At 43.0% G+C, this 57671-nt stretch carries 54 protein-coding genes and 1 riboswitch (1 of these 55 running past the window's edge); of the genes, 25 read left to right on the top strand and 29 right to left on the bottom strand.

All coding sequences use genetic code 11. From position 1 onward, the window contains the following. Window positions 1–228: 228 nt before the first annotated feature. Both IEY48_RS10190 and pbpG read right to left on the bottom strand, forming a co-directional pair. Entirely contained in the window at window positions 229–873 is a 645-nt protein-coding gene (locus IEY48_RS10190; protein WP_188920050.1) for a cupin domain-containing protein, read from the bottom strand. A gap of 218 nt (window positions 874–1091) precedes the next feature. Next, the gene (gene pbpG, locus IEY48_RS10195) at window positions 1092–2000 is read right to left on the bottom strand and encodes a D-alanyl-D-alanine endopeptidase (RefSeq protein WP_188919891.1); all 909 of its coding nucleotides are present in this window, start codon (window positions 1998–2000) and stop codon (window positions 1092–1094) included. A 287-nt stretch (window positions 2001–2287) separates the two neighbouring features. On the opposite strand from pbpG, the gene IEY48_RS10200 reads away from it, so the two are divergent. From IEY48_RS10200 to IEY48_RS10225, 6 genes are all read left to right on the top strand, one after another. Continuing rightward, window positions 2288–3610, top strand: a complete 1323-nt coding sequence (locus tag IEY48_RS10200; protein WP_188919893.1) for a P-loop NTPase family protein — start codon at window positions 2288–2290, stop codon at window positions 3608–3610. Window positions 3611–3621: 11 nt separating this feature from the next. Next, complete coding sequence (locus IEY48_RS10205; protein ID WP_188919895.1) at window positions 3622–4434, top strand: mechanosensitive ion channel family protein; 813 nt, start codon at window positions 3622–3624, stop codon at window positions 4432–4434. Between the two features lie 65 nt (window positions 4435–4499). Continuing rightward, on the top strand, window positions 4500–5159 hold the full coding sequence (gene rpiA / locus IEY48_RS10210) for a ribose-5-phosphate isomerase RpiA (protein ID WP_188919898.1): 660 nt from the start codon (window positions 4500–4502) through the stop codon (window positions 5157–5159). 249 nt (window positions 5160–5408) lie between these two features. Beyond that, window positions 5409–5963 carry an RNA polymerase sigma factor gene (locus IEY48_RS10215; RefSeq protein ID WP_188920053.1) on the top strand — a complete coding sequence of 185 codons (555 nt, stop codon included), beginning with the start codon at window positions 5409–5411 and terminating at the stop codon, window positions 5961–5963. After that, window positions 5960–6574, top strand: coding sequence for a hypothetical protein (locus tag IEY48_RS10220; RefSeq protein WP_188919900.1), 615 nt, complete (start codon window positions 5960–5962; stop codon window positions 6572–6574). The genes IEY48_RS10215 and IEY48_RS10220 overlap by 4 nt, the downstream gene beginning before the upstream one ends. Beyond that, window positions 6571–7506: a DUF4097 family beta strand repeat-containing protein gene (locus tag IEY48_RS10225; RefSeq protein ID WP_188919902.1), complete on the top strand. Its 936-nt coding sequence runs from the start codon at window positions 6571–6573 to the stop codon at window positions 7504–7506. Before IEY48_RS10220 ends, IEY48_RS10225 begins: the two co-directional genes overlap by 4 nt. A 136-nt stretch (window positions 7507–7642) precedes the next feature. On the opposite strand, the gene rsuA is transcribed toward IEY48_RS10225, so the two are convergent. Beyond that, a complete protein-coding gene (gene rsuA, locus IEY48_RS10230) occupies window positions 7643–8335 on the bottom strand; it encodes a 16S rRNA pseudouridine(516) synthase RsuA (protein ID WP_188919904.1) in 693 nt (230 codons plus the stop codon). 299 nt (window positions 8336–8634) lie between these two features. Between rsuA and IEY48_RS10235 the strand changes: the two genes are divergently transcribed. The 4 genes from IEY48_RS10235 to IEY48_RS10250 all read left to right on the top strand — a co-directional run bounded on the left by IEY48_RS10235 (window position 8635) and on the right by IEY48_RS10250 (window position 12778). Continuing rightward, complete coding sequence (locus IEY48_RS10235) at window positions 8635–10722, top strand: M13 family metallopeptidase (RefSeq protein ID WP_188919907.1); 2088 nt, start codon at window positions 8635–8637, stop codon at window positions 10720–10722. A gap of 219 nt (window positions 10723–10941) precedes the next feature. Beyond that, entirely contained in the window at window positions 10942–11721 is a 780-nt protein-coding gene (locus IEY48_RS10240; RefSeq protein ID WP_188919909.1) for a RelA/SpoT domain-containing protein, read from the top strand. A gap of 123 nt (window positions 11722–11844) precedes the next feature. Beyond that, window positions 11845–12246: an SMI1/KNR4 family protein gene (locus IEY48_RS10245; RefSeq protein ID WP_188919911.1), complete on the top strand. Its 402-nt coding sequence runs from the start codon at window positions 11845–11847 to the stop codon at window positions 12244–12246. Between the two features lie 31 nt (window positions 12247–12277). Continuing rightward, window positions 12278–12778: a DUF4447 family protein gene (locus IEY48_RS10250; RefSeq protein ID WP_188919913.1), complete on the top strand. Its 501-nt coding sequence runs from the start codon at window positions 12278–12280 to the stop codon at window positions 12776–12778. A gap of 76 nt (window positions 12779–12854) precedes the next feature. Here the strand turns inward: IEY48_RS10250 and IEY48_RS10255 are convergent, their stop codons facing one another. Both IEY48_RS10255 and IEY48_RS10260 read right to left on the bottom strand, forming a co-directional pair. Next, window positions 12855–13484, bottom strand: coding sequence for a glutathione S-transferase family protein (locus IEY48_RS10255; RefSeq protein WP_188919915.1), 630 nt, complete (start codon window positions 13482–13484; stop codon window positions 12855–12857). 104 nt (window positions 13485–13588) lie between these two features. Beyond that, window positions 13589–16153, bottom strand: coding sequence for a TonB-dependent receptor (locus IEY48_RS10260; protein ID WP_188919917.1), 2565 nt, complete (start codon window positions 16151–16153; stop codon window positions 13589–13591). A gap of 233 nt (window positions 16154–16386) precedes the next feature. Here IEY48_RS10260 and IEY48_RS10265 point away from each other — a divergent pair, with 233 nt between their 5' ends. From IEY48_RS10265 to IEY48_RS10285, 5 genes are all read left to right on the top strand, one after another. Next, window positions 16387–16926, top strand: a complete 540-nt coding sequence (locus IEY48_RS10265) for a PH domain-containing protein (RefSeq protein WP_188919919.1) — start codon at window positions 16387–16389, stop codon at window positions 16924–16926. 16 nt (window positions 16927–16942) lie between these two features. Beyond that, the gene (locus tag IEY48_RS10270) at window positions 16943–18202 is read left to right on the top strand and encodes an Nramp family divalent metal transporter (RefSeq protein WP_188919922.1); all 1260 of its coding nucleotides are present in this window, start codon (window positions 16943–16945) and stop codon (window positions 18200–18202) included. Further along, entirely contained in the window at window positions 18199–19248 is a 1050-nt protein-coding gene (locus IEY48_RS10275) for a serine hydrolase domain-containing protein (protein ID WP_188919924.1), read from the top strand. The genes IEY48_RS10270 and IEY48_RS10275 overlap by 4 nt, the downstream gene beginning before the upstream one ends. 84 nt (window positions 19249–19332) lie before the next feature. Beyond that, the gene (locus tag IEY48_RS10280) at window positions 19333–19797 is read left to right on the top strand and encodes a YehS family protein (protein ID WP_188919927.1); all 465 of its coding nucleotides are present in this window, start codon (window positions 19333–19335) and stop codon (window positions 19795–19797) included. Between the two features lie 231 nt (window positions 19798–20028). Next, window positions 20029–21717 carry an NAD-dependent malic enzyme gene (locus IEY48_RS10285; protein WP_188919929.1) on the top strand — a complete coding sequence of 563 codons (1689 nt, stop codon included), beginning with the start codon at window positions 20029–20031 and terminating at the stop codon, window positions 21715–21717. 82 nt (window positions 21718–21799) lie between these two features. Here IEY48_RS10285 and IEY48_RS10290 read toward each other — a convergent pair whose 3' ends face one another. Next, window positions 21800–22234 (bottom strand): DUF3069 domain-containing protein, encoded by a 435-nt coding sequence (locus IEY48_RS10290; protein ID WP_188919931.1) that lies wholly within the window; start codon window positions 22232–22234, stop codon window positions 21800–21802. 462 nt (window positions 22235–22696) lie between these two features. On the opposite strand from IEY48_RS10290, the gene IEY48_RS10295 reads away from it, so the two are divergent. Together IEY48_RS10295 and queG are read left to right on the top strand one after the other, a co-directional pair. Beyond that, window positions 22697–24526, top strand: coding sequence for a tetratricopeptide repeat-containing diguanylate cyclase (locus tag IEY48_RS10295; RefSeq protein ID WP_188919933.1), 1830 nt, complete (start codon window positions 22697–22699; stop codon window positions 24524–24526). A gap of 40 nt (window positions 24527–24566) precedes the next feature. Then, on the top strand, window positions 24567–25793 hold the full coding sequence (gene queG, locus IEY48_RS10300) for a tRNA epoxyqueuosine(34) reductase QueG (RefSeq protein WP_188919936.1): 1227 nt from the start codon (window positions 24567–24569) through the stop codon (window positions 25791–25793). Between the two features lie 41 nt (window positions 25794–25834). On the opposite strand, the gene IEY48_RS10305 is transcribed toward queG, so the two are convergent. Then, window positions 25835–26041 carry a dodecin gene (locus IEY48_RS10305; protein ID WP_188919939.1) on the bottom strand — a complete coding sequence of 69 codons (207 nt, stop codon included), beginning with the start codon at window positions 26039–26041 and terminating at the stop codon, window positions 25835–25837. A 370-nt stretch (window positions 26042–26411) separates the two neighbouring features. Between IEY48_RS10305 and IEY48_RS10310 the strand changes: the two genes are divergently transcribed. Next, window positions 26412–27317 (top strand): LysR family transcriptional regulator, encoded by a 906-nt coding sequence (locus IEY48_RS10310; RefSeq protein ID WP_188919942.1) that lies wholly within the window; start codon window positions 26412–26414, stop codon window positions 27315–27317. On the opposite strand, the gene IEY48_RS10315 is transcribed toward IEY48_RS10310, so the two are convergent. From IEY48_RS10315 to IEY48_RS10345, 7 genes are all read right to left on the bottom strand, one after another. Beyond that, on the bottom strand, window positions 27297–28037 hold the full coding sequence (locus IEY48_RS10315) for an HDOD domain-containing protein (RefSeq protein ID WP_188919946.1): 741 nt from the start codon (window positions 28035–28037) through the stop codon (window positions 27297–27299). The two genes, IEY48_RS10310 and IEY48_RS10315, sit on opposite strands and share 21 nt — an antisense overlap. Window positions 28038–28152: 115 nt before the next feature. Next, window positions 28153–30144 (bottom strand): TonB-dependent receptor, encoded by a 1992-nt coding sequence (locus IEY48_RS10320; protein WP_188919949.1) that lies wholly within the window; start codon window positions 30142–30144, stop codon window positions 28153–28155. A gap of 129 nt (window positions 30145–30273) precedes the next feature. Then, a riboswitch (cobalamin riboswitch) is annotated at window positions 30274–30467 on the bottom strand. Window positions 30468–30613: 146 nt separating this feature from the next. After that, window positions 30614–31141, bottom strand: coding sequence for a hypothetical protein (locus IEY48_RS10325; RefSeq protein ID WP_229786395.1), 528 nt, complete (start codon window positions 31139–31141; stop codon window positions 30614–30616). Window positions 31142–31395: 254 nt separating this feature from the next. Beyond that, window positions 31396–31707 (bottom strand): DUF3622 domain-containing protein, encoded by a 312-nt coding sequence (locus IEY48_RS10330; protein WP_188919954.1) that lies wholly within the window; start codon window positions 31705–31707, stop codon window positions 31396–31398. A gap of 127 nt (window positions 31708–31834) precedes the next feature. Next, a complete protein-coding gene (locus IEY48_RS10335; RefSeq protein WP_188920055.1) occupies window positions 31835–33751 on the bottom strand; it encodes a peptidase U32 family protein in 1917 nt (638 codons plus the stop codon). A 154-nt stretch (window positions 33752–33905) separates the two neighbouring features. Next, window positions 33906–34472 (bottom strand): phosphoribosyltransferase, encoded by a 567-nt coding sequence (locus IEY48_RS10340; protein WP_188919956.1) that lies wholly within the window; start codon window positions 34470–34472, stop codon window positions 33906–33908. A gap of 103 nt (window positions 34473–34575) precedes the next feature. Beyond that, the gene (locus IEY48_RS10345; RefSeq protein WP_188919957.1) at window positions 34576–34752 is read right to left on the bottom strand and encodes a hypothetical protein; all 177 of its coding nucleotides are present in this window, start codon (window positions 34750–34752) and stop codon (window positions 34576–34578) included. Window positions 34753–34784: 32 nt separating this feature from the next. Here IEY48_RS10345 and IEY48_RS10350 point away from each other — a divergent pair, with 32 nt between their 5' ends. Further along, window positions 34785–35459 (top strand): DNA-J related domain-containing protein, encoded by a 675-nt coding sequence (locus IEY48_RS10350; RefSeq protein WP_188919959.1) that lies wholly within the window; start codon window positions 34785–34787, stop codon window positions 35457–35459. A gap of 123 nt (window positions 35460–35582) precedes the next feature. Further along, on the top strand, window positions 35583–36239 hold the full coding sequence (locus tag IEY48_RS10355) for a thiol:disulfide interchange protein DsbA/DsbL (RefSeq protein ID WP_188919962.1): 657 nt from the start codon (window positions 35583–35585) through the stop codon (window positions 36237–36239). A 105-nt stretch (window positions 36240–36344) separates the two neighbouring features. Here IEY48_RS10355 and IEY48_RS10360 read toward each other — a convergent pair whose 3' ends face one another. Together IEY48_RS10360 and IEY48_RS10365 are read right to left on the bottom strand one after the other, a co-directional pair. After that, window positions 36345–38183, bottom strand: a complete 1839-nt coding sequence (locus IEY48_RS10360) for an alpha-amylase family glycosyl hydrolase (RefSeq protein WP_188919965.1) — start codon at window positions 38181–38183, stop codon at window positions 36345–36347. Between the two features lie 96 nt (window positions 38184–38279). Beyond that, entirely contained in the window at window positions 38280–39251 is a 972-nt protein-coding gene (locus IEY48_RS10365; RefSeq protein WP_188919967.1) for an aldo/keto reductase, read from the bottom strand. A gap of 144 nt (window positions 39252–39395) precedes the next feature. Here IEY48_RS10365 and IEY48_RS10370 point away from each other — a divergent pair, with 144 nt between their 5' ends. Beyond that, window positions 39396–40283 carry a LysR family transcriptional regulator gene (locus tag IEY48_RS10370; protein WP_188919969.1) on the top strand — a complete coding sequence of 296 codons (888 nt, stop codon included), beginning with the start codon at window positions 39396–39398 and terminating at the stop codon, window positions 40281–40283. Between the two features lie 26 nt (window positions 40284–40309). Here the strand turns inward: IEY48_RS10370 and IEY48_RS10375 are convergent, their stop codons facing one another. The 5 genes from IEY48_RS10375 to IEY48_RS10395 form a co-directional block, all read right to left on the bottom strand. Further along, the gene (locus tag IEY48_RS10375; protein WP_188919971.1) at window positions 40310–40825 is read right to left on the bottom strand and encodes a cytochrome b/b6 domain-containing protein; all 516 of its coding nucleotides are present in this window, start codon (window positions 40823–40825) and stop codon (window positions 40310–40312) included. After that, entirely contained in the window at window positions 40825–41349 is a 525-nt protein-coding gene (gene hemG / locus IEY48_RS10380; protein WP_188919973.1) for a menaquinone-dependent protoporphyrinogen IX dehydrogenase, read from the bottom strand. Before hemG ends, IEY48_RS10375 begins: the two co-directional genes overlap by 1 nt. Window positions 41350–41538: 189 nt before the next feature. Then, window positions 41539–43164, bottom strand: a complete 1626-nt coding sequence (locus IEY48_RS10385) for a di-heme oxidoredictase family protein (RefSeq protein ID WP_188919975.1) — start codon at window positions 43162–43164, stop codon at window positions 41539–41541. A 141-nt stretch (window positions 43165–43305) separates the two neighbouring features. Then, complete coding sequence (locus IEY48_RS10390; protein WP_188919977.1) at window positions 43306–44469, bottom strand: imelysin family protein; 1164 nt, start codon at window positions 44467–44469, stop codon at window positions 43306–43308. Between the two features lie 38 nt (window positions 44470–44507). After that, window positions 44508–45905, bottom strand: coding sequence for a porin family protein (locus IEY48_RS10395; RefSeq protein WP_188919979.1), 1398 nt, complete (start codon window positions 45903–45905; stop codon window positions 44508–44510). A 441-nt stretch (window positions 45906–46346) separates the two neighbouring features. Between IEY48_RS10395 and IEY48_RS10400 the strand changes: the two genes are divergently transcribed. Next, complete coding sequence (locus IEY48_RS10400; protein WP_188919981.1) at window positions 46347–47180, top strand: TIGR03899 family protein; 834 nt, start codon at window positions 46347–46349, stop codon at window positions 47178–47180. Here IEY48_RS10400 and IEY48_RS10405 read toward each other — a convergent pair. The 3 genes from IEY48_RS10405 to IEY48_RS10415 all read right to left on the bottom strand — a co-directional run bounded on the left by IEY48_RS10405 (window position 47170) and on the right by IEY48_RS10415 (window position 49346). Then, complete coding sequence (locus tag IEY48_RS10405; protein WP_188919983.1) at window positions 47170–47775, bottom strand: hypothetical protein; 606 nt, start codon at window positions 47773–47775, stop codon at window positions 47170–47172. The genes IEY48_RS10400 and IEY48_RS10405 overlap by 11 nt on opposite strands. A 184-nt stretch (window positions 47776–47959) precedes the next feature. Then, entirely contained in the window at window positions 47960–48574 is a 615-nt protein-coding gene (locus IEY48_RS10410) for a glutathione S-transferase family protein (protein WP_188919985.1), read from the bottom strand. A gap of 94 nt (window positions 48575–48668) precedes the next feature. Then, window positions 48669–49346 carry a type 1 glutamine amidotransferase domain-containing protein gene (locus tag IEY48_RS10415; protein WP_188919987.1) on the bottom strand — a complete coding sequence of 226 codons (678 nt, stop codon included), beginning with the start codon at window positions 49344–49346 and terminating at the stop codon, window positions 48669–48671. Window positions 49347–49644: 298 nt separating this feature from the next. Between IEY48_RS10415 and IEY48_RS10420 the strand changes: the two genes are divergently transcribed. After that, the gene (locus IEY48_RS10420; protein WP_188919989.1) at window positions 49645–50091 is read left to right on the top strand and encodes a MarR family winged helix-turn-helix transcriptional regulator; all 447 of its coding nucleotides are present in this window, start codon (window positions 49645–49647) and stop codon (window positions 50089–50091) included. A gap of 110 nt (window positions 50092–50201) precedes the next feature. Here the strand turns inward: IEY48_RS10420 and IEY48_RS10425 are convergent, their stop codons facing one another. Next, window positions 50202–51191, bottom strand: a complete 990-nt coding sequence (locus IEY48_RS10425; protein ID WP_188919991.1) for a sensor domain-containing diguanylate cyclase — start codon at window positions 51189–51191, stop codon at window positions 50202–50204. 269 nt (window positions 51192–51460) lie between these two features. Continuing rightward, window positions 51461–52765, bottom strand: coding sequence for a metal-dependent hydrolase family protein (locus tag IEY48_RS10430; RefSeq protein ID WP_188919994.1), 1305 nt, complete (start codon window positions 52763–52765; stop codon window positions 51461–51463). A 108-nt stretch (window positions 52766–52873) separates the two neighbouring features. Between IEY48_RS10430 and IEY48_RS10435 the strand changes: the two genes are divergently transcribed. Beyond that, a complete protein-coding gene (locus IEY48_RS10435; RefSeq protein ID WP_188919996.1) occupies window positions 52874–53620 on the top strand; it encodes a 2-dehydropantoate 2-reductase N-terminal domain-containing protein in 747 nt (248 codons plus the stop codon). Here the strand turns inward: IEY48_RS10435 and ltrA are convergent. Next, window positions 53570–54919 (bottom strand): group II intron reverse transcriptase/maturase, encoded by a 1350-nt coding sequence (gene ltrA, locus IEY48_RS10440; RefSeq protein WP_188919999.1) that lies wholly within the window; start codon window positions 54917–54919, stop codon window positions 53570–53572. The two genes, IEY48_RS10435 and ltrA, sit on opposite strands and share 51 nt — an antisense overlap. Before the next feature lie 475 nt (window positions 54920–55394). Here ltrA and IEY48_RS10445 point away from each other — a divergent pair, with 475 nt between their 5' ends. Then, window positions 55395–55802 (top strand): ketopantoate reductase C-terminal domain-containing protein, encoded by a 408-nt coding sequence (locus IEY48_RS10445; protein ID WP_229786396.1) that lies wholly within the window; start codon window positions 55395–55397, stop codon window positions 55800–55802. A 98-nt stretch (window positions 55803–55900) separates the two neighbouring features. Here the strand turns inward: IEY48_RS10445 and IEY48_RS10450 are convergent, their stop codons facing one another. Both IEY48_RS10450 and IEY48_RS10455 read right to left on the bottom strand, forming a co-directional pair. Continuing rightward, window positions 55901–56791, bottom strand: coding sequence for a bile acid:sodium symporter family protein (locus IEY48_RS10450; protein WP_188920003.1), 891 nt, complete (start codon window positions 56789–56791; stop codon window positions 55901–55903). Window positions 56792–57049: 258 nt separating this feature from the next. Continuing rightward, window positions 57050–57671, bottom strand: partial view of a class II aldolase/adducin family protein gene (locus tag IEY48_RS10455; RefSeq protein WP_188920005.1) — the 3' portion only. 188 nt of this gene lie beyond the right edge of the window; the window shows 622 of its 810 coding nt (coding positions 189–810); the start codon falls outside the window, past its right edge — the gene reads right to left on this strand; the stop codon is at window positions 57050–57052.

Below are 57671 nucleotides of genomic sequence, written 5' to 3' on the forward strand. Positions count from 1 at the left end.
TGAAGGCTTCAAGGTACATATTTTACTCTCCTAAAAGAGAGTATAAGATCACAGCTAAGCCAAGGCGTCAAACAGATTGTGTGTCAATATCAGCAGCTCAAAAAACGTTCACGATCTCACCCTGCTACTAATATAGCTGGCCTCACAGAACACTTTTTGATCTAAAAAATCTTGCATTAATAAATTATTTAAAGTTTACATGCCATATTTTCAAGGCAATCAACTCAATCACAAATGGCCCACTTTAACTAAAATCACCGTGTCCTGCTCAACATACGGATTATGCTGACTTAAATGCGGACTGCGGATCCAAGTACCTGCAGGATAACGGCCTAATTCATCTATAAATTCACCGCTTATCACGTAAATCTCTTCGCCGCCAAAATGACGATGCGGTTGAAAGTGCGTACCAGCAGGCCACATCACTAATGCAGTCGATTCGGTACCATGCTGATGTAAAGGCATTACCCGTAATTGGCCTTGACCTGGTAGCCATGGCGTAGTGTTAGTGTCTATTGCAACTTGCTGGTTATCAGTAGATTGAAACTGATGTAACTTCACTAACAATGTACAACCTTCAACGCTAAACGGTGCATGTTCAAAGCCTTCAGGATTACGCAAATACGTGCCCGCCGGATAGTCTCCAGTTTCGTCTGAAAACACCCCGTCGAGCACTAAAATCTCTTCACCTAGTGGATGAGGATGTGAGTTAAACTTAGCGCCGGCCTCATATTTAACAATACTGGTCGCATGGCCGCGTTCAGCTTCTTCACTTGCCAGACGTTTACGTAAAACCCCTGCAGCCGGACTATTTTGCCATTCGACCTCATGAGTGTTTATCACCACTCGCTGGCTAAAATCCATATTCAACATATTGATGTCTCCAAACTCATTAATGGCAACAGTGTAAAGTGTTAATACGTGATAAAAAAGTAGGTACTTTTTGGTACCTATGCCCAATTGATTGTGAATATGAAATTGAGGTACCGTTGCTGGCCACATTTAAGCATTGGCCTTATTAAGGTATAAATGTACATAACAAAAAGCCCAGTCAACAACGTTGGCCGGGCTTTAATGAAGTGCTAGGGTGATTAAATGCTATTACTTTGCGCTGCTTGACGCTGTTTTTTGTAAGCTTTAGCTGATGCAGGAATAGGCGTAGTTAACCCTGTTTCTAACCATTTTTTTAAACGATTTGCATCTGCCATGTGAGTATATTTACCAAACGAATCGAGCACCACAAAGGCCACCTTGCGTTTATCCATTTCGGTTAACATCACTAGGCAATGCCCAGCTTTATTGGTAAAACCCGTCTTAGTTAATGCAATATTCCAATTGTTTTTAAACACTAACTTATTGGTGTTTTGAAAATCTAATGCATAACGCGGTGAAGAAAAGTAAACATGCTTTTTAGTGGTCGAACTCAGCTCACCTAACAACGGATAAGACTGACTCGCCTTAAGTAACAAAATCAGGTCATTGGCACTCGATACATTGTCTGGCGACAAGCCGGTAGGCTCGACATAGTGGGTATTTTTCATCCCTAATGCAGCCGCTTTTTCGTTCATGGCCTTCACAAACATATTAAAGCCACCAGGATAATGGTGCGCTAACGAGGTTGCGGCACGATTTTCCGATGACATTAACGTCAGTAGCAACATGGTTTTACGCGTCACTTTACTGCCGATACGCACACGCGAATGGACATTTTGCATAACGGGTGAGTCGGTAATTTTTATCGAGATTTTTTCGTCTAGCGGCAATTTAGCATCCAGTGTCACCATCGCAGCCATTAATTTAGTCACCGAAGCTATAGGCACTGATTGATGTTGGTTAGTGGCATATAAGACTTCGTTAGTGGCTAAATCAACTAACATGGCACTGTTTGATGCTAGCTCTTGTTGAGGAAGGTCTTGAGAAACGGGGGCCGCAAAAGAAACCGCACTAGTCAGTGTGGTTGAACAAAATAAGGCACAGGCAAAAAGAAAACGAAACTTCATCACGCTCACTTGAAAATAGGGCTAATAACGATTGAGTATACGACAAAGGTTTAGTTCAACAACAGATAAAATACTACTTTTGGGTAGGTATTTCGCAATTAATTAACGTAGATCAAACGCATAGATTTAGCCACGCCTAATATTCGTACAATTTAGGTCGCTTGCGGTATTCACTATAAATACGATGCCAAAGTAATAAGCAGCAATAAAGAGTCAAATACCGCTTTTGTTGTCTTCATGTTAAGATGAAAATAATCGTTTAAAAAGAATGATAAAAGAGAGTGTAAATGGACATTAACTTGCGTTTCTTTAGTCGATTGGGTCAATGGGCAACCAATGTATTAGCCCCTAAAAGCCCACTAAAATCTGAGTCAGATGACGCACAGCAGGGGCTAATTTCACTCAAAACCATCGCCAATCAATACCCATTGCAAATTGGCCAAGGACAGCTCAACGAAGCCGTACCCACCAGACCATTTTACTCAAGCGATCGTTTTGTAGGTAGAGAGCCGCAGCTTAAGCAAATGGCCGATGTAATCAATTTATGGCGTAATCATCATGGTGAGATCAGTGCCATTGTAGCCCCTGCTGGGGCGGGTTTGTCGGCTTTTTTAGGTTATATGCCAACACTATTGCAACAGATCCAAACTGACATTGAACATGTGATCCCAACAAATGCCAAAGCCCTGCCAGACACCTGGCTGATAATGAGTTTTTACCAAGCCCCGTTAAGTGCGTTTGCCGCCATCACCAACCTGTGCCATTGCTTTAACATTGCTCCTCCACCCAACATTTCAGACAGCAGTATTACCGACACCATCTACGCGATTAACCAACAACCGCCGCAGCTCATCATTATTGATGACCTACACAAGTTGATGTTAAGAATGATGGGAAACAATCAAGCCTTAGTTACTTTTGCCACCATTATTATGGAAACCCGCAAACACCACTGCTGGATTTTAGGTTGTGAAAAATACGCCTGGCAGCGACTCAGTGCCCAATATCAAATCACTCATTTTATTAAACATATCATCAATATTGATTATTTTAATGCCCAAGAGCTTGCTAGCATTCAAACACAACAATTGGTCGAATTAGGTTTAATCAGTACCGACTACCTTGAACAAAAGCCAGTAGAAAAGCCTAATAACAGCACAGAAACTCAAGATGACACTAGCGCAACGGATGTAAATCCTTACGATGAACAATTAAAGCAACTGCATTCCATTAGCCAGGGGCATCCCAAATTAGCGGCGTTATTGTTACAGTACTCGCTCACTCACCAAGCCGATATCACATCAGATAACAAGCATAAAACCGACATTTGTAAAATTAACTCGTCCGCCATACAAGAGTGCCAAGATAATGATTTATTCTCATTGGCTGAAATTTACGTCCATGGCGGCCTAAGAGTAGAGCAACACGCCCATATTTTTGCCCAATCCATTGAACAAAGCAGCCTACAACTGGCTTATTTAGCTCGTCACGGCTTAATCATTGCCCAATACTCACAGCAAGATTTTGCTCAACATTTTTATTTTATTACCCCTACGTTAACAAAAATTATCGCCAGCCATTTGGTCAACAATAACAAGCTGTTTAATTAAACGAGGCGAACATGGACAACTCACGTGAGGCATTACAAGCTTTTTTAGACATCATTTCATTTGATCGCATTTTAAGTATTTTATTGCTGTGCTTAACTGCATGGCTTTTTTTGGTTCTGGTGCAATTTTGTTTAAACCAACTCAACAACAAACTGCCTAAATACCGCCTAATTTGGAATCGGTCTTACCCTTTTGTGCGCCTATTTGTGTGGCTGTGTGTGATCATTTATTCCATTGTTGGCATTATTGATCCTCATGAAAATTTAATCTTAGCTGTGGTTGGTTCGATCAGTATTGTGGTGGGTTTAGCCACGCAAGAGCCGGCTAAAAACATGATTGCAGGATTTATTATTATGCTTAATCCGCCTTATCGGGTGGGTGACATGGTGACACTGGCAGGCCATTACGGCGAAGTGATAAAACTTGAATGGAGCGTAACCTGGCTGCGCACCTTTGACGATAATACCGTTATGGTTCCCAATGCTGAGGCACTTAAAACAGCGGTATCGAATGCCAATAGTGGTGCATTAGATGAAATGGTAGTGGTTAAATTTACCATCCCTATGGCTGTCGACCTTCAAAAAGCCATTGCCCTAGCGCGCGAGGCCACACAGTGTTCGCCTTACACTTTTTTAAATAAGCCCATTATTGTCAATTTAGGTAATGACTACTCATTTGGGCAGTATCAACAAACCATTACCGTTAAAGCTTATGTTATGGATGTAAGGCTCGAAAAAAAGTTTGTCAGTGACATTAATATCAGGGTATTAAGTGCATTTAAAAATGCCCATTTTTATGATGAACAACAAACGCCAGCAGCATAATTTGCGCTATAATCGCGCCAATTAAGTTTCACATTTTTAAAAATTACCTATTGGGGAAACAGATAATGACGCAAGATGAAATGAAAAAAGCCGCAGGCTGGGCTGCACTGCAATATGTCAAAAAAGATACCATTGTCGGCGTTGGTACTGGCTCAACGGTAAACCACTTCATTGATGCATTAGCCACAATGAAAGACGACATTGAAGGCGCGGTATCAAGCTCTGAAGCATCAACAAAAAAACTCAAAGAATTAGGCATTGAAGTATTCGACCTCAACAGTGTTGACTTAATTGATGTCTATGTTGACGGCGCAGATGAAATTAATGATCGCATGGACATGATTAAGGGCGGCGGCGCGGCATTGACTCGTGAGAAAATCGTCGCAGCCGTGGCTAAACAATTTATTTGTATTGTCGACAACACTAAGCAAGTGTCGATTTTAGGTGATTTTCCATTGCCTGTTGAAGTTATCCCAATGGCACGCTCGTATGTGGCTCGCGAGTTAGTTAAGTTAGGCGGCGACCCAGTTTATCGTCAAGGTGTTGTGACCGACAACGGTAACGTAATTTTAGATGTTTACAACATGCAAATTTTGGATCCTAAAGTAATGGAAACCAAAATTAACGCCATCGTGGGTGTAGTAACAAACGGCTTATTTGCAAACCGCGGTGCAGATGTATTACTAGTGGGTACGCCAGATGGCGTGAATACCGTCACCTTGTAATTATCCCTGCTGACTTTCACATAGCCTCAGCTATTACTGAAAAATGGCCTCGCAAATTTGCGAGGCCATTTTTTTAACTGCTATAAAAGAGTTAACATCACCCTCTCTTCTAGGTCGCTCACGGTACCCAAAAATTTATGACATTCACTGAATAAAAAATTTTAACGCCATATAAACCTTTTACCGACTTGAGCCTGTCAAATATATAAACAATCATAATGGACAGTTTGGAATATTAAGGATGCCGGTATCAATCAGCCTAATTCACAGCCAATAAATCACCTTGCGCAGCTAGACGACAATCAACTTGTCGCCATTGCAACTACCGGGTGTCAGCAGGCCTTTGAACAACTGTATCGCCGCCATCACCAGCGAGTGTACGCCATTTGTTTTCGGCTTAGTGGCCAGCCAAGTTTGGCTGACGATATGACCCAGGCGTGTTTTATTCGCTTATGGAATAAATTGGCGCAATTTAACGGCGATAGCCAATTTACCACCTGGCTGCATCGATTATGTGTTCGCCAGGCGATTAATGATCTCAAGGCACAGCAATCGTTATGGCGACGCTTTTTACCAGCAGAAGATATCGCCCATCAAGACGTGCCCAGCGTTGAGTTAACCGATTACCATTTGCTCGACAAATGTATCGCCAAATTACCGCAACGAACTCGCATTGTGTTTGTGCTATGTGCAATTGAAGGCTACCAGCACAACGAAATAGCAGCACTGCTGAACATTGCCGTCGGCACCAGTAAAGCGCAATATCACAATGCCAAACATTTACTACAGGAGATGCTTGCATGAGTACTAAAAAGCATGACCTAGACTATTTAATTGGCACGTTACCGCCTGAGATTGCGCCAACCACCGACTTATGGAACGGCATTAAGCCGCATTTAACGTCTCAAAAAACGCATCAAAACAATGTTGTACGCCCCTTATGGGCCATAGCCGCAACGTTCTTAGTGTGTTCACTCTTATGGTTAACGCAGTGGCGCGACGAACCTGTGCGACCCCAAGAGCAAACATTAACTCAGGTGCAAACGGCAAATGTTACCCCTGCAACAATAGACACATCGGCATCGGTTGAAGTGGATAATCACTTAATAGAATTGATAAACCAAATTGCCCAAACTCATCAAAGTCAGTTAGATGGATTTATTCGCAATCAATATACCGTGAGCTGGCAGTTATCAGCAAACAACAATGAGCACATTCAAACTGACATTGCCAAGGCGCTCGCAGAGCTAGAAAGTGCCTCAGTTCAAGTGCAAGCAGCATTAACACAACAGCCGACTAATCAACAACTTTGGCAGTTATGGCGCTGGATAATGCAGCGTCAAATCACCCTATTACAACAAGGGCAAAAATTGCCTTTTACCCATACACGCCCATCAAAAGGAAATACCCTATGAGCAGCATTAAATACGCACTGTTAGCGCCACTCATGGCCATAAGCGCTTTAACAATTGCAGCAGAGCCGGTCGACCAACAGCAAGATGTTGCAGCTAATTCCAACGTGAGTATCAAAGTACAACGTGGCAATGTTGAATTTATTAGCTGGGACAACAACAGCATCCAAGTTAAAGGCGAACTAGACGAGCTAAGTAAAGGTTTTATATTCGATGTAAAAGGCAATACGGTAGTGATTGAGGACAAACTGCCGCGCAGTTATCAAGGCGGTAACAAGCAGGGTTCACAGCTGACGATTTATTTACCCACACAGCTGAGTTTGGACGCTGAAGGCGTATCAGCCGACTATGCCCTCTCTAAGCTCAGCGGCCAAATCGCTATCGCATTAGTCAGCGGCAATATTAAAGCCAAACAACTGAGTGGCAGCAGCAAGTTGACCACGGTTTCGGGCAACATTAATAGCGAACAATTAAGCGGAAAAATCAAACTTGAAACGGTATCAGGTGACATTGACGACAAGGACAGTCAGGGTGAGGCAGAGTTTAGGTTAGTCAGTGGAGAACTTGATACTCACAGTGACTTTACTCAAGTAAGTATTGATCAGGTCTCTGGTGATATTGAGGCGACCTTAAACCAAATAAACCAAATTAATATGGTTACCATCAGCGGCGATGCTGACCTAAACCTCGGCACGCAGCTCAGTAAAGGCCACCTTGAAACCATTAGTGGCGATTTAACCATGGCATTTAGTGCAGCACCTAACCTAAGCTTTATGATAGACGGCGGCCCGGGTGGCAGAATTAATAATCAATTAACTGACGATAAACCCGTTAAGAAAAAGTACTCATCAAGTCAAAGTCTACAATTTAACAGCTTGTCAGGTGACGGCCAGGTCAATATCAACACTATTAGCGGCCGCATTAGCGTGAAGTAATACTATTGATGCCAGACAGTAAAATGCCCAGTGATATCGCTATCGCTGGGCATCGTTACTTGAGACTAATATCACTGAACAAAGCTGTTACAGATTAAGATTAACCGTAACGATAGCTTGGCTGTTCAGGCTGGCACTACTTAACCGAACTCACTTCCTCATCGGTTAAATAACGCCATTCACCTGGCGCTAAATCAGCATCTAATTCAATACTGCCGACCGCTTCACGGTGAAGGTTAACCACTTTATTACCTACTGCAGCAAACATGCGCTTTACTTGATGATATTTGCCTTCGCTAATGGTTAAGCGCACCTGAGTTGGTGCAATAATCTCAAGTACTGCAGGTTTTGTTAATCCATCTTCATTGCGCAGTTCAATACCATCAGCAAACACAGAGATTAAGCTGTCGTCGATAGGATCGGCTAACTCAACTAAATAGCGCTTACCGCAATCTTTTTTCGGCGAGGTGATTTTGTGCGACCATTGGCCGTCGCTAGTAATCAGCACTAAACCTGTAGTATCAGCATCTAGACGCCCAGCAATGTGTAAGGTGTCAACTTTTTCAATTTCCATCAAACTTAATACCGATGGATATTGCTCATCAATCGTTGAGCAAATGGTATCAACCGGCTTGTTCATCATTACATAGCGATCGCCGACTATGCTGATAGACTGGCCTTCTAAGCGCACATCCATTTGCGGCGATACCTTAAAACCAGAATTCTTAACCACCTCGCCATCACAGGTGACATCACCACGATGCAGGGCTCTTTTGGCCAACGAACGGGTTAATTCGGTACTTTCACAGATAAATTTGTCTAAACGCACAATACACACTCAATCTAAAAATAATGGCGCTATTATGCGGCTTACACGGTTAAATAGAAATCAAACAGTGATATTTTTACGGTATACGTAATTTTTGGTTACATATCCTCAGCCATTCTGGGGGAAAAAGGGGTAAAAGCGCCTTGTTTTCTAGTCTAGTAAGGCCTTAACATAGTATTCACAAAAAAAGTGTTGGTTTTTTCCTTACTGAGTAGCATTTAAGGACCAACAATATAATAAAAATATAAAAATGCTCATACGCCTAAAATAGGCGCCTTAAACAAAGCAAAGGAAACACAATGAAAAAGTTGGTTATTGGAGGTCTTTGTGCCTCACTTATTGCAGGCCTAAGTGCATGTAGCGACGATAAAGCCGTAGTAGCTCCCGCTGCAGACGTAGCAAAAACAGCTGCTGCAGTTGCCGTTGAAAAAGCACTAACATCTGGCATTACGTTCGACAACATCGATAAAGCCGTTCGTCCACAAGACGATTTTTACATGTACGTAAACGGCGCATGGATGAAAACAGCAGAGATCCCAGGCGATCGCACTAACATTGGCGCATTTTACGACTTACGCGAACATGCTCGTGATGACGTTAAAGCGATCATTGAAGACTTAAGTGCCACACCTAACTTAGCTGATGGCACAGACGAGCAAAAAGTAGCTGACTTATATCGTTCATTTATGGACGTTGAAACCCTAAACAAATTGGGTATTGCGCCAATTCAAGCTGACCTAGATAAAATTACAGCGCTAAAAGACAAACAAGAGCTGACCGCGTTTTTTGGTGAAAACCAAGCAAACGGTGGTGGCACACCATTAGCATTTTATATCTCTGTTGACGCTAAAGACTCAACCCGTTATGCCACTCACATTTGGCAATACGGCTTAAGCCTGCCTGAAAAAGATTACTACTTTAATGAAGAAGAGCGCTTCGTTAATATCCGTAAAGCCTATGTTGAGCACATTGAAAAAATGTACAACCTAGCTGGCTTACCAGATGCTAAAGCCAACGCTGAAGCCATTCTTGCTCTCGAAACCCAAATTGCTGAGCAACACTGGGATGTGGTAGAAACACGCGACAGCACTAAAACTTACAACTTATACCAAGTTAAAGACCTTGCAACCCTAGCACCAGACATTAACTGGGAAGGTTATTTAGCGGCGTTAGGTGGTGACAAGCAAACTGACATCATCATCAACCAACCTAGCTTTGTTCAAGGGTTAAATGAAGTCATCAAGACCAATGATCTTGCTGCATGGAAAAACTACCTAACCTGGATGACCCTAACGCATAACGCCAGTAACTTGTCTGAAGCATTAGACAACGAAAACTTTGCCTTTTTCTCTAAAACCTTAAACGGTCAAGAAGAACAAGAGCCGCGTTGGAAGCGTGGTGTGAGCACAGTAAGTGGTACCTTAGGTGAAGTGGTGGGTAAAGTGTACGTTAAACGTCATTTTGCTCCAGAAGCTAAATCACGTATGGAACAACTCGTTGAAAACCTACGTGGTGCTTATGGTTCAAGCATTGAGTCATTAGACTGGATGAGTGCTGACACTAAAGTGGCAGCAAAAGACAAATTAGCTAAGTTTAATCCTAAAATTGGTTACCCTAACAAATGGGAAGACTACAGCAAGTTAACCATCAAAGCTGACGATTTAGTGGGTAACGCTAAGCGTGCTGCTGTTGTACAACACAACAAAGAAGTGGCTAAATTGGGTCAACCAATTGATAAAGACGAGTGGCACATGACGCCACAAACCGTTAACGCTTACTACAATCCAACCATGAACGAAATCGTGTTCCCTGCAGCGATTTTACAGCCTCCATTCTTCAACCTAGAAGCAGATGATGCTGTTAACTACGGTGGTATTGGTGCGGTAATCGGTCACGAAATGGGCCATGGTTTTGACGACCAAGGTGCTAAGTTTGACGGCGAAGGTAACATGCGTGACTGGTGGACTGAGTCTGACTTAAAAGCGTTTGAAGCCAAAGGTAAAGCGTTAATTTCTCAGTACGATGGTTATCAAGTATTTGACGATTTACACGTTAACGGTAGCCTAACACTGGGTGAAAACATCGGTGACTTATCGGGCGTGACTATCGCTTATAAAGCTTACAAAATGTCACTCAATGGCGAAGAAGCACCGGTCATTGACGGCCTAACTGGCGACCAACGCTTCTTTATGGGCTTTACCCAAATTTGGCGTGTGAAGATGAAAGAAGAAGCAATGCGTAACCGCGTAGCAACTGATCCACATTCACCTGGTCACTTCCGTGCACTTGGCGCATTGTCAAACATGCCTGAGTTCTATACCACTTATGACGTGAAAGAAGGCGACAAGATGTATATCGCCCCAGAAAACCGCGTTAAAATCTGGTAATCAATAATGTAAAAGCTGACCTAGGTCACACTTACATACAATAAGGGCATCGTTTGATGCCCTTTTTTTATGTCAAAACCAGCTAAACAACTGATATATAACTGTATATATACTTATCACCTAGTCACATCATCGTTATGATTAAACCTTGTTCATTAAGCCCCTATTCAGCTAAAAAACGGTAAAGTGATTTCACAGACATTACGCTGGAGCTATTCAATGAATAAGTTGTTTCGTACCTTTTTTATCTTTTTAATTTTACTGTCTACCCGCGGCGCGATTGCTCAACCTAACGAAGTTAAATATAACAAGTTAGCCGAGCCATCTGATTTCAGTCAAAAGTCATATAATGACATTGAGCAATTAGTCAGTTTAAGCGAGCAGCATACCGCGCTTGCACAACAAGACTCTCAAGACTTGGATGCCTTAATGGCACGAGCTCCAGAAGCTCAACAAGAGCTTATTGAGCTACTCAATCATATTAACCAGGCTAGCCATACCTCTGCGATTATTCCTGCGACAAAAAGCTACGCTCGTGCAGCACAAAAAGTGCAATTAAAGTTTAATGGTGACGCCAGCCAACTCACCGATATTGCCCGTGCCAGTGTGGTCGCCAATGACGTCAACAGCTTGCTGACCAGTTACCAACAGCTTCGTCAATCGACCGATGTAGTGCAATTAAAAAACCGTTTTGCTGAGCCAAAAACCTCAGGGTATCGCGACTTAAACGTGTTAGTTAAATTGCCACAAAGCCAAATGGTGGTTGAGGTGCAGTTTCATTTAAATGATATCGCCGAGATTAAAAGTGGCCCAGAACACCAGGTGTATGAGCAAATTCAAGCCATTGAGCTGCAAGCCAAAACCCAGCGCAGGCCGTTAAACGACTTTGAGCGCGCTAGCATTGCTAAATTACGCCAAGATTCGCATAAGCAATACCATAAAGCCTGGTTGTACTATAAACGCCAAAGCTTGTATCCATCGACCATTCAAGCGGCTTAACCTGCCGCGTTGTGTCACTCTTTCCACCCTTTAGCGCTCATTGAGCGCTTTTTTTTTATCGAAGAAACTCAGTGTCATTCACATCTGCTATACTCGCGCCAGAGACTAGTAGCGGACATTGTCATGAACGAAATTATTGACCAATTGCAAGAACTAAGCGAAACCGTACCGGTGCCGCTGGAGTTGCCAACATTTGAACAAATTGTTGAAGTTGAAGAACAAATCCTCATTGGATTGCCTAATGATTTAAAAGAATACCTACTGCATGCCAGTGACGTTATTTACGGCTCGGTTGAGCCGGTCACTGTTGCCGACCCGTACTCGCACACTTACCTGCCTGAAGTCACCAGTTATGCCTGGTCTATCGGCATGCCACGTGAGCAAATTGCCATTTGCCAGGTCGGTGACAGTTTTTACTGTATCGACGAAGAAGGCCAAGTGCAGTTATGGGAAGACGGTGATTTTGACGAGCAGGTTTGGGAATCGTTTTGGGATTGGGTTGAAGACGTGTGGCTTGAGCTATAACCCACGTTAATATTGATTAAAGAGAACAAACATGGCTAAAACTACCGGCTTAAACGCCATTGAAATGCAATATTTACGCTTGTCTTTAGGCTTAACTACCGAGCAAGTTGCGACTATCACTACCACCAGCAATGAAGATGTACTAGCGTGGGAAGCCGGCGAAAAAGACGCGCCCGTACCTGTGCAAAAAAAGCTACTCGACATTGATGACATCATCGAAATGCAGGTGCTTAACACCACAGATGGCATTGAAGATCTCTTTAAAAAAGAACCCAAACGCCGTTTAGCGTTTGTGGTTTATCCAACTCAAGCGCTTTATACCCAATATAATCCAGAGTTTTTAAGCTCTTTGCCTTTAACAGAGCTGTACAACACCTCTGCATGGCGCATCAAAAAAGAGTGCAAACTGGTGCTTGAAGTCGATGTGACTTTAGTGGCATTAGATGCCGAAGCTTATAAAGCTTATCGCGCTGAAAATGGCTTGAGCGAAAACCGTGAAAGCCGTGCCAAATGGGCAGCGACTCAGCTTTAAACCGTTGCGATAACACGCTCAGGGGTTAATACCAATCCGCTATCATCAAAGAAGCCTATCTTGGCTTCTTTTTTTATTAAGCAGAGTTTGCCGCAGATTCTGATTTGTCGATAGCCGCCAGCAATGCAGGGCGTTGTTTAACTCTGTCTCGGTATGCAGAGAGTTTTGGCGGCAATTGTTGCTCAAAACCTAAGGCCCATCCTAGGGTTTGGGTTAATAAAATATCCGCAATTGTCGGTTGTTCACCGCACACAAAACCATTTTGAGGGATCCATTGTTCAGCAATGGCTGCTGCTTTATCAAACTCCCATTTCGCCACCGCATGCATGCTCTGTAAACGCAACTCTTTTGGCAATGCAAAGCGGTGTTTACCCATGCTCCACAGCGGTTGCTCTAGTTCTGTAATCACAAAACTGACCCAGCGTTCATGCAGCCCCGAAGCATAAGTCCCGGCCTTGGGTAACCATAAGCCCTCGCCATACTTTTCAGCAAGATAGCGCATAATGGCGGCAGATTCGGTTAACACAAAGTCACCATCGGTGAGCACAGGTAACTTACCGCTTGGGTTTAACGCCAAAAATGCCTCTGTTTTATTATCACCTTTGGCAAAATCAATAAAATGAAACTGCCATTCAATTCCTAATTCTTCTAATAGCCACGACACGCGTAACGCACGGCTTTTGGGTGTTCCGTATAAGGTAATCATGTGGATTGCTTCTCCCTTGGGGTCATCCAATCAATTTGTACACTAAAAAAAGCCACATTCACTTATCGTGTAATGTGGCTGTTATTTATCTTATAACCATGCGCTTAGAACTTCATTGTGACTTTAGTATAAATGAAACGTCCTAGTGGGTTATGTACTCCCATTGCGTAACCATAAAGGTCAGAATCACCATCGCCAATGGCAAATGATGGTTCTTCGTCAAACACGTTGTTGACACCCACTGATAACTTAAACATCTCATTGATACGGTATGAACCTGACATATCAACTAACAACTGTGCATCCACGGTGCGAGTTTTGTTGTAGTCTTCAAATTCACCGATATAACTTAAGTTAATGTTGGCTGCAAAATCGTCCATCATCCAGTTAGTTGTCGCTAACCAACGGTGTTCTGGGTATTCATACTCGCCAGTGTAATCAATCGTTTCGCCATCAATTTCTTTTTCGAAACTGATTAAGTAGCTGTACTCTAAACCGAACTTAATATCACCATAGTTATTTAGCTCAAGGCCATAATGAGTCGATAAGTCGAGACCTTGCACTTCTTGCGAGCCGATGTTAACAAACCCAGATTTGATCACATCAATCGTACCAAAGGTTTCACCCGCTTGCGGCGCGTTACGTAAACACACAGTGCTGTTTTGATCGCCACAGTTTTCTTGGTAAAGATCTTGGTTTTGCAATGAATCAATTTTGTTGTCTTGTACAATATTGAATAAATCGAAACCAATATCGAACTCTTGGCTTGGTGCCCAAATCATCCCCACGTTCCAAGTTTCAGACTCTTCAGCTTCTAAATCTGGGTTGCCGGCAAAGATGAAGTTGTAATCGAGTAATTCACAATCAACATTATCTGCAGCACAGCGGTAACTATCGACTAAAAAGTCACTCTTTTCAGATGGACCTAAACCAATTTGCGCCAATGACGGTGCACGGAACCCGGTAGACCACGAACCACGAGCGGTTAACTCATCACTAATACCCCATTGGAAAGCAATTTTAGGGTTAGTGGTTGAGCCAAAATCGCTGTAGCTGTCATAACGACCAGCAAGTTGTAGCTCAAAGTTATCTGTAACAGGAATAGAAAACTCAACATAAGCGGCATGTTGATCGCGCGAACCAAACGCCGATATCGCTTCAGTACCAAAAATCAAACCACGTTGAAACTGCTCATCTGGCACATCACTGACACTTTCTTCACGGTACTCAGCACCGGCGGCCATCATGATATCTCGGCCACCAATGGTAAACGCTTGGCCTGAAATGCTGGCATCATAAGCAGTAATGCTCGACTTACCTTGTCTTACTAAGCTAGTGGTAATACGGTCAATGACATCTTGTGAATTAACCGCTGCACCAAATGGGTTGTAATTACCCGCATCGATTTCAGCTTGTAAATAATCGGTTCTTACCCAACCTTGTGTGCGGTCACCAGTTTGAGTCGATTCGCTACGGCCACGCTGCGCCGATACTTCCCAGTCCCAATCATTAATCACACCGCGAAGCCCGGCCACAATCCGCATAGTGTCAGACTCAATATCCCAACGACGGGCACCAGCATCAACGGTACGGTAACGACCAATATCAATGTCTTGTCCAAATGGATTGTCAGGGTGAGTACCCGGTACCGTTAAGCCTGCATCTTCATCTAATGGTGTGGGTGCGCCGCCCGCTTCAGAGGTATTGTGCTGTACCGACAACTCTAAAAATGCGGTTAAATCGTCAGTTAGCATGTAATCAAATTGACCAATGGCGCCCACACGCTCAGAAGTCGGAATGGTCATATTGTATGGGCCGTAGTCAAACAAACAGCTGCCGCTAGCCGTGGCGTTCTCAGCAGGACAATCTGGGTCAATGGTTTTCACTCCATTAACATAAAAATAGCCCGGATACCCCCGTGATGAACGGTAATCTTCACCACCGTAAGGCGATTGATTGGCTGTACCAAAACGCCCCATATCTTCTGCCGATAAGGTACCGTTGGTAAAATAATCTAAAATAACTGATGCACTGCCTTTATCGGCTTTTACGCCCCACACTAAACTGGCTGTGGTTTCGTCATAACCGGTACCACTGTCATCGCCATAACCTAAGTTAACTTCAATGCCTTCGATGTCTTTTTTCAGCACGATATTAACCACACCGGCAATGGCGTCTGAGCCATAAATCGCTGACGCACCATCTTTTAGAATGTCGATACGTTCAATCGCAGAAACCGGAATGTTATTAATATCAACAAATGAGTTTGAAATGCCTTCAGCAAATGCACTCGAGCCAACACGACGGCCATTGATTAATACCAATGTCGCATCTGGGCCTAAGCCGCGTAAACTGATTGATGCACCACCGTTTGCGGTAGAGTCTTGGCTGTTACCGCGGGTAGAAAACGCACCAGAGCCGTTAGCAGGCATACGCTCGAGTAATTGCTGCAGGTTGTCAAAGCCCATGTTAGCAATATCGTCTTTACTGAGTGATTGAACCGGAGATGGGCCTTCAATATCAGTCCGTTTGATACGAGATCCCGTCACTTCAATACGTTCAACTTTAGCTTCAGCAGTGTCTGCTGCTTGTGACATAAAAGCGATAGGGGCAAAAGAGAGTGAAACTGCGATGGCGCATGCACTGCGCAAAAGGTTAGGTTTTTTCATGATCATCCTTAACGTTCATTTATTGTTTTATATCCATGATTACTGCAAACTGCGGTAACAATATTACCGCCTACTACTTTCGTGGAAGCTAATTTACCTGTTTAAGTTAAGTTAAATTTTAACAATGTCAATACATTGTCAAGACAGTGCAGTAATGTAATTGTAACCAAACACTTAATAAAGAATAAAAAATTAAAAAAATCGCATTTATATTCAACATTCAAGGAGGAGTTATGAGCGAAGAAAAATTAGTGAGTGCCCACTTTCACCCAAAGCTAGGGGTTTACTGGTTAGTGTCGGGCGCAATAATAATCACCATCACTGTTGTAGGTATTCCCTTGTTGTTATTATGGTTTCCAGTCGGTTTACTGGCGGTCAGACGGTATATTGCCAACATGAGTGCAGAGTTAACCGAAAAAAGACTGATTGTACGAAAAGGCCTGTTAACGCGAACAGAGAATACCGTGCCATTAGATAAAATCACCGATATGGCGCTTATCCAGGGGCCGCTTATGCGTTTGTTTGGTATTTATAAACTCACAGTAGAAACCGCTGGGCAATCGGGTACTGGCTCATTAATTAACTTGGTGGGCGTAGTTGATGTGCAAGCATTTAGAGAACAGGTTTTACTACAAAAGTCGTTACTCACTGATCGCCAATCTACAGTTGTTGATAACGTCAATATCGATCAATTATTGCTTGAGAACCTGCAACAAATGAACGCCACTTTGCAGCGGATTGAACAAGCATTAACTCCACACTCTCCACAATAGGTTGTTGCTGTTTATCATGTCGAATAAAAATAAATCCATCTCTTTTGCTGCCCAAATTAATACCCTTTTAAAAGCCACAGGCCCAGGCGTTTTAATGGCAGCAGCAGCCATTGGCGCGTCGCATTTAGTGGCATCAACTCGTGCTGGGGCCGAGTTTGGTTGGCAGCTAGCCTGGCTGATTTTGTTAGTTAATATTGTAAAGTATCCCTTTTTTGCCGCTGGCGCGCGCTACACCGCCGCAACCGATGAAAGCCTATTACAAGGCTATCAAAAGCAAGGGCGTGGTTATTTAATGCTGTTTACTGGGCTTAACGTTATTGCCGCCATCGCCAGCACCGCTGGGGTATGCATGTTAACGGCAGCCATGCTGACTCAATTTGTACCGCTATCGATTGATGTATTGGCCCTAATCGTGTTGCTAAGCTCATTGGCCTTATTAATTTTTGGCCATTACAAACTGCTCGATAAACTCACAAAAGTGATTATGTTTGCCCTCACCCTAACCACGTTAACAGCGGTGGCATTGGCCTTTAATCATCAAACGGGTATGGCTGCGCCATCGACAAGTGACTCTCCTTGGCAATGGGCTTATGTCGGCTTTTTAGTGGCAATGATGGGCTGGATGCCAGCACCTATTGAAGTGAGCGCCTGGAACTCATTATGGCTAGTTGAAAAACGCAAAAGCCAAACCGTGACTGCAAAGCAGGCTATTTTTGACTTCAACTTAGGTTATGTCACCACCGCAATATTGGCGATTGTATTTTTGGCGCTTGGCGCATTAGTGATGCACGGCAGTGGCGAGCGTTTTTCTGATTCTGGAGCAGTATTTGCCTCACAACTTATTACCCTCTACAGCCAAGTGATGGGCAATGAAACTCGCTATTTAATTGGTGTTGTCGCTTTTTTATGTATTTTCAGTACCACGGTAACCGTAATTGATGGCTACAGCCGTACTTTAGATATGGGCTGGAGGCTGTTGTCTCACAACACCTCACCACGCAGTTATTTAACCCAAGTCATGTTAACGGTGAGCACATTAGGTTTATTACTGATTTTATTTTTTAAAGGCGCTTTACTGCCACTGCTAGAGTTTGTGATGATCCTAGCCTTTATGACCACGGTAATTTTTGCCTGGCTAAACTTCCGCTTAATGACCAGTCAAAACCTACCTAAGCAGCATCGCTACGGCCCTGCTATGGTCGCACTATCTTGGCTCGGCCTAGTGTATTTAGTTGGTTTTGCGCTGTTGTTTATTTATTGGTATTTAACAAAATGACAAAAATGATAAGCAAAATAACAACCCGAGTTTACGCATTACTAGTACTAAGCAGCAGCCTACTGCCAGCTTCTGCGTTTGCATTGAGCATAACCAATAGTGATGTACAAACGATTATCGACCATGACGCCAGGCCTTTTACTGGGCGGATTTTAATCAGTGACAACCAGCAAACTTATGTTGACCTAACGATAGGAAAAGACATTCACGCTGACAGTCGCTTTTTAATTGGTTCAATTTCTAAAACCATCACCGCCACCCTAGTCATGCGGGCTGTTGATCAGCAAAAATTGTCCTTAAACGATGATATTACTGATTATCTGAATATGGTGACGGAACACCCAATCACTATCGCGCAATTACTTAATCACACCTCTGGCTTATTAGCGCCTAAATCACCGAGCCTTAATGCGAGGTCGCAATTTATTCCTGGCAGTCAATTTAACTACTCAAATTATGGCTACAAACTGCTTGGCGATATTCTTAGCCAGCGTTACCTGGTGCCCTACGCTGAGTTAGTTAATCAATTTACCAAGCAATACCAGCTCGATATAAGTGCAGATGTGGGTGAGATAACCGACTTATACGCTCAACAACCGCGATTAGTGCACGGATTTATGGAGCAACAACAGCAACGCGTGCTGTTAGATGAGTTCACCATAGATAATGGTTTTATTGCTTTTGGCGCCATGCAAGCCAGTAGCCAAGGTATTGCGGCATTTATTGAGGGCTTAACCCAACAGCAATTTTTATCTGCTGCCAGTTTACAAGCCATGACCTCACCTAGCGCCAAAAGGCCGCATCGTTGGGGCGAGTTAAATTATGGCTATGGTTTACAAATTAGTCAGCAGCCTGGCTTAGTTGAATACAGTCATACTGGGTATTTACCCGGATACATCAGCGCCATGCTCTATTATCCGCAAGCACAATTAAGCGTAGTCATTTTAGAAAACACCTCATGGGACTTAGACAATATGGAACGTGTTTTTGGTTTGCATGACAAAATTCGCCAGGCCATAAGAAATCAGTTAAAAACTGACGAATAATCTGACGCTACGCTGATAACTCGCTATAATAGCGCCTCGTCACTTGACCTAAACTATTTATGCGCAGCCGCGCCAGAGAACCTTATGATAAACAATGATATTCTTCGCCGTATTCGTTTTGTGTTTGATTTTTCAAATGCCAAAATGATTAACATTTTCAGCCAAGCTAATACCGAAATCACCTCAGATCAAATTATTGCACTGCTGAAAAAAGAGGACGAGGAAGGCTATCAAGCGTGTAATGACAAATTAATGTGTCAATTTTTAGATGGATTGATTATCAACAATCGTGGTCTAAAACCCGGTACCGAAGTACCCGCGCCATTAAAGCAATTAACCAATAACCTTATCTTCAAAAAATTACGCGTTGCGCTAGAAATGCGCGAAGAAGATATTATTGCCACATTAGCCTTAGCAGATTTTGCCATGTCTAAGTCAGAGCTTGGCGCCCTGTTCCGTAACCCTGACCACAAAAACTATAAAACCTGTGGCGACCAAGTGTTACGTAACTTTGTAAAAGGTTTATCGATTAAACATCGCGGCAAGTAATTTCAGCGTAAAAGTTGAGATAACACTCTATAAATGCACAGCTAAGGCTGTGCATTTTTGTCTCTAGCGTTTGAATTCAAACAGCCTCACTGAAAGAATGCTTATTGATGAGGACAATAATTCATCATAAAAAGCGTGATTTTAATCACTTAACAGACCACAACAAACTTCAGACGTGATAATCTATCCCGATAAAAATTCTAATCACAAACACACACATTAAGGTTCCCCATGGACGATAATAAACGCCCCCTATATCTTCCTTTCGCTGGTCCTGCGATTCTTGAATCTCCTCTGCTTAATAAAGGCACTGCATTTAGCGAAGAAGAGCGTATTTACTTCAATCTCGAAGGATTATTACCTTGGGTAATTGAAACCATTGACGAGCAAGCATCACGTGCTTACGACCAGTTCAAAAGTTTCAATAACGACCTTGATAAGCATATTTATTTACGCAACATCCAAGACACCAACGAAACCTTATTTTACCGTTTACTGCGTAATCACATTAGCGAAATGATGCCGATTATTTACACCCCTACCGTAGGGTTAGCCTGTGAACGTTTCTCTAAAAACTATCGCCGTAACCGTGGTTTATTTATTTCGTATACCAATAAAGACCGCATTGACGACATTTTAAATAACTCTACTCGCCATAAAGTTAAGGTGATTGTTGTAACAGACGGCGAGCGTATTTTAGGCCTTGGCGACCAAGGTATTGGCGGCATGGGCATTCCCATTGGAAAATTGTCGTTATACACCAGTTGTGGCGGGATCAGTCCGGCATATTGCCTGGCTGTGACTTTAGACGTCGGTACAGATAACCCACACTTATTAGAAGACCCAATGTACATGGGTTGGCGTCATCAACGTATTGGCGGTGCCGAATACGCTGAGTTTATTGAAGAATTTATGCAAGCCGTGAGCCGTCGTTGGCCAGATGCGTTAATCCAGTTTGAAGACTTTGCCCAAAAAAATGCCATGCCACTGCTTGAGCGTTACAAAGACAAATACTGTAGCTTTAACGACGATATTCAAGGTACAGCAGCGGTTACGGTTGGCTCATTACTGGCAGCGTGTAAAGCGGCTAACAGCAAACTCAGCCAACAACGCGTGACCTTTTTAGGTGCCGGTAGTGCGGGTTGTGGTATTGCAGAAGCCATCGTGGCGCAAATGGTTGCCGAAGGCATCAGCGACGAGCAGGCCCGCTCACAAGTCTTTATGGTTGACCGTTGGGGCTTGCTACTTGACAACATGCCTAACCTGTTGCCTTTCCAACAAAAGTTAGCTCAAAAGTGCTCAGAAGTTAACGGTTGGGACAACTACAGCGACCATATTTCGCTGTTAGATGTGGTTAACAACGCTAAACCAACCGTATTAATTGGCGTGTCTGGCGCCCCAGGTTTGTTTAGCGAAGAAATCATTCGTGCCATGCACAGCCACTGCGAACGCCCAATTGTGTTCCCATTGTCTAACCCAACAAGCCGTGTTGAAGCCACGCCAAAAGACATTTTACACTGGACATCAGGCCAAGCATTAGTCGCGACAGGTAGCCCGTTTGAACCCGTAGTCATTAATGGCGAAACATTCGAAATCGCCCAATGTAACAATAGCTTTATCTTCCCGGGGATTGGTTTAGGTGTATTATCTTGCGGCGCGAAACGCGTATCAGATGAAATGCTTATGGCGTCAAGCCAAGCGTTATCAGAATGCTCACCATTAGGTAAAAATGGCACCGGTTCGTTATTACCTAAACTAGAAGAGATTCAAGAAGTCAGTAAATACATCGCATTTGCTGTTGCCAGAACGGCTATCGATCAAGGCTTAGCATTACCTTGTACAGACGAGCTACTTAAACAATCAATTGACGCAAACTTCTGGGAACCAGAATACCGTCGTTATCGACGTACCGCGTTTTAATTAACATTAAGTGCCTTAAACAAAAAATCCCAGCCAGGCTGGGATTTTTTATGTTTGCTTACAATGGTTAAGTAAACACAAATTAAGCAGACATGACTTGCTTAAAGCTGTTTAACATTGAGCGATCAGTGCGGGCTTTTTTCAGCTTACGCAAACATTCTTTAAGCGACTGCTCAGCTAAACGACCAAACACCCCGTCGTATTCATTGTTATTCATTTCTTCTTCAGAATCGGCGCTGTCGGCAATTTCTTGTGCCACACGACTTAATTGCATCCAGGCATTGGCAATATAAAAGCCATGAAACTCAGCTTTAGTCATTAACTTTTGGGCGCTGCCAGGTAATGCATCCCAAGCCTGGCTAAAAGCATTGGCATTATCTGCAAGCAGCTCTTTAAATAAGCCTTCATAAGCCTCTAACAGCGTTTCTGGTAATTGATCCATCGGTAGCACTTTATTAGCGACATTATACGAAACTTGCTTGGCGACATCTTGATACTGCTGATCAACGTTACTCATGGCTTTCTCTCTAACATGTTAATAGGCCCTAAGTTTGTCACTTAGGCTTGATAACAAAGCCTGCTCATCTGTTCAGCTATGCTCATCAAAGCGTCTTTATACCCGGGTATAAAAGCGAATGCAAATTTGACTCAAAGCCATAACAAGCCGTCTGCCTTGATTACTTTAACCATGTTAGTTAACACCCGCTAAACTGTGCAGCTCAAGCTGAATCAGATTTTAACAATGTAAACGCTAAAATGAGAGATACCAAACGGTTAAAATAATAAATCGAGTGATATTATTTTAATGTTCAATGCTATCCAAACACAGCTAAGGCGATGATGGGTTAAGCGCAAGACTTTTACGACTAAACACGCTACTCTACAAACTGATAGCTCGTTCAATAATAATCACAAATGAGACTTCGCTGCTTTGTTTACGACTAAATTACTCAATATTATAATACTGGCCAGCATCATAATGATGTCTTGTAATGTTAATGCTAACACCATTGATAACGCGCGCGCCGATGAAATTTACCAACGTATTGATCGTGGCGAACTTTCATCAAATGATGAAATAAACCTGTTGCTCAAGGAATATAAAAATAGCATCGCGGTTGATGACACCGTCCGTCAACAATTAAATATAAGACAGACCTGTTGGAACCACCCTGCCAATAACGCTGAACAACTCAATACCGCCATTAACTATGCCGACGAATACCTAAACATTTACAAACAGCCCAGTCCGTCATTGATTCAAGTTGACTTAACATTATGTAAAATTTGGTTTTTACACCAACAAGGTCAAAACCAAAATATTTTAAAGCCGTTAGACAATGCCATCAATAACGCTTATTTATTAGAAGACCCGCGCTTAATTGCTGATAGTCGCAGCCTCCGGGGCATAGTTTTGTCTTATATGGGTAATTTTAGTGCTGCCCTAGAAGATCTTATTACCGCGCAAAACTTATATGAGTCGTTAAAACTCGATTATTGGGCCAACGCCAATTTACGTCAACTTGCCAATAGCTACCGCCGCTTTGGTGACCCAGATACCGCATTAACCTACCAAACCAAACTCGAAACTTACTACCTAGAAAGCAATCAAGCCTATGCGGCAAACCTCATCAATATTGAAATGGCCATGTCACTTGAAGAGCTGGGTCGCTACCAAGAGGCTAATGAGCGCTATCAAAAGGCACGTGAATTTTGGCTTAAAGAAAATGAGTTAATTGCCGCAGCAGACATGGCCGTGAGTATTGGAGGTAACTTCATTAACTTAAATCGGCTAGACCAAGCCAAAACCATGTTAGAGCAAGCCAAAAAACATATCACACCCGATATTGCCAGTAGTTATAGCTACATGAATTTGTACCTTGCCAAAGTCCACCACAAACTAGGCAATCACAGCCAAGCACTCGAATATATACTCAACGCCGAAAAGGCCTTTAACGACCACAATAACGCTCGTGGCCTCAACCTAGTGTTACAATTAAAAAGCCAAATATATCAAGCATTAGAGCAATGGCCCGACGCTTATTATACATTATCGGCTTATGTTGAAGCACACGACGCGCTCGACAAAAAGACCATGTCAGACAGAAACTCCGAGATGCAAGCACGTTTTAACACCGACAAAATTAAATCTGAAAACAACTTACTCGTGCAGCTAGATAAAGACAAAGAAAAGCAACTGCAAATGATGCATCGTAATGAACAAATGCAAATCATCATTATCATTCTCGTGGTGCTCATTTTGCTCATCGTGTCATTGTTTGCATATAAACAAGTTATGCGTAAAAAGCTCTTTAGAAACTTAGCGCTAACCGATGAGCTGACCGATTTATCAAACCGACGTGACACATACTCACAAGGTAAAGCGTTCTTAAATGAAGCACAGCAAACTGATAAGCCATTCTCGATTATCTCGTTTGACGTCGACCACTTTAAGGCGGTTAATGACAAATTAGGCCATGACACTGGCGACAAAGTTTTGGTTAAACTTGCTGCGATTAGTTCTAGCATGATGCGCGAAACCGACGTCGTTGGGCGTGTTGGCGGTGAAGAGTTTTTAATTTTATTACCTAACATCAACAACAGCATTGCCGTCGATATTGCCAATCGCTTAATTAACGCCGTTGATAATTATGACTGGTCGAGAATTTCACCGGAACTGCACCTAACAGTTAGCGCAGGTGTGGTCAGTTATACTGACGAGACCGACCTGTCGCCTTTATTACTCAAAGCAGATAAAGCGCTTTATTGTGCTAAAGCTGCGGGGCGTAACTGTGTAAAAGCGGGGTAAAGCAGGTATAATTCAGCGGTGTTTACTCAATAATAGCGCTATGACTGCAACGACCCCAGCTTCAACTCCAGATCAACATAACGATCTTACCCGCCAATCACCTGAGCCATATCCTTTGACAGCGGCTCAACTTGACGTGCTCAATCGGCAAATAAAGCAGTGGGGACAAGAACTGGGCTTTGCCCACATCGGGGTCGCAGACGTTGACTTAACTCAGCACGAAGCCGGCTTGCAACAATGGCTCGATAAAAACTATCACGGCGAAATGAATTACATGGCGAGCCACGGCATGATGCGCGCACGCCCAAACGAACTGCACCCCGGCACCTTACGAGTAATTTGTGCACGTATGGATTACCTGCCGCCTGAGGCTGGCTTTGCTAACAACTTAACCAACCCAAATTTAGCCTACATATCCCGTTATGCCGGCGGCCGCGACTACCATAAACTGATGCGCCAACGCCTTAAAAAGCTGGGCGAAAAAATTACCGAACACTGTAAAAGCCTCGGATTTGATGACAGCAATTTCAGACCCTTTGTTGACTCAGCGCCCATCTTAGAGCGGCCATTAGCCGACAAAGCCGGCATAGGCTGGACAGGCAAACATTCATTAATTCTCCACCCAGATGCGGGCAGTTGGTTTTTTTTAGGCGAGTTGTTGGTTAACTTACCGCTGCCACTAGACATCGCCATTGAAGAAGGCTGCAACACCTGTGTCGCCTGCATAAAGTCTTGCCCTACCGATGCCATCGTTGAGCCTTACGTTGTCGATGCACGCCGTTGTATTTCATACTTAACCATTGAACTGCAAGGCGCGATACCCGAAGAGTTTAGAGCGTTAATCGGTAATCGAATTTATGGCTGCGACGACTGCCAATTAGTGTGCCCAGTTAACAGCAAAGCCCCACTGACAGCAGAATCTGACTTTCATACCCGCCAAACACTAATTCAACCCGAGTTAATCGATTTATTTACCTGGTCAGAACCATACTTTTTACGCCAAACCGAAGGCAGCGCCATTAGACGTATCGGCCATAAACGCTGGTTACGCAATATTGCCATAGCACTTGGCAACGCCCCTGCAAATCCCGATATCATCGCCGCACTCGAGCAACGCAAACTCAGCGACGAAGTTGATGACATGGTGCTAGAGCATATCGACTGGGCCTTAGCACAACAAAAGCAAAAAGCGCCACAAGAGGCGCTTTCACGTAAAACCCAGCGAGTCATCCGCTCAGTACAAAAAGGCTTACCGCGCGACGCCTAGGCTTTGGGTTATCGAGCCAGTCAGCATAAACCTTCACGATGTTAAGTATCTAAGGTAAAGCCAACTTTAATAGTGACTTGCCAATGGGCAACTAACCCCTCTTCTAGGTGACCACGGGTTTCTACCACTTCAAACCAACGTAAGTGCTTTAGCGATTTATTGGCCTGGGCAATGGCGTTTTTTACTGCATCGTCGCTGCTGATTGGCGATGAACCGACAAGCTCAATAACCTTATATGTATGACTCATGCTTAACTCCTTATTTTCAGCTCATTAAAGCGCTATTAATAAATAATTAATCCTTTCTCAGTATAGCCTTAAGCTTATCAGTTCGCTTTTTTCTATCGTTCGAGGCGTTATGGTTTCAATCATATTACGCAGTCAGCAACGATGTTTCTCCCTCGTATGGTGTGTTGGTTAATTGTTTAACTTGCTATGCAATTCTCAGTTATCGAATATTGTATACAACAAAGTGGCTTTATTAACAAAAATTAATAGTTAAATATGTAAAAAAACTCATACAGGCGTCTGGACGTCTAGAAGTTTATTGTGTTATTCTCCTGTCATGCAATCGAATTGATTTCATCAGCTAGTTGAGCAAGATTCATGTGGAGAGAAAATGATAGAGCTTAGACACCTTCGCACCTTGATGGCGTTAAAAGAAAGTGGCAGTTTGGCAGGTGCAGCTAAAAAGCGGTTTGTAACCCAGTCGGCGCTTTCTCATCAAATAAAAGAGTTAGAGACTCGTATTAACTCAGCGATTTTTGTTCGAAAAAGTAAACCGTTAACTTTCACTCATGAAGGTGCGCGACTGCTGAATTTAGCAGAAGAAATCTTACCTAAGGTGATTGCAACAGAGTCAGATCTTAAACGTGGTCTTGAGGGTGAAAGTCAGCAACTTAAATTAGGCATTGAATGCCATAGTTGTTTTCGTTGGTTGATGCCGGTCAATGAGCAATTTAAACAACATGCGCCTGATGCGCAGGTTGATATTTCAAGCCGCCATTTGTTTGATTCACTCAATGCATTGCAAACCGGTGGGTTAGACATTGTACTGACCTCAGATCCTGTGCCTGGCCACAGTGTTGCGTATCAGCACTTGTTTGATTTTGAGGTTAAATTAGTGACCTCTAGCGAACATCCATTGGCGAAAAAAGCGTATGTGACCCCTACTGATTTAACAAAAGAAACCTTAATTAGTTACCCAGTACCGTTAGCACGCCTGGACATTTACAAACACTTTTTAGAGCCTGCTGGGGTTGAGCCTGGTGAGCAAAAGCAATGCGATTTAACCTCAATGCTATTGCAACGAGTGGCATGTAATGATGGCGTCGCGACGCTACCTACATGGTCAATTCGCGAGAGCCAAGGCTTGAGTTTAGCTGCGGTAAAATTAGGGGCAGAAGGACTAAAACGTCCGTTGTTTGGCGCTTATCGCCGTGACGCCACTAATGCAAATTTGATTCAAAAGTGGCTTGAGCTTGTTGCAAGTGAAGGCTTGAAATTACAACGGATTAATCAATAGTTTCCGTTTAGATAACACGCGTCGAAGCACAAGTCCTGCTGAGTCAGGGTTTTGTGTTTGGCGTAAGTTATGTGCTATTAAAAATTCATCGCGTAAATCGTCATCCAACCCTAATGATTCAAATGCCTCTAAAGACAGTTTTTGTTGCTGCTGATCTATCAATGATTTAAGCACTTTTAACGACACAGGCCTTGGTAATTCTGCGTTCAAATACGCAAATGCAGTTAGCGCAATCACTTGGCCAAACACACTGAACAAGGCTAAAGTTTGCACTTCATCAGCGTCGACTTTTATTGCCGAACCCGCTTCGCTTTCTACACGTAATAATTCGATACAATCATGAGCTATGGCTTCGTTTAATGCCCAGTAGCCTTGTACTAATTTTTTGTACGGTTCGGCTAACTCATCAAGTCGCTCTTTTAAATAAAACGAAAATGCATAACGGTAAATATTCACCTGCCCTAAACGGATTAAGGCATCTTTCACACTGCGGCTTTTTGTTGACACTACACCTGCATTTTGTGCGGTATTACTGCGTTGTAATAAATGGGCTGCGAGCGCGGGATCGGCTGAAACGGTATCGATAACAACCCGAATATCGGCTTCGTTAATTAAGGCCTTTTTTAAAGGGATCAAAATACCGCGGCGACCAATGACCTGTTCTTCGTTGCCAATAATAGCTTGAACTTGAGTCAGTACTTGTTGTTCAAGATTTGTCATATGCATCAGTTACCTTTGGTGAATAAATCTGGGTATAAATTAATTTAACGATATATTAAAACGAAAGCCAGTAATAGTTACTGGCTTTGGTATTCATATCGCTTAGTTTTACCCTTTAAAAGCGGTAACCAGCAGTAATTCTAAATGAACGACCCGTACCTGAGTAATAACCATTGCCATAAGACGAATAATAGCCTGTTCCTACATAGTCTTCATCTAATAGGTTATCGATACGCACACTGGCTGTCCATGCATTACGGCGATAATTTAATGCGAGGTTAGTCAGCACATAACTGTCGAGTTTGTCGTCGGCATTACTGTCATCACCTTCCATGTAACGCTCGCCTGTGTATACACCTTCAACAAAGGTTTGCCAATTATCTGCAAAGTCGTAGCTCATAAACACTTTACCAGAATGCTCAGCCACCCAAGAAAGCGCCTTGCCTTCGTTATCACCTTGGGTAAATTCGGCATCGATATAGTCATACGATGCGCCCATTAGCCAATCTTTAGATAACTGCACCTCGTAGCTTGAACTCACACCAAAACGGCGCGACTCATCAGCGTTAACGTTAGCGCCACCGCCATAAGGTCCATCGGTACGGCTACCGTCGTAAACGATTTCATCTTCTAACTCGAGTTGATACGCATTGATTTTTAACGTTTGGGTAGCCGTAGTGTAATCCCAACCCGCTTCGTATGAGCGCCCTGTTTGTGGGTCTAACCCTTGCACATCTAACGGCGTGTAAGCTTGCTCATCGACTTTAGCAAAACGGAAGTTATCATTGGCGCGAACATAAATACGATGCTCGGCACTTGGGCGGTAATTAAGCCCAAGCTCAAATGCGTGTGCATCATTGTCGAGTTCAACACCTTCAGGATAAAGTAGTTGATCAGACAAATCATCGGTCACTTCAGAATAGCGACCACCGACAACATATGACAACGTTGAACTTAGCGGCACAGTGGCTTGCACATAGGCGCTTTGCATCGTTTGCTCGTTATTACGTTGAATATACAAGGTATCAAAGTCAGCTTCACCGCGGCTCACATCAACCCCTGTCACTAATATTAATTCACCGTGTTCTAGTTGATAGTGCGCGGTAGCTTTTGGCGAAAAGCTCAATAAATCACGTTCAATTCGCCCTGCACTGCCATATAACAAGCTGGTTGTGAGTGAGTCTGAATAGGTTAAATCTGCACCAAGTGCCCACACGTCAGTCAATTGATATTGATAACCACTGCGCAGTGCGGTGGTCATTTCATGTGAGTATTCACCCTCAGAAAACGATGCGACTTGACGAGGGTTATCTTGGTATTGTGCAAGGGTTAATGCACCTGGGGCCTGGCGATCGTCATCGAAGTAGTTTACTTCAACAAAAAAATCTTCGACGTCAGTTTGATACTGAATACGACCTAAAATAGAGCCAGTTTCATTTTCGTTGTTGTCACGATAGTTGTCACTTTGGTTATAGCTTCCGGCTAAAAAATAACGCCAGGTATCGTTGAAAGCACCAGAGATATCACCTTTAACTTCATAGGTGTCAAAACTGCCACCACTGACCTGTATACCGCCAGAGGTTTGGGTTGGCGCTTTGGTAATGATGTTAATGACGCCGCCTACTGCTTGGTCGCCATATAGCACACCCGCACTGCCTGACAGAATTTCAACACGTTCAATAAGATTAAGCGGAATGGATTCAACACTTGGCGCTGAAATATCAATGTTATTTAAACGACGACCGTCGACTAAAATTAACGTGTTGTTTACGGCTTGCGAAGACGAAAAACCGCGCATCGAAAATACCGCACCAGAGTTGTTATCTGATACCTGTATGCCTGATTGGCCGCGCAGTAAGTCAGTAAGGTTGGTTGCACCACTCATTTCAATATCGGCAGCATCAATAACATCGACATTGGCAGCGATATTGAGCGGATTAGCTTGATTACGGCCAATGACCACAATCGTCTCATCCATTGTCACATCAGACTCGGTTGACGCTGTTGGTATTGATTCTGTAGAGGTTGGTGCTGCAACAGCGTTAACACTGGTTGCGCAAAGCATTGCACTGATTAATAGTGCGAGTGTAGTTGGTTTAGTACCCATTTACCTTTAACTCCTAAAAGGAAAAATGGGGCAAAAGCGCCGCAATATTGACCACCACTTAACAGCTTACTCGCCAGAGCAAACCCAAAACGGCATAACATCACATCTCGAGATCTGCCCACCGAAATCATCGAAATCATCTTTATGGCCGGTCTCCGGACTGAGGTTACGGTACACAAGTTGTACGCACGAGCTAAGATACCATTGCATCAAAGGCTCTCACCAATCACCGTTGCGGGGGCAGTACCAGACTTTCACTGGTTTCCCGATTCTCCAATGGGTCGATATGACTCAACATTGGCACCGTAAAGATTGACTAAATTATTGAACATTTTGCTTATCTGCCTAAGCTTTTTGCCTAGGTTTATGCAGTATAAACAGCAGCGGGATTATAGCGGAAGCTCAGCTTAGCTGATAGTAACAAAGCAAAAAACAACTCGCGGATTATTCACGTTAATGTTTGAGTGAGTTACTCAGCCATAAAGTCGCGATAATTTTGTTGATTGATAGGCGCTGATTCGGCGGTAAACACTGCGGTACGAATAGACTTATGCACGAGGTAGATATCATCGTCATCGCTGATAACAGTAAAGTACCCCATCTCACCACGAGGGCTCGTAATGTAAGATGCTGAAACGGTAATCGAGGCATTATGAATATTGGGCATGCTAGTGCAGCCTAATAAGCCGTGTACCGCTTCAAGCCCTTCAACTTTTAAACTGCCTAATTGCTGATAAACCACTTCGCCCTGGCAGTGTTCTTTGTAAGTGTCAGCCATTGAGTCTAAAAATTCAGCAGGTTCGACATCTTCTGCCAGGCCTTCAAAGCCTTGCATACAGACCAAGTTAGACCAATCGTTAAGGGTTTCGTTGGCAGGTATAAATTCAGCCATGATCATGTCGCCGCGCTTTTCATTAAAGGCGAGTTTCCACGCTAAAGGAGGTAAAAAACCAAAGGTTTTGGAGACGGTGATAAGCTTTTGTACGTCGCTCGACATAACAAGCGCGCCGGATGAGTCACTTTGGGAGTCCAATGTAACCAATGCTGGTAAAGTAGCATACGAGGCATGAGGCAATAGACAGGCTATTCCAGCGCACCCCGCGTAGCAGATAAATGCAGCGAACTTGTTCATCCCAAAGACATCCTTGCAAGGAATTAGTTAGTTTAAAAATCATTCTAATTAAGTATATCCTATCCTGAACATACCGAAATTAAAACTTATCTATAACATTTACCTATTTTGAGCAGTACTTAGTTGAAGTCGTCTTCGTCATCTTCATCAACGATTTCGTCTTCATCAATGGCAGATTCAGCCGCGATAGCCGCCGCTAAACTTTTTGCTTTTAGGTGTTTTTCAGTTTTACGCTTGTTACGGTCAGCTTGCTTAGACAGGAAGCCCTGTAATGACTGTTCGCCCCATGCAATGGCTTCTGCTTCTGTGGCAAAACCATCATGGCTTTTTGATACTACGGTTTTAGTCGCTGTCATACGACGAGTGATTTCGGCTTTCCACGTGTTTTCAACTTGTGTGACACGTAAACCATACTTTTTGCTATCGCTCATAATCTTTTCTATCCTACTTTGGGCATCGCAATGCAAAACCCATGAAATTTCAGCCGCGCAGTGTACTCGATACTCACGAGTTTGGGCAGCTATTATTGGTTATTTTTAACGCTTTTTTGTGATCGCGTTATTGCTGCTTCACTAACTGGTTTGAGCCCACGATCATCATTTCACATTTATGGCAGTCAAACACCAGCTTTAACTTGTCTTTACCGACGTCTAAAAACATCGGGTCGGCTTTGATGCCCTCAACTTCTTTAGGGCATAAATTAAAGCTGTAGCGTAAACAATGCTTGGTGACCATTAATGGTGCATCATGCAGCACGGTGTTTTTTTCGTAGGTATCTTCAATTTGAATCACCCCATGTTGCTCATAAAACGATTTGGCTTTTTCGTTGGCAACGTTAGACAAAAAGCTTAACGCCTTTTGTGGGAAACGCGCTTCTTTATTATGCACCCAACGCTCAGGGCGCTGATACGCTGCAACTCGTGCCGCCATTAACTCGCTCACAGCATCACGGCGCAATTCATTGACCATAGATGCTGGTAAAAACCACATTTGCGCAGTTTGTAAGTTGACCTTGTTTAACACAAAATCGCTGCTGCCTAATTTACCCAACTGCTTTTTAAGATTGTCAGCGGTTTTTGCTTGATCGTTTGCAGCTTCTTTCCCGCATGTCAGTGTGGCTGTAGCACTAATATTATGCGCATCGGTAATGGTTAAGCCGACACCGTCATCGGTATCAAAAAACTGCATATCAACGCTAATTTTACGGGTTGCCGAATCTTTGTTTAATGTTAATTCAAACTTATGGTCAAAGTTACGGAACATCATCACGCTGGTTTTTAAGTCTTTTGGCACCTCGGTTAAATACAAGGTATTGCCGTCGGCGCGGTTAACTCGTACACCCGATAACTTATCGTCAGACAGGCGCTGAGTTTCGTAATGCTCTACGAAATAACATAAGCCATCACCATTGTTAAACTGAATATCTTTACCACTTTCGCTGGTATCAATTTTGATGAAGTCTTTTCCGACCTGGGTAATGCGGCCAATTTTTTCACCTATAAACTTTGGCGAACTAAAATGCTCAATGGCTTCGGTACGCTCGTTAACAAAGTAATCGGTTTTACCGCGGTTAAAGCTTTTGTCAGGGTCAGGGGTAAAGTTAAACTCGCAGCGACCATGGGAAATAGATTCAAGATCGTTACGCTTAGCAATAATGGCATCTAATTGCTGACGATAATGAGCGGTCACGTTTTTAAGGTAAGTAATGTCTTTTAAGCGGCCTTCAATTTTAAATGAGCTAATGCCAGCATCAATCAAGGCTTCTAAATTATCGGTTTGGTTATTGTCTTTAAGTGACAATAAGTGCTGATTTTCAGCTAATACATCACCGTCACGTGTGGTTAAGTTACACGGTAAGCGACACATTTGAGAGCATTCGCCACGGTTAGCACTGCGGTTTGAGTACGCATGGCTTAAGTTACACAAGCCACTGTAACTGACACATAATGCACCATGAATGAAAAATTCTAACTTCATTTTGGTGTTGGCGGCAATATCACGAATTTGCGGAATGTTTAGCTCGCGCGCCAATACCACCTGCGAAAAACCCACCTGCTCTAAAAACACGGTTTTTTCTGGGCTGCGGTTATCGGTTTGCGTACTGGCGTGTAAGGCTATTGGCGGTAAATCCAGTTGTAAAACGCCCATGTCTTGAATAATCAAGGCATCAACGCCGGCTTCGTAGAGTTCCCATATCAGCTTTTGGGCTTTATCTATCTCGTTATCCATTAAAATGGTATTCAATGCCACAAACACCTGGGCATGATAACGATGAGCAAACTCCGCTAAACGGGCAATGTCTTCAACGCTGTTACCAGCATTATGACGCGCACCAAATGCTGGGCCACCAATATAAACCGCGTCGGCACCATGACGAATAGCTTCAATGCCGTAATCAGCATTTTTAGCCGGTGCTAGCAGTTCAAGTTGGCGCTTTACCGGAGCCTCGGGGGTAAACAATTCTACAGAAACCATAATGTTAACTAAATTTCGCTCAATTCTGATAAAAAAGTGCGCCAACATACTGATACCATCTTGGTGACATTAGTATGTTGACGCACTCGCATAGTCTTGTATTTTAGCAAACTTTAAACAAAGTTCTAAGTAAAATTGCGACTAACTTGATTGTTTATAAAAACAGCTCTTGGATGTTTTTAAAGTCAGATTTGCCTTCAGCAATTTCTTTTGGATCCAGACCCGAAACTTCGTGCGGGAACACTAACCAATCTTCAGATGAGTGAATAAAGTAATCAGGCTTTAGGTCGACTTTGGTGTTTTTTGGCTTGTAGTAAGGACACGCAATGCGAATATCGCTTGGTACATTAAGACGCATAAACTTTTTAAGCTTACCAATTAAGGCATCAATACTGCGACCTGAGTCAAATACGTCATCAACAATTAATAACCCGTCGCTGGCATTGGCGTTTTCAATAATATAATGCAAGCCATGAACTTTAATGTTTTTGTCTTGCTTGTCGGTGCCGATGCCATAATACGATGACGTGCGTACTGCAATGTGGTCAGTTTCCACTTTTTTGAAGTCATAGTATTCTTGCACTGCAATACCAATCGGTGCACCGCCACGCCAAATACCGACAATAAACTGCGGTCTAAAACCACTGTCATATACCTGCGCAGCCAGTCTAAATGAATCTTCAAGAAGTTGTTGCGCGCTAATATAGTGTTTATCAGTCATTGGTAAGGCCTCTGGTTATTTTAGTGCGGCGAATTTTATACCAAATAAATCTATCTTGCCTGTAAGAATCAGAAATAATTGATCAAAGTCAGCATAAAATTATTTAGTTATGTCGTAAATTATCATCAAGTGGTTCAAATGGATAAATTAATCTTTGCTTAACGGATGATACCTGTGCCCAAGTAGACTGGACAGATATCATTGCCGATAAAATCTTCTTGTCATTCACGATGGCTATGGCATAGTGTTTTTGACCAATTCGTTGATATACCCAACTCATTGATATCGCCAATTCAGGATGAATACACCGTTATGCTGCTAGACAAAAATACCCAAAATAACTCAGCAAATACCCTGTCTCACTCCACTGATGCACGCGTTATGGAAGGAGCTAAAGGTGACAATCCGCTTATTTGGCCATTGCTAACTTTACTCAAATCTTCACGTCAAAGCTGGAAAGTGCATCACTTAGCCAGCGAACTGCAAACCAAAGGGTTAATGCACGACCTCGACCCAATGCCTGAAAAAGATCTCTTCAAACGTAATTTTTTGCTAATGAATGCTCTCTACGAGCTGCAAGATATGCTAATGCCAAGGCAATGGCTGCAAGTCAAAGCGATGGAAATTCAAATTTTTAGAATCATCCCCTCCAATGCAGATGTTGCACATATTCGAGACGGTGCACTACGTGAATACTATCTTGATTGGAGCAACTACGACGCTAGCGTTAATGTGGTACGTGAAATGCTCGAGTCATTCTGGTCAAGCTATCAGCAATTTATTGGCGTTAATGCTCAATTAATGCATAAAGGGCATGCTTTGAAAGTATTCGAGCTAGATGAAACTGCAACCGATAAAGATATTCGCAAACAATGGCGTAAGCTAGCACTGAAATGGCACCCCGATCGTGACGACGGTGATGCTGATAAATTCCGTGAAGTATGCGAAGCATGGCAAACTCTACGAGACAAGAGCTTAGTGGCTTAAAGCCAGCTAATTATTTAACGCAAATCACAGCTTGATCACACAAATTTTGCCACTGTGCATGGCTATTTATGCCATCATTAACGGCATTATTGTCTTTAAATTTATCTCCATTTTGAGGTGTTCATGTTTAAATATTTAGCTTTAGCCGTGACCTTAGCGGTTGCTCCTATTACCAGTTTTGCTGCGCAATTTGTTGAAGGCACCCATTACACCCAAATCTCAAACAACATGGTCCCTAGCGAACCTAAAGTGACTGAGTTCTTTTCATTTTATTGCCATAACTGTTTCAACATGGAAAGTCAGTACCTGCCTGAAATCAAAAAAGGCCTAGATAAAAGAGTGGCATTCGACAGCAAACACGTCGACTTTATGAACAGCGACTTAGGCACTGAAGTGATGCGATCACTCGCGGTTATCCACGAGTTATACAACAAAGAAGCGTTAAAAATTGCCATGTTTGGTGCGATTCAAGGTAAAGACAATACCGCGGGTCATGACCATAGCGCGGCAGGTCATGAGCATAAGTCATTGATTAACAGCCGTGACGATATCAAAAAGGTGTTTGCCGAATTAGGCGTTGATGCTAAGCAATACGATGTTCTTGCTGACAGCGAAGCTGCCGATAAAAAACTCAGCTTATGGCGTCAACAACAAGTGATGTACGCAGTACAAAGTGTGCCCGCTTTTATTGTTAACGATAAATACGCGATTAACTTAAATGAAATGCGTACCCTCGATGACATCATCGGTTTGATTAATTACTTAGCGTTACAAAAGTAGTGTTAACTGCTTTAAATAAAAAATGGCTATCCAGTGGATAGCCATTTTTTTGCCTACTTTGTGCTAAGCCTTGAGTCTTAAGCTTTGTGCCCTAATCCTTACATTTTATGGCTGATTAGTGTAAATGGCGTAGCTTAATCTTGGTAAGGTGACGCTAAAGCCTGTGTTTGTCGCCTCGCCTTTAACTACAGCTTGTTGTTGGCCCCATGAGTGCAATAACCGATAAGGCTGTGCAGTGTTTGCCAGCTCAATGCTGTGTGCTTGCTCACCACTGTTAAACACCATCAACATTTCAGCGCCGGTTGTCGCATCAACGCGCGCAAAGGCAAATATCGGCTTATTCGCCTGATAAAGGCGGTCTTGATACTCACCACGGCGTAACAATATATGCTGCTTACGCAATTCACTTAATTGAGCAATGGCCCGATACAGTGGGTGGTTGCTGTCAAAGTTATCGTTTGCGGTAGTAGCCTGGGTGCCTAACAAGGTATTGTCATTATAACTGGCCACTTGTGAGGCAAACATGTCTTCGCGAGCGTGAATATCGTTTCCATCACCGGTAAAGCCTTGTTCATCACCGTAGTAAATCACCGGAATGCCGCGAGATAAAAACATAAATGCATGCGATAAAATGCTGCGCTGCAGTTTATCTTCAGCAGACATATCGGGATTGGCCTGCTGAATAAAATGACCGGTGCGGCCCATGTCGTGATTGCCTAAAAAGGTCATGAGCAAATCAGCTTGGCTGTCGCTGTCTTGATAAAGATTATCTTGGGCAAATAATTGCTGCGCTAATTCAGGGCTTTTTTTACGGTAGAAAATATCTGCCGCAGCTTGTTGAAACGCAAAGTCGAGTACCGAGGGCAGTTTTCCCTCTGTTGTATAAAGGCTGAGTACCTTAGGGTCTGGCGCATAGACTTCGCCAAATACATGAAACTGCGGGATACCTTGCGCTTTAGCAAAGTTAACAATTTCGGGGCTAAAGGTTTGCCAAAATGATAAATCGACATGTTTAACGGTATCGATCCTAAAACCATCAGGCTTAAACTCTTTAATCAAGTTTTGGTAAATTTCAATCATACCGGTTAACACTGCAGGGTCAGCAGTATTCAGGTCATCTAACCCGGTAAAGTCACCATTAAGCGAGCTTTCGCCTTTAAAGGTGCTGTCGCCTTGATTATGATAGTAACGCGGATCGTTCAGCCAACTCGGCACTTTGACCTCAGCCTGGCCTTCGGGAATAAATGGCGTGTAACTGTCACCTTTTGCGAGTTGATCTAATGACTTATATTCACAGTGCGTATTAGGTGCAATAAACTCGCCCGACGCTTGGTGACACTCCTGATACTTAATCACGTCAGCCGTATGGTTAGTAATAATGTCGAAAAATACTTTAATACCACGTTGATGCGCTGCGTTAATGAGCTGCTTTAAATCGGCATTACTACCAAAATGTGGGTCGATTTCAGTGAAGTCGACAATCCAATAACCGTGATGAGCAATACCGTCAGGTTGAATGGCTTTATTACGCAATAACGGTGTCATCCAAATGGCTGTAATGCCAAGGTTTTGCAAGTAATCGAGTTTTTGCTCAATGCCGTTAATGTCACCACCATGAAAACCACGAGGATGAGTTAAGTCCAAACCGCCAGCCGAAACTTCATGGGTTAATGAGCCATTATCATTTTTGCTGTTGCCGTTATAAAAACGGTCGGGTAATACAAAATAAAAAATGTCATCGCGAACATCGCGATGTAAGTAATCTTGATAAATATCTGACGCACCTTGCGCCTTAACAAGTGTATCGGCAGACTGCGCATCGGCCGCTTGCGGGGCTATAACCTGGCTTTTTTCCTTGTCGACCTCTGCTGGCTGACAAGCCGATAACAATATTGCCGGAGTTAATATTGCCGCAGTAAGTATTGTGCCTATTTTTGTGTCCATATGGCCTCTTAAATGACTATCTTTATTATTTATGTTGATTCGCGCCTGGGTAACTCCCCCATCGATACAGCAATAATTAACCTGTTCTCGGGTTAACTAAGGTAACTCTTGTCCCTTTGCGCTTACATACAGAGCATACCAATGCTCGCGGCTCAGTGATACCTGAGTTGCTTGGCTACAGGCGTTAATTCGCTGCAAATTGGTGGTGCCAATCACCGGTTGAATTTGACTGGGATGTTGCATTAACCAACTGAGCAAAATAGCTTCGGCCGTGGTGTGATATTGCTCAGCTAAAGCCTGCACTAACTGGCTGGTTTGTTGCACCGCTATTGGTTGGTCGCTAACATCCATGCCACTGTATAGCCCTTGGCATAAACTGCCCCATGCTTGAATTTGCATATGCTGTTGTTGGCAATATTGCATCATACCTGGGGTAAAGTTGATGTCTTTACCGGCTTGATTACCTGCAAAAACGGTTTCATCCAGCCAGTCATGTTTTTGTAAACTCATTTCAACTTGGTTTAATACCAGCGGTGCGTCTAAGGCTTGTTGCAGTGCTTGCACTTGGTGTTGCTGCATGTTCGACACCCCCAAAAAGCGCACTTTACCGGCGGTTTTCAGTTGGTTAAACACCTGCGCAATTTCAGTCGGCTGCATTAAAGGATCGGGGCGATGAAGCACCAACACATCTAGGTAATCAGTATGTAGCTGCGCTAAGCTTTTATCGACGGAGGATTGGATCCACTGCGCTGATAAGTCATAGCGTTTGGGGCCTACATCATCGGCAAATCGAATACCGCATTTACTTTGCAGATACATCTCTTGTCGCAGTGCTGGGCGCTCGGCTAATACTTTGCCAAACACTTGTTCGGCTTTGCCAAAGGTATAAATATCGGCGTGATCAAAGTAATTAATCTTGTTATCTATCGCGGTATCAATCACCTGATGGGCTTGTTTAATATCGGCATCATTAATTGGATTAGCATTCCAACCACCGCCCAGCCCCATGCAGCCATATACCAGCGGGCTAACATTCGGTAGAAATTCACGTAAAGGTAAGTGGGTCATTTTCAGCTCTTAATATTGCGTTCGTTAAACCTAGTTTATGAGAAACGCGATAAAAATGAAGCATAAAAAAACAAAATCATTATTTGATATATCTACCAATAACAGATTACAGTTCTTTATACATTACGGTAATAGGTAAGCAGAATGAGCCGAGAACATAAAAAGTTTGAGCGGTTATTTTTATTTAGCGAGGTAGCCAAGCAGTTAAGCTTTACGGCAGCAGCAGCTGAATTAGGCATTTCACGCGGTTACTTGTCTGAACAAATTAGACAACTTGAAACAGAGCTTGGCAGACCATTGCTTATTCGCACCACCCGCAGTGTTAAGTTGACCATTCAAGGTGAAATGATTTTAGCCAGTATGGGGCAAGTGAAAGCCGATCTACTGGACCTTGACCGACAAATTCGTCACGACAATGATGATATTGCAGGCCGGATCCGCATCACCGCCCCGAGCCAATTTACTCAACGATATTTATTAGACATTTGCCATGAGTTTAGCGTGCTACATCCACAAGTGAATTTCAGCGTTGATTGCAGTTATACCTTATTTGATTTAGCAAAAAACGATTTTGACTTGGCCATTAGGGCAACCCAAAATCCGCCGCAAAACATGGTCGCTAAAAAGTTATTTAATTATCAGCAAGTGTGCTGCGCGGCGCCTGAGTATCTTAACAAAGCGGGTATACCTAAGAGTATTGATGATTTGCATCAGCACCGATGCTTAACGTCGGCAGAACAAAGTGATTGGTCATTTGGCAATAAAACCATCGCCGTTAACAGCTTTATGAGCATCAACGATAATCACATGCTCAAAACACAAGCCTTACTTGCAAGAGGGATTATTTTAGGCCCGCAATATCTTGTCGATAGAGAGTTACAACAAGGCCAACTACAGGCCATTTTAACCGATGAAACCATGAGCCAATCGGCCACTTATATTGTGCACCCGCAAATGATTAACCAGTCAGCAAGGCTGAGTAGTTTTATTCAATTTACCCTTGAGTGGTTTAAGAAAAATAACCAAGACTAACTTGAACGCCGACATAAGCGTTCAAGTTAGTTAAAAAAATCTCTAATGTGTAACAGCCCTAACAAGCAGTGCAATACAATAAAGCCAATAAAACCATGGGTAAACATTATATGATAATGACGCCAGGTTAATGCATTAGCCGGTTCAGCCACAAACCATGCAACACCGGTCAACGCCACCAGCAGCAGTAAAATGACCCCTACCCCTTCAATAACACTGATTAAGCCTTTACCACCAGAATGAGGAAGTTGACCGCGCAGTAAACCACCGACATCAGACAGTAGCGGCTTTACATCAAAAATTAGCCAGGGGAAAAACAATCGCCATTGACCGCCTTTGCACACTTTAATTAAAAATAGCACTGCCACCATTGCGGTCAACAAGCCACCATAAACATGAAATAAATCCCAAAACCCTGCGCGCTCGGTTAACTGTCTACCAATGAGTATCCAGGGGCTTGTAAAGAGCAACAGCAATGACATGACGAGCACTAATGCATGTAATACTGCCTCAAAACCTTGCCAAACACGCTTTATGCTCATCAATTAGCCTCAATCATTTGCTGAGCAAATTGATCGACTTTACTCCAATCCGTAAATTCTACTTTGGTATTGGGGTCGGTTGGGCCTTTGGTTATCCACATAATAAAGCGAATAATGTTACGGTCCACGGCACCATAACCTTGATAATCTAAATTACCACCAAACACTTGTAATAGCTTAGGCTGCCATGAGCTTTGGCTTAAAAACTGCTGCATGTACATGTTTGTCTCTGGGGTGTTTTTAAGCGGCTTACGCGCCACTAAACTCACCGAAAAAAAGCCGCTAGGTTTTGCTTCGAGCTGTTGCTGATGTGATTCAATAAATTGATACAGCGACGGACGATGCTTACCGTGACGAATACTGGCACCAATAAACACTTTGTCGAACCCGGCTAGATCGGGCACCTCAGACAAGGACGCAATAGTAACTTGTTGCTGCTGGGCTTCTAACTTGCTTTTAAGGTATTCACAAATTTTTTGAGTGTAACCATGGACACTCGAGTGGATCAGTAAAATATGGCTCATGCTGACCTCAAATTGAAATCATATAAAGTAATACAGCATCTTAGCTCAGTAGTATAAAAATTTACATGAAACAGATCACGGCATGAGTATCACGTTATACTCAATCAACCTGAAGATGCATATTAACGAAAAATCCCTTAGCCATGTTCGACTAAGGGATTAAACATATTAATAACGAGTCCAGTTTGCTTATAGCGACATTAAAAATGTCACCAGTTGCGAACGTTCATCTTGGCTTAACGCCATAAAGTCATCAGTTGATTGCTGAGCTTCTCCACCATGCCACAAAATCGCTTCTTCTAGCGTGGCCGCTCGGCCGTCATGTAAAAAACCCGCTTGCGGATTAACCGTTTGAGTCAGCCCTATTCCCCATAAAGGTCGGGTACGCCATTCATTACCGTCTGCTAAAAAGTCAGGTCGACCATCAGCAAGCCCCTCACCCATATCGTGCAGTAACATGTCAGTAAATGGGTAAATAGTTTGGCCTTTCAAGCTGTCGCTCATGGCTATTCCGCCAATATCGCCCGATGTTTTGGTGACAAATGATGGTGTATGACAACCACTACAATTGAGTTGTTCAAATAATCGCGCACCTTCACGCACATCACTATCGTCGACATTGCGTCTCGCGGGTACCGCTAATGTTTCAGCATAAAAAACCACTGCGTCACTAAACTCTGCGCTGGCTTCAGGTGCACCGTCAACACCTTCACCGGTATCAACAAACCCTGTGCGGGTTAAATATGAGTCATGCAAACTGGTACCAAGGACACTTTCATCGGGAAATAACGGATTAGTAATACCAATATCACCACGTAATGCACCTAATGATTGCACTCGAACACTTGGTGTATTGGCTTTCCAACCAAAACGCCCTAATGATACTGGTGTTACATCTCCATTTTGTGCCTTTATGGCATCGAAGACCCAATTTGCGCGGCCAGAAATATTGTCATTATTACTGTCATCGGCATCCACATTAGCCAAAATGCTTGCCTCTGGTATGGCTTCTAATAAACCTAAGCCAAACACTGGCATACCATTACGCCAGCCCATTAACACATCATCTTGGAGTAAATTAGAGGTTACATTCGCACTTTGTTTGGTTTCACCTGGCGCGTCATAGGGATTTTCGACTTCAAAAACAGGCTTTTTTAAGCTCACTGTTTGACCGTCAGAATAAACGACATCATGCCGTTCGTAAGATAAATACACATCGGCTTGGCCAACAAAGGAGTTGTCCTGCCAATCAGCACGCGCTTTTAATACTCCACGGTGAAACAACTGATCACCAAAATCAGGTACTTTAATTGGCGCACAGTAATTATTGTCAACCGTACCTGCTATGCATGGTTCTGCAGCGGCTTTGCTTATGCGCAAAAATATACCATCGGCAGAGCCTAATTTAACACGCGTTTCAGTAGCCGCCACAATGGGGGTTGAATTTCGGCCATCTCGTTGATGACAAGAATTACAATCTGCATTATTGAATACTGGGCCTAAGCCGTCCAATTCAGGATGTTGGTCATTGGGCGCGGTAGTAAATGATGCTTCAAAATTGGCATCACCTTCTAAATGCAATTCAAGTTCATCTTCAGTTAAATTGACCGATGGCGTTGAAAAGCCATGGCCGGAACTATTGGCATCAAACGTGGTAGTGTCACCACCTAATGCAATAACAGAGGTGTAGCTAGGATAAGTCACAACGGGTTGAACAGGCTCTGAAGTACCGTCATCACCGCTGCCACCACAAGCACTTAGACTCAACCCAATTAATGCCGCAAACCAGTAAGGTTGTCGTAATAATTTATTCATCGTTTTCTCACACATTTTTAATCTAAATCAGATAATTAGCCATAACACACCCTTTATTATTAGGATTATATTGTGAAAGGATCGCATTTCCCCTCCCAATCAGGCCACTCCATGACCTTATTGGGAGAGAAATTAGCTAAATTATGAGTTCCAATCTGATAACAAAGGCAGTACGTCTGACTCCAATGAAGTTTGCAGTGTTGTTAGTGCATCAATTGCACTTTGCACTAACACGCGACCATCTTCGTCTAAAATAGCTTGGCGAAATGGCATATCAGTACTGCCTGAAATGGCTTGAATTTTTAAAATTGAATCGTCAATTTCACTGGTAATACGAGCGGCTAACGTCGCATCTGCTGCGGCAACAAAGTCTACTAATCCGGTATTATCTGAAGCACCAGTAAACTCACCTTGATATACGTTACGTACACCAATGATGTTATTAGCAAAATCAGTCAGTGAGTTCCATGAATACTGTGACTCAACTTTAGATGTATCAGCAGTGCTGATTGAATCACCAAATGGATCGGCTATTTTACCGTTACCCACTTCATCGACAATCCCAATCATGCCATTGATTAATTCTTCAATCACCGCCAGTTGTGATGAGTAAATCGTATTGGTTGCATCACCAGGGCTTTTGAGTAAATCGGCATAAGGTATAGCAGTTTCATTGTCAGCGTTATAGTTCACTTGCCACGCATCATCTAACAGTGTGGTGTAATCTCTAAACACTTCTGCTAACGCAATTAAATACTCACGCTCACTGGTAGTAAGATCTGCAATTAGCTTGGTATTGCTGTCAACACCATCACCAAATAACAAGTATTCCATGGTGTGAAAGCCTTGAACATCATCGTTCCAAGCTTTAATGGTTTCGGCATCAAAACCACTATTATTGTCTAGCTGAGTTTGTAAATCTGTGGTGTTTAAAGGCCAGCTGTCTAAATGTGGGTCGATACTTAAAGAATCTACAGGGCCAAAAATATGCGATTCACCTTGCTCCCATGGCTCACGTGCAGATTTCCACGCATTCTGTGCAGCCACGAGATCGGCTTGAGTTGCCGACGCACTTAGCAAAGCTTGTGTCGCTAATAATAATGCATCACCTTCAGCGGCTAAATTGGCATAACCGGCCACAATAACATCATCGGTCAAATTGGTGATCATTTCTGTAGCGGCAAAGCTAAAGCCCGTTGTCGGTTCCACTGGTGTTTCGGTACTTGAATCATCAGAACCTGAACCACCACATGCAGATAAAGTCGTAATTAAAGCCAATGTGATTGCTGTGTGTTTAAAGCGCATAATAAAACTCCATGTAAAAAAAATTAAAACAAATAAATTTATAGCGAGAATTGATATCCCACACCCAAAGCAAAAAAGTGAGTATCTGGAATACTGGAAACAGCCACTTGGTGAACACCACCTTCGGCCTTAATCACAATCTCTGGGGTAGGGGAATAGTTAACACCTACACTGCTCCAGGTGTTTTCATAACGTTTAGTTGCGGTGCCCGTTTCAACGGCCATGAGAGGGTTGGAATAATCAACATTGGCAAAAACAGTCATCGGAAGATCAAACCATTCGTCAAGCTTTACACCTGCCTCAACAAAGAACGACTGTGACTCTGAACCTAATTGGGCAAAATTACCCGGTTGTAAGCCTGGCGTGGTTTTATTGGCTAGAGTGATCGCATCGGCGTTGTCTAACGTGCCATATAAATATTGGCCGCGAAGTATCCAGGGGCCTTCAACAAATGCACCCGCAACAGAAACAATGCTTAACGCACCATCAACATCTAACTTGTTACTTTTATGCCGATTACCACTGGTATTGCCGAAGTAATAAGCCACACCAATAGCACTGCCTGTTTTAAAATTGCCGTAATCAAGACGTCCGGCAAAGGCTAGGTCGTCTGTATTGACTTCTTCAAAGCGTTTTTGATGACCAGATGCCACCCAATCATAAGTACGGAAATACTCAGAATTTAAGCCACTCACAACTTGGGCTTGATAATGAAAATCTGAAATTTCACCATAAACACCAATACCGTTTTCGTTCCAAACGGTTGGCATCATTGCAGCCTCACTTTTATGGCGCTGCACGGTTAAATATTGGTTCGGCTTATGTAAAATACTTGTTAAACCTATCGGCAAATGAATATTACCGAATTTCACCCCAAACGCTTTGCTTGGACGATAGCGAATTTCGGCTTTTTCAACGACCACTTCACCACCGGCTTCCACTTCGGATTCGAACTCACCAAACTCATCAAAACCGTCATATTCTAATGCCGAGCCCGTGCCACCATGTTCATATTCAATTTCAACTTCCATGCTCCAATCATCAGAGAACTGGTAACCAAATTCGGTCACAATGCGCTCTAAATCCGTGCGACTACGTCGCTCTGCAGATGTGTCTTGAACGTTATCGAAATATTCATCACTGGTGTACACCGCAGTACCATATGATTTAAAGCTAAACTGACTAAAGCGGGCATCCGCTTTATCAATATTGTTTGATACATGATCAATTTGTTTGGCGACGGCTGTACTTTTTTGCTGTTGTTTTTGTTGCTCTGCCGCAAGTGATGCCAATTGCTGTTTTAACAAAACAATTTCAGCTTCTTGTTTTGCAATGGCTTTGGCTAACGACTCAGGATCAGTTGCTGCCTGCGCTTGAGTCATTAGACTGAGTACACTAGCGACAGAGACCGACAATAAGGTTAACTTTGGGTTCATTTATCTCTCCAACAAAACGCACGGTGCGTTAACAATTTTCAAAAATCTGAATGCAACATACACGTATTAATAACAATTCGCATTACAATTTACATTTGTATTTACTTTGTAAAGATTGATGTGGGCTCAGTATTGCTACTTATTATTTCGTTTGATGACTTGTAGCATATGAAAATTGAGTGCCAAAACAGAGGGTGGATGAGTGTGGATTTTTGAGATTGAATAGCCGAGCTTTTGTTTGGTAAATCGATAAATGTAAGGCATAGTTAAACTTAGCTTCAGGCTATAAATCACCGTGATATGTCAGCGATGAAATTCAATCTAAAGTACAGCTTTATTTGATTCATCCATTCACATAGATGGGAATTTATTAACGCCAATACCTGCTAAGATTTTAAATAGTTTGCTTTAAATCAAATTGCTATATTTTTTAGGATAACTATGGCCGATATCGATGTAATGGAAATGCCCGATGACAATGCTCAGGTGTCTGCGCGTAAAAAAGCGTTAATGCTCGGGCGAGTTATCGGGTTAGCCAGTGAAGATGACTATCGCCCTTCTACTGCTTCAATTGCTGAACGCGCCGAACACCGCGAGCGTAAACAACTCAGTCAACATCAGGCTAATCTTGAAAGTATCTTCGCCCTCGCCCTTAACTACACTCCGTCTGATGTGACCGGAGTAGAGCTTGATCCTGACTGGCGTTATCAGTTTTTCCAAATGGCGGAGCAAATCCATAACCGTAAAATGCAAGATTTATGGGCGCGGATTTTAGCCAGCGAAATCGTTAATCCGGGTCATTTTAGTTTGCGAACATTAGCCGTATTAAAGCAACTGACTTTGCGTGAAGCGCAGATATTTGAAAAAGCCCTCGGGATGTCAGTCAAAATCAATACTGAACCCAGATTTAAGCTGTTAAGTGGTTATCGAGTTAATGGTGGGATCACCCAGTATTTCCGTAAACACAACCAAACCAATTTTGGTTTGTCGCAGTTTGGTTTGCCTTATTCGAATATTTTAACGCTGGTTGATGCGGGGATTTTACATAAAAGTGAGTTTGAAACCGGCTTATTAAACCGTAATGAAGAGATTCAATTGACTCTGTTCCATGCCAATATGAGCTTAACCCCTAAAGGGCAACATTTATTGTTTACCTATTATCGTTTTACTACGGTGGGAGATGAGCTGTGCCAACTCATTCAGGCCAAAAATGACCACGATTTTATTGGTGCGATAAAAGTGATGTTAGCCAAAGACTTTAGCGTTAACGGTTAATGTCTTCGTAAAGGTGCGAAAATTTAGCTTTGTGTTGGTTGAACAAAAACTGCCTTAACATCTGCCTGTTTTCGCCCTCGGCACTGATTTTGGCCGCCATCACGCCATTTTCAGTTCGAACAGGTTCAAACTCCATATCAACCTGGGTGCCGTTAGGTAATATAAGTCGTGTGTGCCTTGGTGATTGAGTGTCGAGCTCTTGCGGTACTCTTATGGTGATGCCTGAGCTTGATAATGACAACACTTCAACTAGTTTTGATGTTTCACTGTCGATCACTCGTAAATCTTTTACATTATCCATACGCCAACTACGCTCACCACCACGCATATCAAGCACTTCAGGTGTACCAAGCTCTGGCGTAAACTGGCCAAATTCATCTTGTTTAAGTTGCAGTGGAAACCATAACCGGTAGTAGCTTATTTCTGCCAGCAGGGTTAGTTTAGCGTTACCCAATATATGTGATAACACTTGTGGAATTTCAGTCGCTACGCTAAGTGAATGTTTTGATAATATATTATCTTCAGAATCACCAGAGCGCTCTGGCGAAAAAACATCGCTAAAGTAGGCTAACTCTTCTTTAGATAAAGTTGACATACATCACCTTAAACCAAAATATGACTAAACTGTCACAATATTAACACCTAAGTATTAGATAGAACAAATTTTAGCCAACGAATTTACCTGCTTTTACCCTGTAAATGAATTGTTTAAATATTAAACAGCAAAAGGTGAACCCTGTTCACCTTTGTTTTGAGCGATGGTATTACACCACAAGCGATTAATTATCAGCTTCAATTTGTAATGCTTTTTTAAAGGCATCATGGGTGAGCAATTGTTGATAATATTTAGCAATGTTCGGGTATTGTTCAAACTCACCGTTTTGGCCGACAAGCTCAGCAATAAACGACATCATAATATCGGCGCCGCTTAGGCTGTCTCCCACTAAATAGCGTTTGCCTGCTAATCTGTCATTCACGTAGCTGACCACTTTTGCGGTTTCTGCATCAGCATATTGACCAATAAAACGCGTTTCAGCGCCTTCCATTTTGACAAATATTTTCAACAATAATGGCAATGCAGCCGAGCTTTCTGCAAAGTGCATCCACTGTAAATAATCGACATGGTCTGCGCTGCCTTGGGTTGGCATCAATTTATCCGTGCCATAGGTTTGAATAAGGTATTCGGTAATCGCACCTGATTCAGCAATGGTATAGCCGTCAGCTTCAAGCACAGGTGATTTACCTAATGGGTGAATTTTTTTGAGCGACTCAGGCGCTAAAAATGTTGTCGCATCGCGCTGGTAAGCAACTAACTCATAATCCACGCCGAGCTCTTCGAGTAACCAAATAATGCGTTTTGAACGTGATTTATTTAAATGGTGTAATTTAATCATTTGCTATCCTTCCTTTGAGCAATAAAATCAGCCCAATGACAGGTCACTGGGCTGATTGATGTAAAAGTTAACCTGCCACTCAAGCAAGTTGGGATTAGCTAAGCAGCGCTAACATTTTTTCAGCGACTAACTCTGAAGACGCTGGGTTTTGCCCAGTAACCAATTTGCCATCAACAACGGCATACGGGTGCCAATCGTCAGCTTTGGTGTACGTAGCGCCATTTTCTTGCAGCATGTCTTCAACTAAAAACGGTACAACGTTTGTTAACTGCACAGCGTCTTCTTCACCATTGGTAAAGCCTGTGACGTTTTTACCTGCAACTAACGGTGAACCATCTGCTTTTTTAGGGTACTTAAGTACACCAGGAGCATGACACACTAACCCTAATAGCTTGTCGGTGTTGTAACACGCTTCAATCAGTGCAATTGAATCTTTGTCGTTAGTTAAATCCCATAATGGGCCATGGCCGCCTGGATAGAACACAGCATCATATTCAGCAAGGTTAATTGACGCGAGCTTGTGAGTATTGGCTAACAACGCCTGAGCTTGCTCATCGGCGGTAAAACGGCGAGTAGAGTCTGTTTGAAAGTCTTCTTTGTCACTTGTTGGATCTAATGGTGGCAAACCACCTTTTGGTGAAGCTAAGACAATGTCGACGCCTTTATCAATAAACGCATAGTATGGCGCTGCAAGTTCTTCTAACCAAAAACCGGTTTTATGCCCTGTGTCGCCAAGTTCATCGTGCGAAGTTAAAACCATTAATACTTTCATTTTGTGTCCTTCATTTTGGTCAATATTGGGCTAGCCGTTACTGTAACTGTCATTGCTCAATGAGGTTATTGATTGAGATTAATGCAAAACAGTCGAAAAAGTCGCTATAACCGTGAGCCTTTCTTGCAATAAATCGACTCAATAACGATGACAAAGCCCGTTTCAAGTTGTATATAAAAACAGCATGGCCTTTAGTGGTATATACAAGTAAACTATTAAGTATCAAACACCGAAAGCCATGTTGTACGAAACCGTTACTTAGGTTGATCACATTACATTAATCGCTGAGCGCTAAATTATGAATGAACACCCACCTATTCGCCTTAATAATCAGTTTTGCTTTGCGGTTTACTCTACCTCGCTAGCAATTATTCAACTCTATAAGCCTTTGCTTGAATCTATCGGGCTAACTTACACCCAATATTTAGTCATGCTCATTTTATGGGAGCAAGACGGCTTAAGCTTAAAAAGTGTCGCTACACAATTAGGTCAACAATCGGGAGCGCTCACCCCAGTGATTAAGCGCTTAGAGTCTGACGGCTTATTAAAGCGTGTCCGCACACCTAATGACGAGCGCATGCTATGTTTGCAATTAACTGACTTGGGCCGAGATAAACAACCACAAGCACAATCGATACATAACAGTATTGTTGATCAATGCGGTGTCAGTGTTGATGAGATGGATCAACTCAAATTGTTACTCGATAAATTTAAGGCAAAACTCGTTGATCACATTGATTTCTAGTCTGCACGCTTACTGTGTTGAGCCAGTACGTTTATAGTAACAACAATAATTGGTTGCGCACAACTTAAATTAACAAGTTTTAAGTTTACGGCATGACAAACTAGTGAGAGTTATGCAACATGTACGCTGTTTCTGCCGATATTTTTTGATGAGTACAGCGCTTTGTCTGCTCGAGAAAGCATTTGTGCAAAGGATTTATCTTTTACAGATAGAGTGGACACCCCAATACTAATGGTCACTTCGGGTAAGTCATTGGCTTCATGTTGGCCAGGAAAGCGATACGTTTGCTGAGATATTCTTAAACGCTCTGCTAATTTATAAGCAGACTCAGTGTCTGTTCCGGGTAATAAAATCGCAAACTCTTCGCCGCCAATACGGGCCAAGACATCGGCCTCTCGGATGTGTTGGTTGCATACCAAGGCGACTCGCCTTATCACTTCATCGCCGACTAAATGACCATAGGTATCGTTGACATTTTTAAATAAATCGATATCAATAATCATTAACGATAAAGGTTCAAAATAGCGCATAGCCCTTGCATATTCGTGCTCACTAAATGCATTAAATGAGCGACGATTATACAAACCGGTCAGTGCGTCGGTATTGGCAAGTTGTTCAAGCTCTGAGCGTAAATTGTACTCGTCGGTAATTTCGGTAGACACGCCAATTAAGCCTGTTAACTTGCCTTTTTCATCAAAAAAAGGTTGCTTAATCTCGTGATAAACATGACAGCTACCATCTTCTTCACCGTCGACCATAATATCGTCAGCTATTTTAAGCTGAAGCGCTATTACTTTACGGTCGTTTTTGAGCAGCAAATTGGCAACAGAGTCAGGAAAGTACTCGGTATCGCTTGTCCCTTTTAACTGGTCTTGAGTTACACCAAAAAAGTTTAAAGTCAGTTGATTGGCATACACATAGCGGCAATGAATATCTTTAACGTAGATATATGCGCCAACTTGATCGAGGATTTGTTCGTAGGAGTTTAACTGCTGTTTTTTTGCTTGAACTTGACGATGTTCTTTTAAATTAAGCATCAGCAATACAGCAACAAAGCACAATAACACCATCACTAACAGTGCGATATTATTAATCGGCATAAGCAATCCTTAGCTAAAATCCACATCCTGTGTCTCCACTGTGCAGTCTGTAATGTAACCTTAATGCTGCAAAGACTTTATAGTGTTCGATACCGTATAAACAGTGTTTGCAATTATGAAAAATTTAGTGGTAAAAATCAAACAAATAATTGTGCTAGAAGTCAATATTCAATAATTATTGCGGTGTTTTGGTTAATGCCGCCCCCAAAATGTAAAACTCAGGCAGTAAGGCTATTAAAACACCCGCTTTACTGCCCATAAAAATATCATCAGCGTTTATAGATAACTCCAGCCTTCATCACAAAAGGCACATTTAATAATGCATCAATGTGCTTAAGTGGGCTCGTTGGCAGCGCAATGATATCGGCCTGTTTACCCACTTCCAATGATCCTAGCGAATCAGACATATCAATCAATTTTGCAGCGTTAATGGTCGCGCTTTTTAAAATGTCACTATTAGTCATTCCAGCCTGGCTCATTAACACCGCTTCTTTGGCGTTGTCACCATGATGTGATACCCCACTGTCGGTACCATAAGCTATGTTGACTCCGGCTTTATAGGCCGCAGTGAAATTTTGCATCATATCACCGCCCACTTTGATGGCTTTTGCTTTTATCGCAGGCGACATAAAGTCAGCCCCCGCAGCATTGGCCATCGCAACCACTGTGTCACCAGCTAATAATGTCGGCACTAAATAAGCCCCACTTTGCTTCATCAGTTTAATGCTTTCTTTGTCGGCATAACTGCCATGCTCAATACTGTCGACTCCAGCACGCAATGCTGCATTAATACCTTGTGCAGCATGAGCATGGCTAGCCACTTTACGCCCTAGCGCATGGGCAGTTTGAATCACTTCACGCAGTTCATCATCATCCATTTGTTGGCCTGTGCCTGTATTCGTGTCCGATAACACTCCACCAGTAGAAGTGATTTTAATCACATCGGCACCAAACTTAATCGCTCTTCGAGTTGCGCGTCGACAGTCATAAGGCCCGTCACAAATGGTTTTTGAGGTAAATTTATCGAGTAAATCTGGGCTCATGCCGTCAACATCACCATGACCTCCGGTTACCGATACGCCGCCAGACGCAATAATTCGTGGGCCAGCAACCCAGCCTTTATTAATGCCGTCACGTAACGCATAAATTTGCTCAGGTTTAGCGCCTAAATCACGCACTGTAGTGAACCCTGCAAGTAAGGTCTTTTTGGCAAAATACACACTTTGCATTGCCACATCAGCATCCGACATTCGTAATGCTTCGCTATCATTATTTGGCCCAAGTTCACCTTGTAAATGCACATGCATGTCCATTAAACCGGGCATCACAAAACTGCGTTTGAGATCGACTATTTCAACACTATCCTGTGCTGACGGTTGCGGCCCTGCAACATAGCCTTTCTCAATCGTGGTAATAATGCCATCTGTAATCACCAGCGTATGCTCCGTGAGTGGAGACTCACCGGCAAGGGTTAATAATGTGCCAGCATGGATCACTTTAATGTCTGCGGCTGTCACCGAAGCGCTCAATGTAAAGCAACTCAGTGCTAGCGCAGTAATGTAATGATTTTTCATTTTATTTTTTACCTTATTTTAAAGTTCTACACTGACAAAAAGACTGATATGTTACAACTGATAACAAAAACAATATGCTCATCAATAATAAAACAACGAGGTGACTTAATGAGAATTGCCATTTTTGGTGCGGGTTCAACCGGGTGTTATCTTGCCGGACAACTGTGCCTTTCGGGTTTAGATGTGAGCCTAATTTGCCACCCTTCAATAAAACAAACCCTAGTAGAAAACAACGGCATTACTTTAAGTGATTACCAAGGTTTTTTACAAACGGTTATGCCGCAAACACTGATCACCGACATTGAACAAGCGCCAACAGCTTATGAGGCTTTTGATGTGGTGTTTGTCACCTTAAAGTGTCATCAAGTCAGTAGTATTGCCAATACATTAATAGCCATCACGCATAGCAACAGCAGCATTATTTTTATGCAAAATGGCTTAGGCAGTTTCGATACCATCACAGATGTACTGAGTCACTGCAATTTACTGCAAGGCATTACCCCTTTTAATGTGTTGCAACAACCCAATGGTCGCTTTCATAAAGGCACCGAGGGCGCATTCACTTTGCAAAAAAATGACCACACCAAGGTGATTCAAATTGCCATGCTTGCACAAGAGTTTGGCTGTAGCTTACATCAAGACATGGCTCCAGTCATTTACGGTAAGCTATTGTTAAATCTTAATAATGCATTAAACGCCATAACGGGTTTACCCATCAAACAATCGGGTAGCCGGAGGTATCTAGCCTCCAGCCCCCACACCACCCTGCATGCGGCTCCGCACAGGGCGGTTCATTTAGAACTCCTAACTCACTTTTTGGTTAGGATAATGAACTGCGATCCATCCATCTCTTAGTGAATATAATCCTGCTTTCTTCAGATACTCATTACTCAGCGCTTGCTGTATCCCTGGTGTTTTCGAACTTCGCCATGGACCTTTGCTTGTGATCCCACAACCAACAGCCACTTGGATCCTGACGCCACGCTTAAGTAAGTTTTGTACCTTAGTCCGTGGTTTTCGCCACTGACGCCAGTAACACATACGAACACGACGTCGGATCCAATGGTCTAAATCGACACATCCTTGATAAGCGTTAGCGATGCCAAAATAATTGATCCAGCCTTGCATGTATTGACGCACTTTAAACAGCTGATAACTCATACTCACGCCCCAATTTCGGTTCGTTAGTCGTCTCATCTTTTGTTTGAAAATGTGTAATGTTTTAGCATGCCACTGGATCTTTCCTCGGTTAAATGTAAACCCAAGAAACTTGCTTTGAGCAACTTTAACCACTTGGCTTTTCTGTTCATTTACAACCAGTTTTAACTTAGCTGAAAGGTATTGAGTAATGCTCTTGAGTACTCGTTCGCCTGCGCGTTGAGACTTTACCAATATGATAAAATCGTCCGCGTAGCGGGCGAATTTGTGCCCTCGGCTTTCCAGCTCTTTATCCAGACTATCCAACATAATGTTAGAAAGTAATGGCGAGAGTGGGCCGCCTTGAGGCACTCCTTCAAAGCTTGCTTCAAATTGGTCATTGACCATCACACCTGCTCGTAGGTACTTACCGATAAGCGCTAATAGGCGCTTATCCTCTACTTTATTCCTTAGCTGAGTCATCAAGAGATCATGATTAACTCGGTCAAAGAACTTAGACAGATCAACGTCGACGGCAAATTTGCGTTTCTGTTTGATGATATCTCTTACTTGCAGTACCGCTTGTTTTGCATTTCTGTTCGGCCTAAAGCCAAAGCTGTTAGTCGAGAAGAATGGGTCAAACAGTGGCGTGAGTATTTGAGCAATAGCTTGCTGAATCACACGGTCAATGATGTTAGGGATCCCCAATTTGCGTTTACCGCCATCGGGTTTGTCGATCTCTACGCGCCTGACCGCTGAGGGTTGGTATTCACCTTGCTCTAATTGAGCTTTACATTGTTGCCAGCCGCCTTGTTGCATCCAACGTGGGAAGGCTTCGATGGTCATGCCATCGATGCCAGCCGCGCCTTTATTGGCTTTCACTTGACGCCAAGCTCGATGTAGATTTTCAGGTTCGAGCAGTTGTTGAAATAGATCGCTGTTGAAGGCCGGTTGCATATCAATACGCTGCCGATAGTAATCGTCTGGCGACGTAGTGGGTATCGACAAGTTTGACAAGACTCCTCCTTCTTCTAAATGTTCAGGCCTTCACCATGTCCCAACCATTACGTTGGGCGTTGGGCTACTATGCCGTCTGCTGACTTCTGCTTAATCACATGCCAAGTTACCCCGTCATGCGCTGTCGGTTTCCATCTAGTTCGCTCTTTTCAGTCGATGATGCTGAAAAGCCAAGGCACTTATAAACCAGAGCCTTACTGGTTAATGACCGATCGCGTGTTAAGCAGATCTCCCCAGATAAGAACATGAACTTTCTTTGCACTGCTGCATCATTTACGGTGGCCATTAGATCACGTGGTTTCGTCGTCTTGTGCCAACTCACCTCTAGCCTACGCCTCATATGATGTTCTTGTTCATCAGCTCGCAAATTTGCTAGCGGCTTCCTCCGGACCTAACCTCGCGATTAAGCCCTTGCCATTCGCTAGTAGTTAACGTTTAATAACAGTATGTTATTCTCTAATTGATAAGAGTAACGGTGACCTTCCTACAGAGGACTTTCACCTCATTAGTTCATGCCCATGCTGGGCGTACACAACTGAGCCAACGAGATTGCCGTCGTCAACTCGCTGCGGCAATGACCGAATGGCTCAACGTGTGCCAAGCTGCAAACATAGAATTACATCAATACACTAAAGTGAAACCCAAGTGGTTGCCGGTCATTCTATCGTTACCCAATATGCTATTTACCTTGCTGGCGAAACAGATGCTCGACATTGACCCGCAAGCCCGTTCGTCAATGTGGGAAGACATTCAAGCAAAACGCAAAACAGAAATTGAGTACATCAACGGTGCGGTGGTGCGATTAGGTGAAAAGTACGGCGTAAAAACCCCAGTGAATAGCGCTATCGTGGCGCAAATTCATCAACTAGAACAGTCACTTTAATCCTTGGGCCTAGTTGTTACATGCGAACATGGTAGCCAATATCGCATGTAACAACTTAAGGAGTTAATGTGACAACTAAATTAATGTTCATTGATGCGCTACATTGATGCGCTATTGTGATTGGCTAGATTTTGTTTACTAGTATAGCTGGCATACGCAATAAGCAGCCCAGCCCCTAAATACATGGTTAAACTGTACACGCCAGCAACCACAGCATAGCTGGGCATTTGCAATAAACTGATGCAAATGAGCATCGCCATGGTTGAGTTTTGCAAACCAATTTCAATCGCCAGAGTTAAGCCATCTTTATGTGTCAGTTTTAATAGCTTGGCACTCACCACGCCAATTAACATGGCACCAAAATTTAGCAATAAGCAGGCAATAAATACCTCGTTAAAGGCTTCAACAATTATGGCATGCTCTTGAATGACAACCCCAGTTATCATCAATAACAAAAACACTAATGCAAACCGCCTAAAGTACACTTCAACCTTAATGGCCCACTCTCTGTAATAACCGCGTACAACCATGCCAAACACAATGGGCAGCAGCGTTATCACTAACAAGCCTAATGAAATGCTGGTTAACGACACATCAATGGGAGCACCATTGGCAAAATAGCCAACCGCAAATTGAATCACAAAAGGAGCGGTAAACACACATACGATACTGCTGATGGCGGTAAGACTCACCGACAAGGCTAAATTGGCTTTGGCTAAATGACTCACAACATTAGAGGTTGTCCCCCCAGGGCATGCCGCCAAAATCATCAAACCTATCGCCATGGGTGTCGATAACTCCATGGCTAAACAAATACCCAACGCGAGTAAAGGCAGTGCAATAATTTGCCCCACAAATCCAGTAACAATGGGTGCTGGTGTTTGCCAAAGGCGTAAAAAATCAAATCGCGTTAAGCTTAACCCCATACCAAACATGATAAAGGCGAGCGCAAGCGGCAGCAGTATTTCGGTAATAATCGAACCTGTCATAGATGCATCCTTGCTCGCTAAGCCAAACGGCTTAGCGAGAGTGGTATTAAGCTAGAGACTAATCTAACCTAAGCTCGGGATAATAAACGCCTTTCGAACAGTCCTTTGCCCTGCTAAATGCGTTGAATCGACTGACAATAGGCTAGCTATTGACGCGTCAATTCGCCTTGTTAGCAGAACAAATGAAAGCTTGAAAGTGAGAAGAGATAAAATTTTGATTTTAAATAGTATAAGTTCATCCCTTATCCCAAGTTCAGGTTAATCTAAAAAGCTGTTGTCTTGTGCTAGAACCACTTGATACATAGGTTGGAAGTTGCCCCAGGTCACGAGATCTGAGCCATTCATTTGGCGGGTTTTGGTGGCAATATCATGGCCAATGAGTTTAAGTTCGCCGGCCGCTTGTGCCAGTAATTGACTGTGACAACAACTGTCTAGCATGACAAAATTTGCCGTCGCGGCATCAACCGATTTACCCACGGTTAATAAACCATGATTTTGTAGAATAACCGCGGCATGACCTTGCAAAGCCTCGGCAATCATATCGCCTTCAGACAAGTCAGCCACCACGCCGGTAAAGGTGTCGAATATGCTGTGGTTTTCATAAAACATACAGGCATCTTGCGATATGGGTTTTAGTAACTCGCCAAGCGAGGAAAAAGCACGGCCGTAAGTTGTATGGGCATGAGCAACAGCATTCACATCTGGGCGAGCGTGATGAATACGAGAATGAATCGCAAACGCGGCATTATTAATGGGGTGTTTGCCCTCCATAATGTTGCCTTTATGGTCCACACGAACCAAATCTGACGCGCTAATTTTTGAGAAATGTACCGCCAATGGGTTAACCCAAAAGGTTTCTGGGTCAATACAATCTCGTAGG

It is taken from the genome of Shewanella saliphila (assembly GCF_014648295.1).
GTDB lineage: Bacteria > Pseudomonadota > Gammaproteobacteria > Enterobacterales > Shewanellaceae > Shewanella > Shewanella saliphila.

Bases quoted from the DNA above. Each gene is read 5' to 3' on its own strand.
- IEY48_RS10285 (WP_188919929.1), top strand. From the start codon at position 20,029: ATGGACGATAATAAACGCCCCCTATATCTTCCTTTCGCTGGTCCTGCG.
- IEY48_RS10235 (WP_188919907.1), top strand. From the start codon at position 8,635: ATGAAAAAGTTGGTTATTGGAGGTCTTTGTGCCTCACTTATTGCAGGC.
- IEY48_RS10365 (WP_188919967.1), bottom strand. From the start codon at position 39,251: ATGACCCACTTACCTTTACGTGAATTTCTACCGAATGTTAGCCCGCTG.
- IEY48_RS10250 (WP_188919913.1), top strand. From the start codon at position 12,278: ATGGCTAAAACTACCGGCTTAAACGCCATTGAAATGCAATATTTACGC.
- pbpG (WP_188919891.1), bottom strand. From the start codon at position 2,000: ATGAAGTTTCGTTTTCTTTTTGCCTGTGCCTTATTTTGTTCAACCACA.
- IEY48_RS10405 (WP_188919983.1), bottom strand. From the start codon at position 47,775: ATGTCAACTTTATCTAAAGAAGAGTTAGCCTACTTTAGCGATGTTTTT.
- IEY48_RS10390 (WP_188919977.1), bottom strand. From the start codon at position 44,469: ATGCGCTTTAAACACACAGCAATCACATTGGCTTTAATTACGACTTTA.
- queG (WP_188919936.1), top strand. From the start codon at position 24,567: ATGACTGCAACGACCCCAGCTTCAACTCCAGATCAACATAACGATCTT.
- IEY48_RS10415 (WP_188919987.1), bottom strand. From the start codon at position 49,346: ATGAAAGTATTAATGGTTTTAACTTCGCACGATGAACTTGGCGACACA.
- IEY48_RS10420 (WP_188919989.1), top strand. From the start codon at position 49,645: ATGAATGAACACCCACCTATTCGCCTTAATAATCAGTTTTGCTTTGCG.
- IEY48_RS10270 (WP_188919922.1), top strand. From the start codon at position 16,943: ATGTCGAATAAAAATAAATCCATCTCTTTTGCTGCCCAAATTAATACC.
- IEY48_RS10435 (WP_188919996.1), top strand. From the start codon at position 52,874: ATGAGAATTGCCATTTTTGGTGCGGGTTCAACCGGGTGTTATCTTGCC.
- IEY48_RS10190 (WP_188920050.1), bottom strand. From the start codon at position 873: ATGTTGAATATGGATTTTAGCCAGCGAGTGGTGATAAACACTCATGAG.
- IEY48_RS10280 (WP_188919927.1), top strand. From the start codon at position 19,333: ATGATAAACAATGATATTCTTCGCCGTATTCGTTTTGTGTTTGATTTT.
- IEY48_RS10205 (WP_188919895.1), top strand. From the start codon at position 3,622: ATGGACAACTCACGTGAGGCATTACAAGCTTTTTTAGACATCATTTCA.
- IEY48_RS10450 (WP_188920003.1), bottom strand. From the start codon at position 56,791: ATGACAGGTTCGATTATTACCGAAATACTGCTGCCGCTTGCGCTCGCC.
- IEY48_RS10305 (WP_188919939.1), bottom strand. From the start codon at position 26,041: ATGAGTCATACATATAAGGTTATTGAGCTTGTCGGTTCATCGCCAATC.
- IEY48_RS10370 (WP_188919969.1), top strand. From the start codon at position 39,396: ATGAGCCGAGAACATAAAAAGTTTGAGCGGTTATTTTTATTTAGCGAG.
- IEY48_RS10310 (WP_188919942.1), top strand. From the start codon at position 26,412: ATGATAGAGCTTAGACACCTTCGCACCTTGATGGCGTTAAAAGAAAGT.
- IEY48_RS10425 (WP_188919991.1), bottom strand. From the start codon at position 51,191: ATGCCGATTAATAATATCGCACTGTTAGTGATGGTGTTATTGTGCTTT.
- hemG (WP_188919973.1), bottom strand. From the start codon at position 41,349: ATGAGCCATATTTTACTGATCCACTCGAGTGTCCATGGTTACACTCAA.
- IEY48_RS10355 (WP_188919962.1), top strand. From the start codon at position 35,583: ATGTTTAAATATTTAGCTTTAGCCGTGACCTTAGCGGTTGCTCCTATT.
- IEY48_RS10200 (WP_188919893.1), top strand. From the start codon at position 2,288: ATGGACATTAACTTGCGTTTCTTTAGTCGATTGGGTCAATGGGCAACC.
- IEY48_RS10220 (WP_188919900.1), top strand. From the start codon at position 5,960: ATGAGTACTAAAAAGCATGACCTAGACTATTTAATTGGCACGTTACCG.
- IEY48_RS10290 (WP_188919931.1), bottom strand. From the start codon at position 22,234: ATGAGTAACGTTGATCAGCAGTATCAAGATGTCGCCAAGCAAGTTTCG.
- IEY48_RS10335 (WP_188920055.1), bottom strand. From the start codon at position 33,751: ATGGTTTCTGTAGAATTGTTTACCCCCGAGGCTCCGGTAAAGCGCCAA.
- IEY48_RS10360 (WP_188919965.1), bottom strand. From the start codon at position 38,183: ATGGACACAAAAATAGGCACAATACTTACTGCGGCAATATTAACTCCG.
- rpiA (WP_188919898.1), top strand. From the start codon at position 4,500: ATGACGCAAGATGAAATGAAAAAAGCCGCAGGCTGGGCTGCACTGCAA.
- IEY48_RS10345 (WP_188919957.1), bottom strand. From the start codon at position 34,752: ATGAGTTGGGTATATCAACGAATTGGTCAAAAACACTATGCCATAGCC.
- IEY48_RS10375 (WP_188919971.1), bottom strand. From the start codon at position 40,825: ATGAGCATAAAGCGTGTTTGGCAAGGTTTTGAGGCAGTATTACATGCA.
- IEY48_RS10255 (WP_188919915.1), bottom strand. From the start codon at position 13,484: ATGATTACCTTATACGGAACACCCAAAAGCCGTGCGTTACGCGTGTCG.
- IEY48_RS10315 (WP_188919946.1), bottom strand. From the start codon at position 28,037: ATGACAAATCTTGAACAACAAGTACTGACTCAAGTTCAAGCTATTATT.
- IEY48_RS10350 (WP_188919959.1), top strand. From the start codon at position 34,785: ATGCTGCTAGACAAAAATACCCAAAATAACTCAGCAAATACCCTGTCT.
- IEY48_RS10320 (WP_188919949.1), bottom strand. From the start codon at position 30,144: ATGGGTACTAAACCAACTACACTCGCACTATTAATCAGTGCAATGCTT.
- IEY48_RS10245 (WP_188919911.1), top strand. From the start codon at position 11,845: ATGAACGAAATTATTGACCAATTGCAAGAACTAAGCGAAACCGTACCG.
- IEY48_RS10265 (WP_188919919.1), top strand. From the start codon at position 16,387: ATGAGCGAAGAAAAATTAGTGAGTGCCCACTTTCACCCAAAGCTAGGG.
- IEY48_RS10240 (WP_188919909.1), top strand. From the start codon at position 10,942: ATGAATAAGTTGTTTCGTACCTTTTTTATCTTTTTAATTTTACTGTCT.
- IEY48_RS10275 (WP_188919924.1), top strand. From the start codon at position 18,199: ATGACAAAAATGATAAGCAAAATAACAACCCGAGTTTACGCATTACTA.
- IEY48_RS10325 (WP_229786395.1), bottom strand. From the start codon at position 31,141: ATGTCGAGCGACGTACAAAAGCTTATCACCGTCTCCAAAACCTTTGGT.
- IEY48_RS10340 (WP_188919956.1), bottom strand. From the start codon at position 34,472: ATGACTGATAAACACTATATTAGCGCGCAACAACTTCTTGAAGATTCA.
- IEY48_RS10410 (WP_188919985.1), bottom strand. From the start codon at position 48,574: ATGATTAAATTACACCATTTAAATAAATCACGTTCAAAACGCATTATT.
- IEY48_RS10260 (WP_188919917.1), bottom strand. From the start codon at position 16,153: ATGAAAAAACCTAACCTTTTGCGCAGTGCATGCGCCATCGCAGTTTCA.
- IEY48_RS10400 (WP_188919981.1), top strand. From the start codon at position 46,347: ATGGCCGATATCGATGTAATGGAAATGCCCGATGACAATGCTCAGGTG.
- IEY48_RS10330 (WP_188919954.1), bottom strand. From the start codon at position 31,707: ATGAGCGATAGCAAAAAGTATGGTTTACGTGTCACACAAGTTGAAAAC.
- IEY48_RS10225 (WP_188919902.1), top strand. From the start codon at position 6,571: ATGAGCAGCATTAAATACGCACTGTTAGCGCCACTCATGGCCATAAGC.
- IEY48_RS10395 (WP_188919979.1), bottom strand. From the start codon at position 45,905: ATGAACCCAAAGTTAACCTTATTGTCGGTCTCTGTCGCTAGTGTACTC.
- IEY48_RS10430 (WP_188919994.1), bottom strand. From the start codon at position 52,765: ATGAAAAATCATTACATTACTGCGCTAGCACTGAGTTGCTTTACATTG.
- IEY48_RS10385 (WP_188919975.1), bottom strand. From the start codon at position 43,164: ATGAATAAATTATTACGACAACCTTACTGGTTTGCGGCATTAATTGGG.
- IEY48_RS10295 (WP_188919933.1), top strand. From the start codon at position 22,697: ATGATGTCTTGTAATGTTAATGCTAACACCATTGATAACGCGCGCGCC.